This is a genomic window from Burkholderia anthinoferrum, assembly GCF_002925705.1.
Taxonomy (GTDB): domain Bacteria; phylum Pseudomonadota; class Gammaproteobacteria; order Burkholderiales; family Burkholderiaceae; genus Burkholderia; species Burkholderia semiarida.
Map to the genome: position 1 here is coordinate 1 of NZ_LFZP01000008.1, position 55,767 is coordinate 55,767.

General features: G+C 68.6%; 51 protein-coding genes and 1 pseudogene (1 of these 52 only partly in view). 38 read left to right on the plus strand and 14 right to left on the minus strand.

Annotated elements, in window-relative coordinates; genetic code table 11:
- Both C5F75_RS03020 and rfaE2 read left to right on the plus strand, forming a co-directional pair.
- Positions 1-246 (plus strand): annotated as a pseudogene (locus C5F75_RS03020) (ferritin-like domain-containing protein); the annotation flags it as partial.
- 161 nt (positions 247-407) lie between these two features.
- Positions 408-893 carry a D-glycero-beta-D-manno-heptose 1-phosphate adenylyltransferase gene (gene rfaE2 / locus C5F75_RS03025; RefSeq protein WP_012329309.1) on the plus strand — a complete coding sequence of 162 codons (486 nt, stop codon included), beginning with the start codon at positions 408-410 and terminating at the stop codon, positions 891-893.
- Between the two features lie 16 nt (positions 894-909).
- Here rfaE2 and C5F75_RS03030 read toward each other — a convergent pair whose 3' ends face one another.
- From C5F75_RS03030 to C5F75_RS03040, 3 genes are all read right to left on the minus strand, one after another.
- The gene (locus tag C5F75_RS03030; RefSeq protein ID WP_059575981.1) at positions 910-1,152 is read right to left on the minus strand and encodes a hypothetical protein; all 243 of its coding nucleotides are present in this window, start codon (positions 1,150-1,152) and stop codon (positions 910-912) included.
- Between the two features lie 201 nt (positions 1,153-1,353).
- Positions 1,354-2,154, minus strand: coding sequence for a type III pantothenate kinase (locus C5F75_RS03035; protein ID WP_059575983.1), 801 nt, complete (start codon positions 2,152-2,154; stop codon positions 1,354-1,356).
- On the minus strand, positions 2,151-3,071 hold the full coding sequence (locus C5F75_RS03040; RefSeq protein WP_104011861.1) for a biotin--[acetyl-CoA-carboxylase] ligase: 921 nt from the start codon (positions 3,069-3,071) through the stop codon (positions 2,151-2,153). Before C5F75_RS03040 ends, C5F75_RS03035 begins: the two co-directional genes overlap by 4 nt.
- Before the next feature lie 276 nt (positions 3,072-3,347).
- On the opposite strand from C5F75_RS03040, the gene C5F75_RS37085 reads away from it, so the two are divergent.
- Together C5F75_RS37085 and C5F75_RS03050 are read left to right on the plus strand one after the other, a co-directional pair.
- Positions 3,348-4,145: a PAAR domain-containing protein gene (locus C5F75_RS37085; protein WP_258048541.1), complete on the plus strand. Its 798-nt coding sequence runs from the start codon at positions 3,348-3,350 to the stop codon at positions 4,143-4,145.
- Positions 4,121-4,708 (plus strand): type VI secretion system amidase effector protein Tae4, encoded by a 588-nt coding sequence (locus C5F75_RS03050; RefSeq protein ID WP_104011862.1) that lies wholly within the window; start codon positions 4,121-4,123, stop codon positions 4,706-4,708. Before C5F75_RS37085 ends, C5F75_RS03050 begins: the two co-directional genes overlap by 25 nt.
- A gap of 365 nt (positions 4,709-5,073) precedes the next feature.
- On the opposite strand, the gene C5F75_RS03055 is transcribed toward C5F75_RS03050, so the two are convergent.
- Both C5F75_RS03055 and C5F75_RS03060 read right to left on the minus strand, forming a co-directional pair.
- Positions 5,074-5,919 carry a tetratricopeptide repeat protein gene (locus C5F75_RS03055; protein WP_104011863.1) on the minus strand — a complete coding sequence of 282 codons (846 nt, stop codon included), beginning with the start codon at positions 5,917-5,919 and terminating at the stop codon, positions 5,074-5,076.
- Between the two features lie 8 nt (positions 5,920-5,927).
- A complete protein-coding gene (locus tag C5F75_RS03060; RefSeq protein WP_104011864.1) occupies positions 5,928-7,997 on the minus strand; it encodes a bifunctional 2',3'-cyclic-nucleotide 2'-phosphodiesterase/3'-nucleotidase in 2,070 nt (689 codons plus the stop codon).
- Positions 7,998-8,332: 335 nt separating this feature from the next.
- On the opposite strand from C5F75_RS03060, the gene C5F75_RS03065 reads away from it, so the two are divergent.
- From C5F75_RS03065 to C5F75_RS03110, 10 genes are all read left to right on the plus strand, one after another.
- On the plus strand, positions 8,333-9,457 hold the full coding sequence (locus tag C5F75_RS03065; RefSeq protein ID WP_059575991.1) for an MlaE family ABC transporter permease: 1,125 nt from the start codon (positions 8,333-8,335) through the stop codon (positions 9,455-9,457).
- Positions 9,454-10,368: an ABC transporter ATP-binding protein gene (locus tag C5F75_RS03070; RefSeq protein WP_059642767.1), complete on the plus strand. Its 915-nt coding sequence runs from the start codon at positions 9,454-9,456 to the stop codon at positions 10,366-10,368. Before C5F75_RS03065 ends, C5F75_RS03070 begins: the two co-directional genes overlap by 4 nt.
- 17 nt (positions 10,369-10,385) lie before the next feature.
- Positions 10,386-11,315: an MlaD family protein gene (locus C5F75_RS03075; protein WP_059575996.1), complete on the plus strand. Its 930-nt coding sequence runs from the start codon at positions 10,386-10,388 to the stop codon at positions 11,313-11,315.
- A gap of 38 nt (positions 11,316-11,353) precedes the next feature.
- On the plus strand, positions 11,354-11,977 hold the full coding sequence (locus C5F75_RS03080; protein ID WP_059642764.1) for an ABC-type transport auxiliary lipoprotein family protein: 624 nt from the start codon (positions 11,354-11,356) through the stop codon (positions 11,975-11,977).
- Between the two features lie 43 nt (positions 11,978-12,020).
- Positions 12,021-13,172 (plus strand): VanZ family protein, encoded by a 1,152-nt coding sequence (locus tag C5F75_RS03085; protein ID WP_060312439.1) that lies wholly within the window; start codon positions 12,021-12,023, stop codon positions 13,170-13,172.
- Between the two features lie 144 nt (positions 13,173-13,316).
- Positions 13,317-13,634 (plus strand): (2Fe-2S) ferredoxin domain-containing protein, encoded by a 318-nt coding sequence (locus C5F75_RS03090; protein ID WP_027785549.1) that lies wholly within the window; start codon positions 13,317-13,319, stop codon positions 13,632-13,634.
- A 13-nt stretch (positions 13,635-13,647) separates the two neighbouring features.
- Positions 13,648-14,292 carry an alpha/beta hydrolase gene (locus tag C5F75_RS03095; RefSeq protein ID WP_104011865.1) on the plus strand — a complete coding sequence of 215 codons (645 nt, stop codon included), beginning with the start codon at positions 13,648-13,650 and terminating at the stop codon, positions 14,290-14,292.
- 508 nt (positions 14,293-14,800) lie between these two features.
- Complete coding sequence (locus C5F75_RS03100) at positions 14,801-16,111, plus strand: D-alanyl-D-alanine carboxypeptidase family protein (protein ID WP_099316857.1); 1,311 nt, start codon at positions 14,801-14,803, stop codon at positions 16,109-16,111.
- 48 nt (positions 16,112-16,159) lie between these two features.
- Positions 16,160-17,086: a D-amino acid aminotransferase gene (locus C5F75_RS03105; RefSeq protein ID WP_099316856.1), complete on the plus strand. Its 927-nt coding sequence runs from the start codon at positions 16,160-16,162 to the stop codon at positions 17,084-17,086.
- Complete coding sequence (locus C5F75_RS03110) at positions 17,086-17,394, plus strand: HP0495 family protein (RefSeq protein ID WP_011546305.1); 309 nt, start codon at positions 17,086-17,088, stop codon at positions 17,392-17,394. Before C5F75_RS03105 ends, C5F75_RS03110 begins: the two co-directional genes overlap by 1 nt.
- A gap of 22 nt (positions 17,395-17,416) precedes the next feature.
- Here the strand turns inward: C5F75_RS03110 and C5F75_RS03115 are convergent, their stop codons facing one another.
- A complete protein-coding gene (locus C5F75_RS03115) occupies positions 17,417-18,406 on the minus strand; it encodes a transcriptional regulator GcvA (protein WP_059576008.1) in 990 nt (329 codons plus the stop codon).
- 102 nt (positions 18,407-18,508) lie between these two features.
- Between C5F75_RS03115 and C5F75_RS03120 the strand changes: the two genes are divergently transcribed.
- The 6 genes from C5F75_RS03120 to C5F75_RS03145 all read left to right on the plus strand — a co-directional run bounded on the left by C5F75_RS03120 (position 18,509) and on the right by C5F75_RS03145 (position 23,740).
- The gene (locus C5F75_RS03120; protein ID WP_059576155.1) at positions 18,509-18,835 is read left to right on the plus strand and encodes a DUF2917 domain-containing protein; all 327 of its coding nucleotides are present in this window, start codon (positions 18,509-18,511) and stop codon (positions 18,833-18,835) included.
- Between the two features lie 84 nt (positions 18,836-18,919).
- Positions 18,920-19,675: a lipoyl(octanoyl) transferase LipB gene (gene lipB, locus C5F75_RS03125; protein ID WP_059576011.1), complete on the plus strand. Its 756-nt coding sequence runs from the start codon at positions 18,920-18,922 to the stop codon at positions 19,673-19,675.
- Positions 19,668-20,660 carry a lipoyl synthase gene (lipA, locus tag C5F75_RS03130; protein WP_059576014.1) on the plus strand — a complete coding sequence of 331 codons (993 nt, stop codon included), beginning with the start codon at positions 19,668-19,670 and terminating at the stop codon, positions 20,658-20,660. The genes lipB and lipA overlap by 8 nt, the downstream gene beginning before the upstream one ends.
- Positions 20,661-20,917: 257 nt before the next feature.
- Complete coding sequence (gene tauA / locus C5F75_RS03135) at positions 20,918-21,934, plus strand: taurine ABC transporter substrate-binding protein (RefSeq protein ID WP_104011866.1); 1,017 nt, start codon at positions 20,918-20,920, stop codon at positions 21,932-21,934.
- A gap of 40 nt (positions 21,935-21,974) precedes the next feature.
- On the plus strand, positions 21,975-22,772 hold the full coding sequence (locus C5F75_RS03140) for a taurine ABC transporter ATP-binding protein (RefSeq protein ID WP_059576019.1): 798 nt from the start codon (positions 21,975-21,977) through the stop codon (positions 22,770-22,772).
- A complete protein-coding gene (locus C5F75_RS03145; protein ID WP_060312449.1) occupies positions 22,772-23,740 on the plus strand; it encodes an ABC transporter permease subunit in 969 nt (322 codons plus the stop codon). Before C5F75_RS03140 ends, C5F75_RS03145 begins: the two co-directional genes overlap by 1 nt.
- A 56-nt stretch (positions 23,741-23,796) precedes the next feature.
- On the opposite strand, the gene ggt is transcribed toward C5F75_RS03145, so the two are convergent.
- Positions 23,797-25,674, minus strand: coding sequence for a gamma-glutamyltransferase (gene ggt, locus C5F75_RS03150; protein ID WP_104011867.1), 1,878 nt, complete (start codon positions 25,672-25,674; stop codon positions 23,797-23,799).
- A gap of 95 nt (positions 25,675-25,769) precedes the next feature.
- Entirely contained in the window at positions 25,770-26,732 is a 963-nt protein-coding gene (locus C5F75_RS03155) for a LysR family transcriptional regulator (protein WP_059576029.1), read from the minus strand.
- A 263-nt stretch (positions 26,733-26,995) separates the two neighbouring features.
- On the opposite strand from C5F75_RS03155, the gene C5F75_RS03160 reads away from it, so the two are divergent.
- The 9 genes from C5F75_RS03160 (at position 26,996) to C5F75_RS03200 (ending at position 40,088) form a co-directional block, all read left to right on the plus strand.
- Positions 26,996-29,137 (plus strand): 3-hydroxyacyl-CoA dehydrogenase NAD-binding domain-containing protein, encoded by a 2,142-nt coding sequence (locus C5F75_RS03160; RefSeq protein ID WP_104011868.1) that lies wholly within the window; start codon positions 26,996-26,998, stop codon positions 29,135-29,137.
- A 29-nt stretch (positions 29,138-29,166) separates the two neighbouring features.
- A complete protein-coding gene (locus C5F75_RS03165; protein ID WP_104011869.1) occupies positions 29,167-30,363 on the plus strand; it encodes an acyl-CoA dehydrogenase family protein in 1,197 nt (398 codons plus the stop codon).
- A 14-nt stretch (positions 30,364-30,377) separates the two neighbouring features.
- Positions 30,378-31,523 (plus strand): acyl-CoA dehydrogenase family protein, encoded by a 1,146-nt coding sequence (locus C5F75_RS03170; RefSeq protein WP_089465298.1) that lies wholly within the window; start codon positions 30,378-30,380, stop codon positions 31,521-31,523.
- A 29-nt stretch (positions 31,524-31,552) separates the two neighbouring features.
- Entirely contained in the window at positions 31,553-32,758 is a 1,206-nt protein-coding gene (locus C5F75_RS03175; RefSeq protein WP_060966608.1) for a CaiB/BaiF CoA transferase family protein, read from the plus strand.
- 202 nt (positions 32,759-32,960) lie between these two features.
- Positions 32,961-33,266: a DUF485 domain-containing protein gene (locus C5F75_RS03180; protein WP_059576041.1), complete on the plus strand. Its 306-nt coding sequence runs from the start codon at positions 32,961-32,963 to the stop codon at positions 33,264-33,266.
- Between the two features lie 11 nt (positions 33,267-33,277).
- On the plus strand, positions 33,278-34,963 hold the full coding sequence (locus C5F75_RS03185; RefSeq protein WP_104011885.1) for a cation acetate symporter: 1,686 nt from the start codon (positions 33,278-33,280) through the stop codon (positions 34,961-34,963).
- Positions 34,964-35,331: 368 nt separating this feature from the next.
- Positions 35,332-36,624, plus strand: coding sequence for a dicarboxylate/amino acid:cation symporter (locus C5F75_RS03190; RefSeq protein ID WP_059576044.1), 1,293 nt, complete (start codon positions 35,332-35,334; stop codon positions 36,622-36,624).
- Between the two features lie 4 nt (positions 36,625-36,628).
- The gene (locus C5F75_RS03195; RefSeq protein ID WP_059576048.1) at positions 36,629-38,638 is read left to right on the plus strand and encodes a sensor histidine kinase; all 2,010 of its coding nucleotides are present in this window, start codon (positions 36,629-36,631) and stop codon (positions 38,636-38,638) included.
- 97 nt (positions 38,639-38,735) lie between these two features.
- Positions 38,736-40,088: a sigma-54-dependent transcriptional regulator gene (locus C5F75_RS03200; RefSeq protein WP_059576050.1), complete on the plus strand. Its 1,353-nt coding sequence runs from the start codon at positions 38,736-38,738 to the stop codon at positions 40,086-40,088.
- 86 nt (positions 40,089-40,174) lie between these two features.
- Here the strand turns inward: C5F75_RS03200 and C5F75_RS03205 are convergent, their stop codons facing one another.
- Entirely contained in the window at positions 40,175-40,711 is a 537-nt protein-coding gene (locus C5F75_RS03205; RefSeq protein ID WP_059576053.1) for a peroxiredoxin family protein, read from the minus strand.
- Between the two features lie 172 nt (positions 40,712-40,883).
- On the opposite strand from C5F75_RS03205, the gene C5F75_RS03210 reads away from it, so the two are divergent.
- Complete coding sequence (locus C5F75_RS03210; RefSeq protein WP_059576056.1) at positions 40,884-41,459, plus strand: hypothetical protein; 576 nt, start codon at positions 40,884-40,886, stop codon at positions 41,457-41,459.
- 333 nt (positions 41,460-41,792) lie between these two features.
- Here the strand turns inward: C5F75_RS03210 and C5F75_RS03220 are convergent, their stop codons facing one another.
- Together C5F75_RS03220 and C5F75_RS03225 are read right to left on the minus strand one after the other, a co-directional pair.
- Positions 41,793-43,397 (minus strand): YifB family Mg chelatase-like AAA ATPase, encoded by a 1,605-nt coding sequence (locus C5F75_RS03220; protein ID WP_089465178.1) that lies wholly within the window; start codon positions 43,395-43,397, stop codon positions 41,793-41,795.
- 289 nt (positions 43,398-43,686) lie between these two features.
- Positions 43,687-43,938: an accessory factor UbiK family protein gene (locus tag C5F75_RS03225; RefSeq protein ID WP_006489451.1), complete on the minus strand. Its 252-nt coding sequence runs from the start codon at positions 43,936-43,938 to the stop codon at positions 43,687-43,689.
- Between the two features lie 356 nt (positions 43,939-44,294).
- Here C5F75_RS03225 and C5F75_RS03230 point away from each other — a divergent pair, with 356 nt between their 5' ends.
- The 7 genes from C5F75_RS03230 to ptsP all read left to right on the plus strand — a co-directional run bounded on the left by C5F75_RS03230 (position 44,295) and on the right by ptsP (position 51,728).
- A complete protein-coding gene (locus C5F75_RS03230; RefSeq protein WP_006398175.1) occupies positions 44,295-44,633 on the plus strand; it encodes a P-II family nitrogen regulator in 339 nt (112 codons plus the stop codon).
- Between the two features lie 37 nt (positions 44,634-44,670).
- Positions 44,671-46,185: an ammonium transporter gene (locus C5F75_RS03235; RefSeq protein ID WP_059576090.1), complete on the plus strand. Its 1,515-nt coding sequence runs from the start codon at positions 44,671-44,673 to the stop codon at positions 46,183-46,185.
- Positions 46,186-46,429: 244 nt separating this feature from the next.
- Positions 46,430-47,719, plus strand: coding sequence for a glutamate--cysteine ligase (gene gshA / locus C5F75_RS03240; protein ID WP_059576095.1), 1,290 nt, complete (start codon positions 46,430-46,432; stop codon positions 47,717-47,719).
- A gap of 27 nt (positions 47,720-47,746) precedes the next feature.
- Positions 47,747-48,703 (plus strand): glutathione synthase, encoded by a 957-nt coding sequence (gene gshB, locus C5F75_RS03245; protein WP_059576097.1) that lies wholly within the window; start codon positions 47,747-47,749, stop codon positions 48,701-48,703.
- A 231-nt stretch (positions 48,704-48,934) separates the two neighbouring features.
- Complete coding sequence (locus C5F75_RS03250; RefSeq protein WP_059576100.1) at positions 48,935-49,411, plus strand: PTS sugar transporter subunit IIA; 477 nt, start codon at positions 48,935-48,937, stop codon at positions 49,409-49,411.
- A 73-nt stretch (positions 49,412-49,484) separates the two neighbouring features.
- Complete coding sequence (locus C5F75_RS03255) at positions 49,485-49,754, plus strand: HPr family phosphocarrier protein (protein WP_006477716.1); 270 nt, start codon at positions 49,485-49,487, stop codon at positions 49,752-49,754.
- Positions 49,755-49,955: 201 nt separating this feature from the next.
- The gene (gene ptsP / locus C5F75_RS03260) at positions 49,956-51,728 is read left to right on the plus strand and encodes a phosphoenolpyruvate--protein phosphotransferase (protein WP_059576166.1); all 1,773 of its coding nucleotides are present in this window, start codon (positions 49,956-49,958) and stop codon (positions 51,726-51,728) included.
- A gap of 95 nt (positions 51,729-51,823) precedes the next feature.
- Here ptsP and C5F75_RS03265 read toward each other — a convergent pair whose 3' ends face one another.
- From C5F75_RS03265 to gpmA, 3 genes are all read right to left on the minus strand, one after another.
- Complete coding sequence (locus C5F75_RS03265) at positions 51,824-52,576, minus strand: HesA/MoeB/ThiF family protein (protein ID WP_059576102.1); 753 nt, start codon at positions 52,574-52,576, stop codon at positions 51,824-51,826.
- A 104-nt stretch (positions 52,577-52,680) separates the two neighbouring features.
- Positions 52,681-54,234, minus strand: a complete 1,554-nt coding sequence (locus C5F75_RS03270; protein ID WP_059576105.1) for a S41 family peptidase — start codon at positions 54,232-54,234, stop codon at positions 52,681-52,683.
- Between the two features lie 267 nt (positions 54,235-54,501).
- Positions 54,502-55,248 (minus strand): 2,3-diphosphoglycerate-dependent phosphoglycerate mutase, encoded by a 747-nt coding sequence (gene gpmA, locus C5F75_RS03275; protein WP_034208461.1) that lies wholly within the window; start codon positions 55,246-55,248, stop codon positions 54,502-54,504.
- 135 nt (positions 55,249-55,383) lie between these two features.
- On the opposite strand from gpmA, the gene C5F75_RS03280 reads away from it, so the two are divergent.
- On the plus strand, positions 55,384-55,767 hold the 5' portion of the coding sequence (locus C5F75_RS03280; protein ID WP_040142128.1) for a rhodanese-like domain-containing protein. 39 nt of this gene lie beyond the right edge of the window; only the first 384 of its 423 coding nucleotides appear in the window; its start codon is at positions 55,384-55,386; its stop codon lies off the right edge, out of view.

A 55,767-nucleotide genomic window follows, 5' to 3' on the forward strand; every position in this document is an offset into this window, starting at 1 on the left:
CTGTTCCCGCGCGACACCGTGCAATCGCGCCTGCCGGATCCGGAATGGCTCGAGCGCTGGCTCGACGAGCAGATCCGTTTCGACGGCGAGTGGGAGAAGAAGGTGGTCGACCGGATCCTGCACAACCTGTCGATCCTGTTCGAGCGCACGTTCGCCACCGCGCAGGAGCTGAACCGCTATCGCAAGGAAGTCACCAGCCGCCTGCAGGCCGAAAGCGGCCCGTCGTCGGCCGCGCAGCCGGCCTGAGGCCGGGAGGTGCCGGCGCCGGCGCGCGTCGTGCCCGATTCGCGCCCGGCTCGCGGCACCGTGTCGCGTGTGTTGCGTGAAGCCCGCCCGGCCGGTCCGGCGGGCTTTTTATCTGGCGCTGCCGTCGCGCGCGCCGTGGTCCATTCCGTCCTGTCGCCATCATGTCCGCCACCTTCGAACGCAAGCTGATCACCCGTGACGCCCTCGTCGCGCTGCGTGCGTCGCTGCCGTCGCCCGTCGTGTTCACCAACGGCGTGTTCGACATCCTGCATCGCGGTCACGTCACGTATCTCGCCGATGCGAAAGCGCTCGGCGCGTGCCTGATCGTCGGCGTGAACAGCGATGCGTCGGTGCGCATGCTCGGCAAGGGCGACGACCGGCCGATCAACCGCGAAGAGGATCGCGCGGCATTGCTCGCGGCGCTGGAAAGCGTCGACTGGGTCGTGACGTTCGGGGAAAAGACGCCCGTGTCGCTGATCGAGGCCGTCCGTCCGGACATCCTCGTGAAGGGCGGCGATTACGACATGGACGCGCTGCCGGAATCGGCGCTCGTGCGCGGCTGGGGCGGCCGGGCGCTGGCGATTCCGTTCGAGCACGACCGCTCGACCACCGCGTTGCTGAAGAAGGTGCGCGCGCAACAGTCCTGAGCGCGGCGCGGCGCCGTCACGGGGCCGATGCCGCGAGCGGCGCGGTCGTGACGGCCGGCGCCGCGATCGGGCCGCCGACCACGGGCTGGTCGGTCGCGCGCATGAGCGGTGTCACGCGCAATGCGTCGGGCCGCACCTGCCGCGACAGCACGCCGGGTTCGCGCGGGCCGGCCGCCGGCAGCGGCCCGAACACGCCGCGCGCCACCACGAACGCGAGCATGTTGGCGAGAAAGAGAACAGCGATCAGCCAGCGCAGCATCGTCGAAACTCCTTGTCGTCATTGACGTGGTTCACGTCGTTCAGTCGAGCCGGCCGAAGGGCCGGCTTTTTTCATGGCTTCCGTTGACCTGACCGTTCGTGCGGGCCGCAGGCGCGGCACCGCGCGTATTGCATCGTCGGCGTGACGCGGGCCCGCCTGGGCTTGCATCGGCCCGCGCCGCCGCGCGCCGGCACGCGCGCGTCAATCCGGCGCCGTTGCCGGGTCGCCCGCATCGGCTGCGATCAGCGCGAGCCCGGACAGGATCAGCGCGTCATGCCGCGTATGCGCGACCGTCAATGCACGTGCGACGTCGTCTGCCGCACCGCCTGCCAGCACGAGCCGGACGGGCGCCTGCCAGGCATCGGCGAGATCGCGCCATGCGCGTTCGATGAGGCCGGCCTGCGCGTACAGGCAGCCGGCCGACAGCGAGCGCGGCGTATCGACCTGGAACGGCTCGGCCTGCGCGCCCGCGAGCAGGCCGCTTGCGATATCGGTGGTCAGCGTCGGCAACTGCGCGGTGTGCGTGCCGAGCGCGCGCATCATCAGCGCCCAGCCCGGCGCGATCAGCCCGCCCGTGAACCGGCCGTCCGCGCGCAGTGCCTCGAGCGTCGTCGCGGTGCCGAACGTCGCGATCAGCAGATGCTCGCCCGGAAACGCCGCGTGCGCGCCGATCAGGCCGGCCCAGCGGTCGCTGCCGAGCTGTTCGGGCGTCGTATAGCCGTTCGTCACGCCGCATTGCGCGGGCCGCGAGCGGATCGTCGTGCGCGGCAGGCCCGGCCAGCGTGCGTCGAGCAGCGCGTCGATCCGTGCGGCCACGTCGGCGCCCGCGACGTTCGAGATCCAGGCGCCGCGCGGCCTCGGCACGCGCGACCAGTCGGGATCGGCGCCGCCGTCGCGCGTGTGGCCGAACGCGCCCGTGTCGACGAGCGTGCGCCGCGCGTCGGCGAGCGCCCATTTGATCCGGCTGTTGCCGGCGTCGATCAGCAGGTACGGTTCGCTCATTGCGCTTCGCGCAGCGACACGTCGCCGGCCGCGATCGTCTGTACGCCGTTCGGCGTGTCCAGCAGCAACTGGCCGGTCGCGTCGATGCCCGTCGCGATGCCGCGTGCGCGTTCGACGCCCTGTTCGAGCAGCACGACTTCGCGGCCCGCGTATGCGTGCAGCGCGTGCCAGCGCGGCAGGAACGGCGCGAGGCCGTCGGCGCCGAATTGCGCGAGCGCGGGCGTGAGCGCGTTCAGCGACGCGGCGAGCGTATCGGTGAGGTTCGCCGACGCGCACGCGATCGACAGCGCGGCGGGCGGCAGCCCGCTTGCGAGCGTCGCTTCGCGCGCGCGCAGCGCGTCGACCTGCGCGGCCACGGCTTGCGCGCCGCGCACGTTGATGCCGAAGCCGATCACGACGGCGGTGGCGTCGGCGGTGGTCCAGACGGTTTCGATCAGGATCCCGGCGAGCTTGCCGACGATTCGCGGCGCGCCGTCGTCGGCGGCCGTCAGCAGCAGGTCGTTCGGCCATTTGAGCGCGACGCGCATGCGGGCGTCGAGCGGCAGCGTGGCCAGCCCTTCGGCGAGCGCGACGCCGATCGCGATGCTGAGGCCGCCGAGCGCATCGACGGCGCGCGGCACGATGCAGCCGACCGAGCACAGCAGCGCATTGCCGGGCTGCGCGAACCACGGGCGGCCCTGCCGGCCGCGGCCGGCCGTCTGCTCGAACGCGACGCGCACGAGCGGCGCGGGCAACGCGTTCGGGCCGCGCGGCAGCGCCTTGAGCCGGGCCGCGACGTCGGCGTTGGTCGAGCCGGTGGCGGCGACGATGTCGAGCGGCCACGCGCGCGGCGCGGCGTCCAGGTGCGCCTCGAGCCGGTTGCGCGCGATGTGCGCGTCGCCGGATTCGGGCGTGTCGGAGGAGGTGGAGGCGTTCATGGCGCCTATTGTAGCGACAGGGGGCGGTGGGAGTTGGCAAGCGGGCAGGCGTGTGTCGAGGCGCTTGTCCGGATCGTCGCGACAGGTCCGCTCGAATTGCGTCGCCGCCAGGCGAAGGTATCGCGTTCTCAAGCGGAAGGGCATCGTCACGATAGGTGAAGTCGCCCGGCTCTTGTTCGTGTTGAAAACATATAGTCGACCCATATTAATTGATTGCGATTTCGAATACGTCTGATTGATTGCCTCGTGCGGATTGGGCATTTTGGATTCCAGCCATTGACGACGAGGAATCCAGATGAGCAACGGGCAAGCGTCACCAGCATTTTCTTTCATGGTTATTTGCCGGCTTGCCGCGCAGAGTGGTCGGCTTGTCGTGGACGGCAAGAAGGCAGTCATCGCGTCGGCAGCGGTTCATTCCGCTACGGACGAGAAGCGTTCGGGCCGGACGTTCCGTGGCTGGCCGGCATGATTCGCTATTTCCTTGCCAAGGGCGACCGGGGCGGTAACGCCGTGATTACGGAAGGGCTGGAGTTCGTCACGTGTTCCAGTCCACCCCCACGTGTACAGATCGCCACGCTTTACATGAAAACCTACTGCGCGGCTTGCAAACAGGAAGGGTTCATCGCGCCGGAAGGTCCGCGTTTGCCGGGTACGGGGCCCAATGGTCGGCAGTGGGCATTGAGTGGCGATGTCAACGTATGCGGATGTAGTCCGCCCCCCGTCTTCTATGCCGAGCGTGGCATGAAGATGATTCTGACGTCACGAGATGCAGCCGGCGCCGAGAAGAAACTGCGAATGGGGGAGATCGACGAAAGAGAAGATACCGCACCACGATCTCGCGTTGCTCCCATCTATGACGAACAGGTGCGCGCCTGCATCGGCACTACGCTATCTCAGAATTATCCGTATTTGATAGAAATGGCCGATGGGCGGACGATCGCGGGCCGCGTCGATACCAACGGTCGGTTGCCGCGCATTCATACCGAGATCTCCGGAAGTTACCGAGTATATTGGGGCGAGGATGCGCTTGCCCACGAGGACTGGCCGCCATGCCAAACAGACCGACAACCGTAACAACGAACACGACGCCTGATTCGATCAAGGGTGTGCAACTCAGGGCAGTAACATTCAAGGAACTGTGGGCCGCGTATCCGCCGGGCAATCCTTATAAGAATCCCGTTTATACCAATCAATGCGCCATTCGGTTGAGCGTCGCGCTTCACCGGGTCGGCATAGAAATGAAGTCATTTTCGTCGAAACTGGTCAAGCCGCTTGGCGGTCAGTCGAGCATCGGGCGTATCCTGTTGAACGGGCGAGCAACTGCCACGCGCGCCAACGAGCTCGGCGAGTGGTTGAGGCTGCAACCATTTGCAGGGCTGGGAAAGGCGGAAAACGTCACCGGCAGCAATTGGAGGGATAGGGTCGAAGGGCGAACAGGCATCATCATGTTTGACGGCTACTGGACTCGCGAGGGCGAGGCAGATGCAAATGCAAGCGGTGGGCACATTGATCTATGGAATGGCGAAAAACTCACGGGATTCGGTACTGGAATTCGAATCCGCTGGAATATCGTGATTCCTGGATTTTGGTCCGATTTTCGTGTTTCAAAAAGAATCCTGTTTTTTCCGATCAAATGAAACTATTGGGATTTACCATCGGTGCAATTGCCGGCTCGGCCGTGACCACACTCGTTTGTTGGGGTGGGTTGTATTTGTTCGGCGTTTTGATTCTTCACGGAAGGGGCAGTCTGTTCGATACGCACCCGAGAGTCGCCAACCTGTTTTTTTTCGGCTGGTTGGTATCCGTGGCTGTGGTCTCGGTAATCGGCGGCTGGTGTGGTTGCGTCTGGGGGAGAAACCGGGAAGGAAAAATGCGGGAAGGGGATTGAGGTGCGCTCGCCCGGGCCCCGCAACCGATTCCGCGTGACGGCGATCGATGAGCGGGGCGTTAGATCATGCGGAGGACTCGCGCCACGGCAAGCGCGAGCCGAAGGACTATCGCGTCACGGCGCGACGACCGGATGCTTCAGCGCATGCGCGGTCTCGATCCACTGTGCGTGGAATTCGTCCGCGTCGGGCCGAAGCCCGAGTTCGCCGTTGCGATAGGCCATCGCGAGCGTCTGCACGGCTTCCGGTAGCTCGTGCTCGGCGGCCCGGCGATACAGCGCGAGTGCGCGCGCGTCGTCGCGCGGCACCCCGCTGCCGTCGCGGTACGCGTTCGCGAGCATGAAGTCGGCAGCCGGGATGTCCGCGCGCGACGCGACGTCGAACCAGTGCGCGGCCTGCACCGGGTCGGCCGCGATGCCGTAGCCGCTGCGGTAGATCAGCCCGAGGTAATACGCGGCGGCCGGGTCGCCCTGTTCGGCCGCCGCGCCGAGCAGCGCGCGGGCGCGTGCATAGTCTTTCGGGAAGTCGGCGCTGCCGAGCAGCAACGCCTTGCCGAGCGCGAGCCGCGCGCGCCGCGCAGCCGGCGCGTCGGCCCGGCCGTCTGCCGCCGCGGCCGTTTCCAGCCAGCCGCGCCCCTCGTCGCGCAACCCCGGTTCGTGCGCATCGACGAGCGCGATGCCGAGCGCCGCCTGCGCGGCGCCCGAGCCGCGGCGCGCGAGCGTGCGCAATTGGGCCAGCGCATGCGGCTCGGTCGCCTGCGTGACCATCGCCTGCCATTCGTCGAGCTGCGCGGCGCTCGGCGCGGGGCCGGCGCCGCGCAGGCCGGCGGCCGCGACGACGGCCGCGACGGTCACGGCCGCCGCCGCGAGCAGCGCGGCCGGCGGGAGTTTCGCGCGCAGCACGCGCCGCGCGGCGGCGGCGAGGCCGGTTTCGGCGGGCCGCATCGTCCGGATCGGTTGCATCGCGTGTCTCATTGCGTGAGGTCGATTTCGTAGGTCGCGAGGTTCTTGCCCGAGCCGTCGTCGGCCGCGACCTGCGTGATGCCGGTCAGGCCGGCCGCCGCCGCGTCGCCGAGGCGGTTCGGCGCGGACGCGAACCGCACGTGCGCGACCGAGCTCGCGAGCTTCGTGAAGCGCCAGCTGCGCTGCGCGCCGTCGGCCGCGCGCGTGATCGCGCCGCGCTTCTTGATGAACGCGATCAGCACGTCGCGGTTCGCGTCGGGCGACGCGAAGATCGTCTTGCTGCCGTCGAGGCCCGGGAAGTTGCCGCCGCCGCTCGCGCGGTAGTTGTTGGTCGCGACGATGAACTGCGCGTTCGGGTCGATCGCCGCGCCCTTGTACGTCAGGTTCCTGATCCGGCTGCCGACCGGCTGCGTGACGTCGACTTCATACGCGAGATCGGCCGACGTGAACATGTCGAAGTTGTAGCCGGGGAAGGTGCTGACGAGCGGCTGCACGGTCGCCTGCGTCGGGTCGATCCGGTTGAAGCGCTTCGCGGCCGTCTCGAGCCAGTTCTTCACGTCGGCGCCGCTCACCTTCACCGCGTACACGGTGTTCGGATACAGGTACAGGTCGGCCGCGTTGTTGATCGCGAGCGCGCCCGGCGCGACGTCGGTGTAGTCGGTGCCGCCGCCGAAGCCGCTCTTGAACGGCGCGCTGACCGACAGCACCGGCAGCGACGCGTACTGCGGCAGGTTCGCCTGCACGTACGTCTTCACGTAGTCGGCCTGCGCCTCGTTGACGATCTGGATCGCGCCCGGATCGCCGACGTCCGCGAAGTACGTGTTCATCCGGTAGTCGGTCGAGCCGATCGGCGTCTTCACGTAGTCGATCGTCGCCTGGTGCTCGGCCGCGATCGCGGCGGAGACCGACGGGTCGGCCGCGACGTAGCTCTTGTCGGCGTTCTGGATCGGCCGCGCCTCGACGGTCGTCTGCGATTTGTCGACGGCCCACGTCTTGCCGTCGAACTTCAGGCCGAGCTTGATCACGCCGAGGTGCTTGCCCCAGTAGTTGGCCATCACGGTCGGCACGCCGTTGACGGTGCCCTTGACCTTGTCGACGCCCGGCAGGTTGAACTGCGCCACGGTGCTGTTCGCGTCCGGGAACACCTGGTGCGAGTGGCCGATCAGCATCGCGTCGATGCCGGGCACCTTCGACAGCCACCAGCTGCCGTTTTCCATCGTCGGCGAGTACGCGGAATTGTCGAGGCCGCCGTGCGAGATCGCGACGACGAGATCGGCGCCCTTCGCGCGCATTTCCGGAATGTACTTCTCGGCCGCTTCCTTCAGCCCGGTCGTGTAGACCTTGCCGTCGAGCCAGCGCTTGTCCCAGTTCATGATCGCGGGCGGCGTGAAGCCGATGATGCCGATCTTCACGGGCGCGCTGACCGTCTTGCCGTCCGGCGTCGTGGCCGTCACCGTGCGCGTCAGGATCGTGTACGGCGCGAACAGCGGCGCGTTGGTCTTCGCGCTGATCACGTTCGCGAGCACCTGCGGGAAATTCGGGCCCGCGCACTTCTTCTGCTGGGCCGGCGCCGGCAGGCCGTCGACCTCGAACGTGTTGCCGGTCACCTGCGACAGGTACGGCAGCCCGTAGTTGAACTCGTGGTTGCCGATCCCGCCGCCGTCGAATTTCGCGGCGTTCATCACCTTGTAGATCGCGAGCGTCTGGTCGCAGCCGACCGGCTTCACGAGCGCCTGGTAGTCCGACAGCGCGGTGCCCTGGATCGTGTCGCCGTTGTCGAGCAGCAGCGTGTTCGGGTACTGCTTGCGCGCCTGCGCGATCAGCGTCGCCACGCGTTCGAAGCCGAGCGAATTGTCGGCGGCGAGCTTGAAATAGTCGTACGACAGCACGTTGGTGTGCAGGTCGGTCGTCTCGAGCAGCGCGAGCGTGGCCGTCGTGCCGGCGGGCGCCTGGGCCTCGGGCCGCGACGGCGGCGTGGCGGTGACGTCGTCGCCGCCGCAGCCGGCGAGGACGAAGGCGAGGCTGGCGAGCGCGGCGGCGGCCGGCGCGTGGCGGCGGGAAAGCGGGGGGAGACGCATCGGATGTCCTGTTCGGTGTTCTGTTTTATCAAACGCGAGGTACGCACGAATGGCGGCGCGGCGCGCCGACGGCCTGACGTGCGGCGCGTGAGAGTATCGAAAGGAAACGTGACGGAACAATGAAAGGTCGCGATACCGGCCACGGGCCCAGGCCCGTTATCGGCATGAACAGGCCCCGCGACGCTCGGCGGCGTCGGGGCACGGCCCAGCCGGCCCGGCTCCGGCCCGGCGCCCCGGCCGCGCCCCGAGCCCGGTGCCCCGCCCACATCCTCACGTCGCGGCGCCGGGCGGTTCGCTACAATGGCCGCTGTCATCCTTTTGCAAACAACCTGCCCTTGGACTTCGAGACCCCTCCCGGCCTGTCGGTCGACGCCGGCGGCCAGGGCCAGACGGTGCGCCTGACCGGCCAGTGGACCGCGCTCTCGCTCGCGCGCAACCGCGGCGCCGTGGCGCGCCGCATCGCGAGCATCGCCGCCGGGCGCGTCATCGAATGGGATCTGTCCGGCATCGAGCGGCTCGACCACGTCGGCGGCCAGGCGCTGTGGCGCGTGTGGGGCCGCAAGCTGCCGGCGGGCGTCGCGCTGAGCGCCACGCAGCGCACGATCTTCGAGCGCATCGAGCGGCTCGACAGCGCGCGCGAGGCGCCCGAGCGCGTGGTGCGCGTCGATCCCGTCACGCGGCTCGGCCAGGCGATCTTCGCGTTCGGCGAACACCTGCAGGGCGGCATCGCGATGTTCGGCCTCGTGATCCTCGACGCGCTGTCGGTGCTGCGCCGCCCGAAGACGATGCCGTGGAAGGAAACCTCGGCGAACATCTACAGCGCCGGCGCGCAGGCGCTGCCGATCACCGCGCTCGTCGCGTTCCTGATCGGCATCGTGCTCAGCTACCTGTCGGCGCAGCAGCTGCAGATGTTCGGTGCGAACCGCTACATCGTGAACATTCTCGGGCTGTCGGTGATCCGAGAACTCGGCCCCGTGCTGTCGGCGATCCTCGTCGCGGGCCGGTCGGGCTCGGCGATCACCGCGCAGATCGGCGTGATGCGCGTGACGGAAGAGCTCGACGCGATGCGCGTGATGGGCATCCCGCACGGGCTGCGGCTGATCCTGCCGCGCGTGCTCGCGCTCGGCGTCGCGATGCCGCTGCTCGTGATGTGGACCAACATCATCGCGCTGACGGGCGGCGCGCTCGCCGCGAAGATCGTGCTCGGCATCGACATCAACTATTTCGTGCGTTCGCTGCCGGGCGTCGTGCCGATCGCGAACCTGTACATCGGCGTCGGCAAGGGCGTCGTGTTCGGCATGCTGATCGCGCTGGTCGCGTGCCATTTCGGCTTCCGGATCAAGGCGAACTCGCAGAGCCTCGGCGAAGGCACGACCACGTCGGTCGTGTCGTCGATCACGGTCGTGATCCTCGCCGACGCGGTGTTCGCGATCCTGTTCCAGAACGTGGGGCTCGGATGAACGCATCGAACGAAACGACCGCGCATGCCGCGGCCATCGGCGCCGGTTCGGTCGGCCCCCGGCCGGGCACGGCCGTCGATGCCGGCGATCTCGTGATCGAGGTGCGCAACCTGACCAAGCGCTACGGGCGCAACATCATTCACCAGAAGCTCGACTTCGACGTGCGGCGCGGCGAGATCGTGTCGATCGTCGGCGGCTCGGGCTCCGGCAAGACGACGCTCGTGCGCCAGATCCTCGGTCTCGAACGGCCGACGTCGGGCACGATCAAGGTGTTCGGCGAGGATACGGCGACGATCGACGACGCAAGCGCGCGGATGATGCGCACGCGCTCGGGGATGCTGTTCCAGCAGGGCGCGCTGTTCTCGTCGATGACGGTGTTCGACAACGTCGCGCAGCCGCTGCGCGAGCTCGGCCGCGTGCCGCCGGATCTGCTGCACGACATCGTGATGCTGAAGCTCGAGATGGTCGGGCTGCCGTGCAAGCACGCGTCGAAGATGCCGGCCGCGCTGTCGGGCGGGATGGTGAAGCGCGTCGGCATCGCGCGCGCGATCGCGCTGGAACCCGAGCTGCTGTTTCTCGACGAGCCGACGGCCGGCCTCGATCCGCAGGCGTCCGACGAATTCGTCGAGCTGATCGCGACGCTGCACCGCACGCTCGGGCTGACCGTCGTGATGGTGACGCACGACCTCGACACGATGGTCGCGCTGTCGACGCGCGTCGCGGTGCTGGCCGACCGCAAGGTGCTGGTCGCGGCGCCCGTCGAGGAGGCCGCGAACGTCGACCATCCGTTCATCCACGAATATTTCCTGGGGCTGCGCGGGCGCCGCGCATTGCAGGCGCTGCCGCCCGAGCGGCGCGCGAAGCTGCCGAAGGCGGCCCTCGAACCGGCGCTGTCGAGCGTCGAGCTGTAGAAGCAAGGAACCCGCGAATGGAAAACAAATCACATGCGTTCTGGGCCGGCCTGTTCACGATCGCGCTGACGCTCGCGATCGCGGGCACCGTGTTCTGGTTCAACGTCGACCGCACCGTGCGCGTGCCGTACGACCTGCTCGCGCGCACCAACGTGACGGGGCTCTTTCCGGACGCGGCCGTGCGCTTTCGCGGCCTCGACGTCGGCAAGGTGCAGTCGATCGGCTTCGATCGCACGCATCCGGGCCAGATCCGGATCCGCATTCTCGTCGATCACGACGCGCCGATCACGCAGTCGACCTACGGCAGCCTCGGCTTCCAGGGCGTGACCGGCATCGCGTTCGTGCAGTTGGAGGATACGGGGCGCGATCTGTCGCCGCTGCCGTCGTCGCCGAAGGCGATCGCGCAGATCCCGATGCGGCCGAGCCTGTTCGACCAGATCCAGGAACGCGGCGACGTGCTGCTGCGGCAGCTCGAACTGGCCGCGAAGAGCGCGAACGCGCTGATGTCGCCCGAGATGCGCGAGCAGCTGCGTGCGACCGCCGAAAGCCTGCAGCACGCGGCCGACGGCGCCGCGACGCTGACGAAGCAGCTCGGCCCGGCCGTCACCGCGCTGCCGGAGACGATGCACGAGGTGAACCGCGCGATGGCGTCGGCGAACACGCTGCTGCAGCCGAACGGGCCGCTCGTGTCGAACCTGAACAAGGCCGGCACGGCCGCCGAGCAGGTCGGCGTCGCGCTGAACGGCCTCAACGCGCGCGTGCAGTACGACACGCTGCCGCGCTTCAATGCGCTGGCCGACAGCGTCGGCGACGCGTCGCGGCAATTGAAGGACGTCGCCGGTGAACTCGGCCGCAACCCGCGCAGTCTGTTGTTCGGATCGCCCGGCGCGGCGCCCGGGCCGGGCGAAGCGGGCTTCGTCTGGCCGGGTGCGACGGCCGGGCACTGACGCCCATCGAAACCGGAAACCTTACGCAGGAATACGCCATGCCACGAATCCTTGACCGCGCGCTGCGCCCGGCAGCGGCCGCGCTTGCCGCACTGACGCTCGCGGCGGCGGCCGGCTGTGCCGGCAACAGCGCGGTGCTGTCGAACATCCGCTACGACCTCGGGCCTGCGTCGTCGGTGGCGACCACCGGTTCGGGCCCCGCGCTGAAGGTGCTCGACGTCGCCGCGCCCGACGCGCTCGATTCCGACAAGTTCGCGTACCGCCTCGCCTATGCCGATGCGCAGCACGTGGCCGTCTATCGCGACAGCCGCTGGACCGCGCCGCCCGCGCAACTGCTCACGCAGCGCCTGCGCGGCGCGCTGTCGTCGCGCGGCACGGTGCTCGAAGGCGTCGACGGCGTGCGCGCGCCGACCCTCAAGGTCGACCTGAGCGAATTCGAGCAGGTCTTCGACGGGCAGTCGCAAAGCCACGGCGCGGTGACCGCGCGCGCGACGCTCACGCTCGACGGCAAGGTGCTCGGCCAGCGCACGTTCGTCGCGCGCGCGCCGTCGAGCACACCCGACGCGGCCGGCGGCGCCCGCGCGCTCGCCGCGGCCAGCGACGAACTCGTGTCGCAGATCGCCGCGTGGGTCGGCGTGCAGGCGTACGCGGGCACGCCGTGACGCCCGACGCGCAGCCGCGATTGCATCCGCGATTGCATCCGCGATGAACGTGCCGGGCACGCATCGCGCGTCGCCGCTCGCGCGGCAGGCGTTTGCCGCTTACGCGGCGCTGATCGTCTATGCGTCGCTGTATCCGTTCGATGGCTGGGTGTCGCTCGGCATCGGTCCGTTCGATTACCTGCTCGCGCCGATGCAGCGCTACGTGACGGCGTTCGACGTGGTCACGAACGTGCTCGGCTATCTGCCGTTCGGCGCGCTCGGCGTGCTGGCGCTGCACCCGCGCTGGCGGGGCGTGGCCGCGACGCTGATCGCGGGCGCGCTCGGCGTGCTGCTGTCGGGCGCGATGGAAGCGCTGCAGACCTACCTGCCGACGCGCGTCGCATCGAATCTCGATCTCGGCGCCAACGCGCTCGGCGCGCTGCTGGGCGCGGCGCTCGCCGCGCCGGCCACCGGCGCGCTGCTCGACCGCGGCGTGCTGCGCCGGCTGCGCTTCGCGTGGCTCGAGGCCGACGGTTCGACGCCGCTGCTGCTCGCCGCGCTGTGGCCGTTCGCGATCGTGTTTCCGTCGCCGTTCCTGTTCGGCATCGGCGACTGGCCGGCCGCGCTGTGGGAGCGCGCCGACGCGTCGATGCAGGACGCGCTGCTCGCGTGGCTGCCGGCCGCGTGGCACGTCAGCGAATGGCCCGAGCGGGTCGACGGCTGGCTGTCCGATTCCGCGTGGGAAGCCGTGCTCGGCGGGCTGATGCTGTTCGCGGCGCTGGCGATCGCGTCGCTCGCGATGCGCCCGCGCGCGCCGCGCATCCGGCTGCTGATTGCGCTGGTGGTCGCCACGCTCGTGCTGAAGGCGGCCGCGACGTTCATGCAGTCGGCTACCGGCCTCGTCGTCGTGTGGGCGACGCCCGGCGCGCGGCTCGGCATCGAGCTCGGTTTCGCGGCGGCGCTCGTCGCCTTGCGCGTGCCGGCAACGTGGCGCGCGATGCTCGCGGCGCTCGCGCTCTTGGCCGGCGTCGCGCTCGTGAACCTGCTGCCGGTCAACCCGTTCTTCGACTTCACGCTGTCGGGCTGGCGGCAGGGCCGCTACGTGCACTTCAACAGCCTCGCGCGCTGGCTCGCGTGGATCTGGCCCTACGCGGCGCTGATCTGGCTCGGCCAGCGCGTCGAGCACGCGTGGCTGCCGGCCGCGCTGCGCCGCTGACGCGGCAGCCGGCGGCAGCCGCGCCGCGGGCAGCCGCGTGCGCCGGTCGCTATAATCGTCCGCATCCTCCGTTGCCGCGTCGCGCAACGGCAATTCATCGCCCCTCTTTGCGCACGGCCTCGCGCCGGGCTGCTCGTCATCACCATGGATTCCTACTACCAGCACCACGTCTTCTTCTGCCTGAACCAGCGCGATCCGGGCGCCGAGCGTCCGAGCTGCGCGCAATGCAATGCGCAGACCATGCAGGAATACGCGAAAAAGCGCGTGAAGGAGCTCGGTCTCGCGGGGCCCGGCAAGGTCCGCATCAACAAGGCCGGCTGCCTCGACCGCTGCGAGGAAGGGCCGGTGATGGTCGTGTATCCGGAAGGCACGTGGTACACGTACGTCGACCAGGCCGACATCGACGAGATCGTCGAGTCGCACCTGCGCGACGGCAAGGTCGTCGACCGCCTGAAGATCTGAGCGGGCCGGCGCAATGAACGTTCATACGCAGAAATCGCTGATCGCGGGCCCGGTCGGCCAGATCGAAATCGCGGTCGACCTGCCCGACGCCGTGCGCGAGGGCGGCGACGCGCCGCGCGGCATCGCGCTCGTCGCGCATCCGCATCCGCTGTTCGGCGGCACGATGGACAACAAGGTCGCGCAAACACTGGCGCGCACGCTCGTGCAACTGAACTACGTCGTCTACCGGTCGAACTTTCGCGGCGTCGGCGCGACCGAAGGCGTGCACGACAACGGCACGGGCGAGGCCGACGACCTGCTCGCGGTGCTCGCGCACATGCGCGCGCAGCCCGCGTATGCGGATCTGCCGCTCGTGCTCGCGGGTTTCTCGTTCGGCACCTTCGTGCTGTCGCACGTCGCGAAGCGCCTGCGCGACGCGGGCGAGACGATCGAGCGGATGGTGTTCGTCGGCACGGCCGCGAGCCGCTGGCAGGTGGCCGACGTGCCCGAGAACACGCTCGTGATCCACGGCGAGACCGACGACACGGTGCCGATTGCGTCGGTGTACGACTGGGCGCGGCCGCAGGAGCTGCCGGTCGTCGTGATTCCCGGCGCCGAGCATTTCCTTCATCGCAAGCTGCACGTGCTGAAGCGCATCATCGTCGACGCGTGGCGCTAGCCCGCATGCGGGCGCCGGCCTGAGCCCGGTGCCCGTATCACGTACCGGCGCATCCGGTCGGTGCGCACTCCTTGCCGCGCGCAACCTCGCGCGACATCGCGCCACACTGCGCGGCGCGGTGCCGGCTCTGGGGCCGCGCAACGCGACTGGCACGCCGCCTGCGCCCGCCTTTCGCGCGGCTTCGCGCATGCCTGCCCGCTGCACTCCCGTGTCATGCTCTCGCAGCCGATAGCCGGGCGCCTGCCGCCCGGTTCGCGAAAACGCCGTTCGCGGCCACGTATAATGGCCGCTTCCGCGTTGCCCGCGGCCCGGCTGGGCCCATGCGGCGCTCGTTTCGCCGCCTGTCCGCCCGCTCGCGACGGCCGCGAACCGAACGCGCCCGCACGAGTCCAACCGGCGCGTTTCGCGTCGCCCGACGGTGTCGGGCGAGCGCCCGACACGCCCGCCGCCTTGCCGTTCAACCCTGCGCGTTTCGCACCGCACTTTCTGCCATCAGCCTGAATCGATCATGCGTCTGTCTTCCCAAGGCCTCAAGTCCCTCGCTTCCTCCATCGCCTTCGGCACCGCCGCGCGCAACGTCGCGCTCGGCGTGATGCTGCCCGTCGCGCTCGCCTCGACGATCGTCGTCGCCGAGGCGAAGCCGGCCGCCAAGGCCAAGGCCGCGCATGCGGCGCCGGCCGCCGAGCAGTTCACCGGCGCGCCCGCGACCTACATGCCGGGCGCGGTGCCGCCGCCGGGCGTGAACGCGCGCTCGTGGGTGCTCGTCGACGCGACGAGCAACACGGTGCTCGCATCGGGCAACGCGGACGAACGCGTCGAGCCGGCGTCGCTGACGAAGCTGATGACGGCGTACCTCGTGTTCGAGGCGCTCGACAAGAAGAAGATCTCGATGGAGCAGATCGTCACGCCGAGCGAGGCCGTGCGCCGCGTCGGCCGCGACGAGTCGCGCATGTTCATCGAGGCGAACAAGCCGGTGTCCGTGCACGACCTCGTGTACGGGATGATCATCCAGTCGGGCAACGATGCCGCGATCGCGCTGGCCGAACTCGTCGGCGGCAGCGAAGGGCAGTTCGTCACGCTGATGAACGACGAGGCGCAGCGCCTCGGCATGAAGGGCACGCACTTCGCCGACGTGAACGGCATGCCCGACCCGAACCACTACACGACGGCCGGCGACCTCGCGAAGCTGTCCGCCCACCTGATCCGCGATTTTCCGCAGTACTACGGCATCTTCTCGGAGAAGGAATTCAAGTACAACAACATCCGCCAGGGCAACCGCAACCGGCTGCTGTGGCTCGACCCGACGGTCGACGGCCTGAAGACGGGCCACACGCAGGCGGCCGGCTACTGCCTGATCGCATCGGCCAAGCGCGCGATTCCGGGCGTCGACGGCCAGCGCCGCCTCGTGTCGGTGATGATGGGCGAGCAGAAGGAAAGCGATCGCACGCAGGACAGCATGAAGATGCTGAACTACGGCTACAGCGCGTTCGATTCGGTGCGCCTGTTCAAGGGCGGCCAGGCGATCTCGACGCCGCGCATCTACAAGGGCAAGGACAACACCGTGCAGGTCGGCGTGAAGAGCGACCAGTGGGCGACCGTGCCGCGCGGCCTCGGCGACAAGGTCAAGACCGAAGTGGACGTCAACGCGCCGCTGATCGCGCCGCTCGCGCAAGGCCAGCAGGTCGGCACCGTGAAGATCGTCGCCGACGGCAAGACGCTGTCCGAATTCCCGGTCGTCGCGCTGCAGGCCGTGCCGGAAGCGGGTATCTTCGGTCGTATCTGGGACTCGATCCTGCTGATGTTCAGCAAGAAGAAGTAAGCGCGACGGGCCTTTGTTTTCACGACTTCATCCCCATCTGACATAGCCATGAGCCAAGCCGAATTCGAACCGATCGTCTACCTCAGCGTCTCGTCGCAGGAGGAACTGGTGCCGCTGTCCGAAGCCCGTGTGCCGGTGCTCGACCGCGGATTCATCTTCGGCGACGGCGTGTATGAAGTCGTCCCCGTTTATGCGCACGACGGCGCGCACGTGCCGTTCCGGATCGAGCAGCATCTGGACCGGCTCGCGCGCAGCCTGAAGAAGATCGGCATCGACAACCCGCACGACGCGGCGGGCTGGCGCGCGCTGATCGAGCGGCTGGTCGCGGCGAACGCCGAAGGCCTCGGCGACGGCAACGCGCTCGTCTACCTGCAGGTCACGCGCGGCGTCGCGAAGCGCGGCCACGCGTTCCCGGCGAACGCGGTGCCGACCGTGTTCGCGATGACGAGCCCGCTGCGGCTGCCGTCGGAAGAGGAGCGTGCGAGGGGCGTGCGCTGCGTGACGGCCGAGGATCGCCGCTGGCTGCATTGCGACATCAAGTCGATCTCGCTGCTCGGCAACGTATTGATGGCGCAGCATGCGGCCGAACGCGATGCGTTCGAGACGATCCAGCTGCGCGACGACAACGTGACCGAAGGGTCGTCGTCGAACGTGTGGATCGTGAAGAACGGCGAACTGTTCGCGCCGCCGCGCAGCAACAGGATCCTCGAAGGGATCCGCTACGCGCTCGTCGAGCAGTTGGCCGAGGAATGCGGGATCCGGTTCGTCGCGCGCGAGATCAGCGAGGTCGAGCTGCGCTCGGCGGACGAAATCATGATCACGTCGGCCACGAAGGAAATCCTGCCTGTCACGTCGCTCGACGATCTGCCCGTGCAGGGCGGCAAGCCGGGGCCCGTGTTCGCGGCGTTGTACGACGCGTACCAGCGTGCGAAGGCACGCGAGTTTGAACAGTTTGACCTAACCCGGAGAAAGTGATGAGCGAACCGACCAAAACCGTCGAGGTGACCGGCGCGATCGAGACCCGGAAGGAGTCGCTGCTGGAGTTTCCGTGCGATTTCCCGATCAAGATCATGGGCAAGGCGCACCCCGAGTTCAAGGACACGATCTTCAAGGTCGTCGCCGTTCACGACAACGAGATCGACGTGGAGAAGATCGAGGAGCGCGCATCGAGCGGCGGCAATTACACGGGCCTCACGATCACCGTGCGCGCGACGAGCCAGGAACAGCTCGACAACATCTACCGCGCGCTGACCGGCCATCCGATGGTCAAGGTCGTCCTTTAAGCGTCCGTTCCGGCGTGCGGGATCAGCGCAAACGGCCGCTGATCCCTTTCCATCCTCCCTCCAGCGCGCACTCGGCGGGGCATTTCCCCGCCGCGCGCCGCGCGTCCAGCTCGTCGCACAGCCGCTTGAATTCGGCCACTTCCTCGAACAGCCAGGTCCGGAACGCCTGCACGCGCGGCGTGTTCAGCAGCGGCGGCGGACACACGAAAAAATAGTGCCACGGGCTCGGCCCGTCGATGTCGAACAGGCGCACGATGCGCCCGTCGAGCAGGTCGTGCACCGCGAGCGAGCGGCGCACCAGCGCGATGCCCTGGCCCTCGATCGCGGCCAGCAGCAGGTTCGACGAATCCTGGTACAGGATCCCGCGTTTCGGCTCGGTCAACGTATCGAGCCCGGCCGCGTCGAACCACGGCCGCCACAGTTCGTCGTCCGAGCGCAGCAGCGGGTAGTGCACGAGATCGGCGGGCGTCTGCGGCAGCTTGCCGCCGTTCAGCGTCGGCGCGCACGCCGGAAAGAACACCTCCTCGAACAGCGGCTCCACGTGGAGCCCCGGATAGCTGCCGAAGCCGAAGCGGATCGCGAGATCGACGTCGTCGCGCGCGAAATCGGTGAGCGAGTTGGTCGACTGCAGCTCGACGTCGATTTCCGGATGCCGTTCGATGAACGTGCCGATGCGCGGCGTGATGAAGCGCGCGGCGAACGACGACAGCATCGACACCACCAGCCGCCGGTCGCGGTCGCTCGCGCGCACGTCGCGCGTCGCGTCGGCGATCACCATCAGCGCGGTGCGGACCTGCTGCGCGTAGCGCATGCCGGCGTCGGTCAGGCACAGCCGCTTGCCGTTGCGGGTGAAGAGCTGCACGCCGAGCTCCTCCTCGAGCGCGCGCACCTGGTGGCTGACCGCGCCGTGCGTGACGAACAGCTCGTCGGCGGCGCGCGAGAAGTTCTCGTGGCGGGCGGCGGCCTCGAACGCGCGAATCGCGTTCAGCGCCGGGAGCTGGCGGAGGTCCATTTGCTAATTTTCCTCACATCGTCGTGAAAATTGGTCGTTTGGTCGGACGCCTTTGAATGACTACGATTGTAGCCATCGAAGCACTTATTGGCGGAGTCGATCATGCAAGAAATCTCTTCAAGCATCACGTTCGAAATTCCCCCGGGCGAAACCGTGCCGATGAAGGTGCAACGCAGCACGCGGCTGACCGTCCAGTGCGGGCCGGTCTGGGCGACGCGCAGCAACGACGTCGACGACTACTTCCTGGCCGACGGCGAGACGCTCAAGCTGCGCCGCGGCGAACGGCTGTGGCTCAGCGCGGAAGGCCGCCAGGGCGCGTGCGTCGCGTTCTCGGTGTCGCGGCCGCCGCGGGAGGTCGCGCTCGGCGGGCTGACCCGGCTGCGCGAACGCGTGAGCGCGCTGTTCCACGACGGCTGGCGCACCGTCTGACCCTCGTTTCATCCGACGGATACCGGCGATCCGTCCCCCTGCCCAGGCCGGCGAGACCCACGGGTTTTCGGTAAACTACCGCCCATGTCCGTTTCGCCGGTTTCCATCGTGTCCACGCCTGTCGCCGTTTCCGCATCGCCCGCCGGAGCCCCGGATCAGCCGGCCCAGCCGGTCACCGTGCGGTGGCGGGGCCGCGAGGCGTACGAAGCGAGCTTCGACGCGATGCGCGCGTTCACCGACACGCGCACGGCCGACACCGGCGACGAGATCTGGGTGGTCGAGCATCCGCCCGTCTACACGCTCGGCCAGGCCGGCGACCCCGCGCACCTGCTGGTGGCCGACAGCGGTGTGCCGCTCGTGAAGGTCGACCGCGGCGGGCAAATCACCTACCACGGCCCCGGCCAGATCGTCGTCTACCTGCTGCTGGACTTGCGCCGGCGCAAGCTGATGGTGCGCACGCTCGTGACGAAGATCGAGGAGGCCGTGATCGAAACCCTCGCGGCGTATAATCTCGCTTCGGTCCGCAAGGCGGGCGCGCCGGGTATCTACGTGGCATCCGGCGTGCACGAGGGCGCGAAAATCGCCGCGCTCGGCCTGAAGATCCGCAACGGCTGCAGCTATCACGGGCTGAGCCTGAACGTGAAGATGGATTTGCGCCCGTTTCTTGCGATCAATCCGTGCGGCTATGCCGGACTGGAAACCGTCGACATGGCGAGCCTCGAGGTTGCCGCCGACTGGAACGACGTCGCCCACACGCTGGTGGGGCGTCTGATCGCCAACCTCGACGGCGCACCCGCGGCCGCCGACAAGCCGCACGCACTGGAACAATCGAATGACTGACGTTACCGCTTCTCCCGCACCGGCCGATTCGGCCGCGACCCCGGCCTACGATCCGACCGCCAAGCAGAAGGCACAGGCGAAGACGGCGCGCATTCCGATCAAGGTCATTCCGATCGAGAAGCTGAAGAAGCCCGAGTGGATCCGCGTGAAGGCGGCCACCGGCAGTTCGCGCTTCAACGAGATCAAGACGATCCTGCGCGAGCACAACCTGCACACCGTGTGCGAGGAAGCGAGCTGCCCGAACATCGGCGAATGCTTCGGCAAGGGCACCGCGACGTTCATGATCATGGGCGACAAGTGCACGCGCCGCTGCCCGTTCTGCGACGTCGGCCACGGCCGTCCCGATCCGCTCGACGCGGACGAACCGAAGAACCTCGCGCGCACGATCGCCGCGTTGAAGCTCAAGTACGTGGTGATCACGAGCGTCGACCGCGACGACCTGCGCGACGGCGGCGCCGCCCACTTCGTCGAATGCATCCGCGAAGTGCGCGAGCAGTCGCCCGACACGCGCATCGAGATCCTGACGCCGGATTTCCGCGGCCGTCTCGACCGCGCGATCTCGATCCTGAACGCCGCGCCGCCCGACGTGATGAACCACAACCTCGAAACGGTGCCGCGCCTGTACAAGGAAGCGCGCCCGGGTTCGGACTACGCGCACTCGCTGAAGCTGCTGAAGGACTTCAAGGCGCTGCATCCGGACGTCGCGACGAAGTCGGGCCTGATGGTCGGCCTCGGCGAGACCGAAGAGGAAATCCTGCAGGTGATGCGCGACCTGCGCGCGCACGACGTCGACATGCTGACGATCGGCCAGTACCTGCAGCCGTCCGAGCACCACCTGCCGGTGCGGGCTTACGTGCATCCCGATACGTTCAAGATGTACGAGGAAGAGGCGTACAAGATGGGCTTCACGCACGCGGCCGTCGGCGCGATGGTGCGCTCGAGCTATCACGCCGATCTGCAGGCGCATGGGGCGGGGGTGGTCTGAGCGCCGCGCTCGCGTCCATCGGCAGAAGTCCCGCAATTCACAAAGCCCGCAGCGATGCGGGCTTTTTCGTTGGCGCGGCGGTTATCCGTGCCTGCGCACGGCAATCGTTACCCGACCGGACGCGCAATCCGGTCGAGCATGAAAAGCAAAGCTGAAACGGCATCGATAGCTTCGCAGGATAAGTTCGCTCCCGCCGCGCGCAAAGCCCGTAAAGTCGGCTCTCCCGTAGCAATGCCCGTATTCCGAAGGAGAGCCGCATGTTCCGTTTCAGCTTCGTCCGCCGCGCCGTCGTCGCGCTGACCGCCTTTGCCGCGCTCGGCGCGGCGCACGCCGAATCGCGCGAGGTCGTGATCGCGTACCAGGACATGGTCGTGCCGTGGCGCTACGCGCAGGCGAGCGGTGAAGTCGAAAAGGCGACCGGCTACAAGGTCACGTTCCGCAAGCTCGACAGCGGCGCCGACGTGATCCGCGCGCTCGCGTCGGGCTCCGTGCAGCTCGGGGAAGCCGGGTCGAGCCCGATCGCGGCCGGCCTGTCGCAGGGGCTCGACATCTCGCTGTTCTGGGTGCTCGACAACATCAACGACGCCGAGGCGCTCGTCGCGCGCAACGGCTCGGGCGTCACGAGCATCGCGGCGCTGAAGGGCAAGAAGATCGGCGTGCCGTTCGTGTCGACGTCGCATTTCCATACGCTCGTCGCGCTGCAGGCCGCGGGCGTCAATCCGAACGACGTGAAGATCGTCAATCTGCGCCCGCCCGAAGTCGCGGCCGCATGGACGCGCGGCGACATCGACGCGACCTATATCTGGGATCCGGTGCTCGCGAAGGTCAAGCAGTCGGGCACCGTGCTGACGACGTCCGGCCAGGTGGCGAAAGAAAGTGGCAAGGCGACCTTCGACGGCTTCGTCGTGAGCCGCAAGTTCGCGCGCGAGAACCCCGAGTTCGTCACGCGTTTCGTGAAGGTGCTCGCGGCGGCGGACGCCGACTACCGCGCGCATGCGGCGGCGTGGAAGGTCGGCTCGCCGCAGGTCGCGGCGGTCGCGAAGGTGTCCGGCGCGAACGCGCAGGACGTGCCGGCCAGCCTCGCGCTCTACGCGTTCCCGACGGCGGCCGAGCAGGCATCGCCGACGTGGCTCGGCGGCGGCGCGCAATCGGGCGCCGCGAAGTCGCTCGCGGCCACGGCCACGTTCCTCAAATCGCAAGGCACGATCCAGACGGTGCTCGCCGACTATTCGGTGGGCGTCGATCCGCAGTTCGTGCAGAAGGCCGCGCGCTGAGCGCGGCCGTTCAGCCCACTCGTCGCGGAGCCCTTCGATCATGAGCACGCTGGAAGTCCGTCAGGTATCGGTCGCCTACCCGGGCGAGCGCGGCAGGCCGACGACGCAGGCGCTCGCGCGCGTCGACCTGCGCATCGATGCCGGTGAATTCGTCGTCGCGCTCGGTGCATCCGGGTGCGGAAAGACGACGCTGCTCAACTGCATGGCCGGTTTCGTCGCGCCGACGACGGGCGACGTGCGTGTCGACGGCGTGCCGGTCACGGGCCCCGGCGCCGATCGCGGCGTCGTGTTCCAGAAATACGCGCTGCTGCCGTGGCTCGACGTGCTCGACAACGTCGCGCTCGGGCTGCGCTTCGCGCGCGTGCCGAAGGCCGAGCGCGAAGCGCGGGCGCGCGAGATGCTCGCGCTCGTCGGCCTCGAGCGTCATGCGCATGCGCGCGTGTACGAGCTGTCGGGCGGGATGCAGCAGCGCGTCGGCATCGCGCGTGCGCTCGCGAGCGACCCGCGCGTGCTGCTGATGGACGAGCCGATGGGCGCGCTCGACGCGATGACGCGCGGCACGATGCAGGCGCTCGTGCTCGACGTGTGGGCGCGCACCGGCAAGACGGTGTTCTTCATCACGCACGACGTGGAGGAGGCGTTGTTCCTCGCGACGCGTCTCGTCGTGATGACGCCGGGCCCCGGCCGCATCGCAGAAACCTTCGCGCTGCCGTTCGCTCGGCGTTACGTCGAATCGCGCGATGCGCGCGCGGTGAAGTCGTCGCCGGAATTCATCGGCTGGCGCGAGCGGCTGATCGCGTATCTGCATCGCGACGACGCAGTCGCGGAGCCCGCGTGATGAGCGAGCTCGCGCGACACGGCGTGGCCGTCGGGCGCGGCCGGAACAGCACTTTGCACAGGCAGGACGACATGAGCACGCAGGATTCCTGGGCGGCCGATCGCGCGCCCGCCGATTTCGAAGAACGGGATGCGCGCGCGGCGCAGCGGCGCCACGCGGCGCGTCCTGCACGCCCATCGCACCGCTACCGGTTGCCGGGGCAAGGGAAAACGGCCGCGCTCAGCACGGCGACGATCGCGGCGCTGGCCGTGCTGTGGTGGGTCGCGACGCATCTGCAGTGGCTGCCGCCGCTGTTCCTGCCCGCGCCGGAAGCCGTGTGGACCGCGTTCGTCGACGCGTGGCACGGCCGTATCCAGGGCGGCCTGCCGCTGTCCGACCATCTGTTGTGGAGTGCCGCGCGCGTGTTCGGCGCGTTCGTGCTCGCGACCGCGATCGGCGTGCCGGCCGGCATCCTGATGGGCGTGAGCCGCATCGCGCGCGGCGTGCTCGATCCGCTGCTGGAGTTCTATCGGCCGCTGCCGCCGCTCGCCTATCTGCCGCTCGTCGTGATCTGGTTCGGCATCGACGAGACGGCGAAACTCGTCGTGATCTTCCTCGCGTGCTTCGCGCCGATCGCGATGGCCGCGCGCGCCGGCGTGCGCGCGGCGACGGTCGAGCAGATCAACGCCGCGTATTCGCTCGGCGGCAGCTTCGCGCAGATCGTGCGCCACGTGGTGCTGCCCGCCGCGCTGCCGGAGATCCTCACCGGGCTGCGGATCGCGATCGGGTTCGGCTGGACGACGCTCGTCGCGGCCGAGATGGTCGCCGCGACGGCCGGGCTCGGGCAGATGGTGCTCAACGCATCGAGCTTCCTGCGCACCGACATCGTCGTGATGGGCATCCTGATCATCGGCGCGATCGCGTGGCTGTTCGATCTCGCGATGCGCTGGGTCGAGCGGCGGGTGGTGCCGTGGAAGGGGAGAGGGTGACGTCACACTGACGGCACGGGCAACGAGCGCGTACGCGCCGCCCGTGCCTGTCGCGCTCATTCCCCCATCGCGATCCCTTCCCGCCGCGGATCGGCCCCGCCGAACCACACCGTCTGCCCCTGCACGTTCAGCCGCTGGATGCCCTGCAGCCCCGAGTTCATCTCGACGACCCGCACGTCGTGCCCGCGGCCCTTCAGCCCGTCGGCGAGCGCGTCCGACACGCGGCCGCGTTCGAGCTGCGTCGGCCCGTTCATCGACCCGAAGTTCGGCAGCGCGATCGCCTGCTGCATCGTCATGCCCCAGTCGAGCACGCCGACCAGCGTCTTCGCGACGTGATTGATGATCGCGGGGCCGCCGGCCGAGCCGACGATCATCGTCACCTGCTTCGTCTTCTTGTCGAACACGAGTTCCGGCGACATCGCCGAGCGCGGCCGCTTGCCCGGCTGCACGCGGTTGGCGACCGGCCGGCCGTTGTCGCTCGACACGAACGAGAAATCGGTCAACTGGTTGTTCAGCATGAAGCCGCGCACCATCAGCCGCGAGCCGAACGCATCCTCGATGCTGGTCGTCATCGACAGCGCCTGCCCGTAGCGGTCGACGATCGCGATGTCGGACGTCGACGGCAATTCGGGGCTGCGGTCGTCGGCCAGCGCGAGCGTCGCGCCCTGCGGCGTGCCGGCCTGCGCGACGCCCATGCTGGTGTCGCCGATCAGCCGCGCACGCTGCGCGAGATAGGCCTTGTCGGTGAGGCTCGCCCAGTTGCCGCCCGGCAGCGGCACGAAATCGGGATCGGCGACGTAGCGCGCGCGGTCCGCATACGCGAGGCGCCCGGCCTCGCTGAACAGATGCGCGGCGAACGGCGTCGGCTCGTAGCCGACTTCGTTGCGCACCGGCTTCTGCGCGCCGATCTGCTGCCAGTCGGGCATCGCCTCGAGCATGCCGAGCATCTGCGCGATCGCGAGGCCGCCCGACGACGGCGGCGGCATTCCGCACACGACCGAGCGCCGGTAGTCGGCGCACAGCGGCGCACGCACCTTCGCCTGGTAGCGCGCGAGATCCTGCAGCGACAGCAGCCCCGGGTTGCTCGGGTGCTTGCGTACCTTCGCGACGATGTCGCGCGCGATCGCGCCGTTGTAGAACGCGTTCGCGCCGCGGTCGGCGACCTGACGCAGCACGGTCGCGAGCGCCGGGTTCTTCAGCACCGTGCCGGCGGCCTTCGGCGTGCCGTCGGCGTTGTAGAAATAGGCGCGGGCCGCCGGATCGTTCTTCAGGTACCTGTCGTTCGCGATCAGCATCGCCAGGCGCGGGCTGATCGTGAAGCCGCGCTCGGCGAGCCGGATGGCCGGCTGGAACAGCCGCCGCCACGGCAGCTTGCCGTGCGCGCGGTGCGCGGCGTCGAGCATGCGCAGCACGCCCGGCGTGCCGACCGAGCGTCCGCCGACGACGCCTTCGTAGAAACTCATCGGCTGGCCGGTCGGCCCGTAGAAGAGGCGCTCGGTCGCGGCGGCCGGCGCGGTTTCGCGGCCGTCGTACGCCTGCGTCGCCTTGCCGTCGAAGTACAGCATGAACGCGCCGCCGCCGATGCCCGACGATTGCGGCTCGACGAGCGCGAGCACCATCTGCGTCGCGATCGCCGCGTCGATCGCGGTGCCGCCCGCCTTCAGCATGTCGTAGCCGGCCTGCGTCGCGAGCGGGTTCGCGGCCGCGATCATGAAGTGCTGCGAGGTCCAGCCCGGCTTGTCGGTCCAGCCGGACGACAGCTCGGGCGCGTGGAAGCCGGGCAGCGGCACGGCCGCGCCCGATGCGGCGGCGACGGGCACCACCGCGCTGGACGACGGCGCGGACGGGGACGTGCAGCCGGCGCCGAACGTGACGAGCGCGACGGCGGCAGCGAGCGTCCAGGGACGCGAATGCGGACGAATCCGGTCGAACATTGAACCCTCGGCGGCAGTGAATTCGAACGAGACGGCGGCGTTGATGTTGACGTTGAGGTCGGCGCGGGCGCAACGGCGCTGCCCGCCCCGGCGCGCTATTGTCGCCGTGCGCCCGGCGGCTTGTCATCCGACAGGAAACCCTGACGCATCGCGCCGGGCCCGCCCCGGCCGGTCTTTCCGGCCTGTTCGAGGATGAACTCTATGAACGTGGCGGTGGCGCGCGTGTGGTGGCGGTTCGGCATGTACAGCATGTACATGTGCGTGCCGAAGATACTGAGCCGGTATGCGTCGAGCGACGTGACGACGGTGCCGTGCCGCAGGTCGTCCTGCATCACGTAGTCGGGCACGATGCCGACGCCGATCCCCGCGAGGATCGCCTGGCGCAGGAAGAGGAAGTTCTCCGAAATCAGCGTCGGTTCGAGCAGCACCTCGTGGCGCTCGTCGCCGAGATACGCGGCGATCCGCAACTGCCGGCCGAGCACCGTCGCGGTGACGACCGGCGCGGCGGCCAGCGCGCCGAGCGTCGCGGGCATCCCGTGCGCGGCCGCGAACGCGGGCGACGCGCACGCGACGTAGCGCACCGCGCCCATGTCGCGCGCGACGAGGTTCTGCGGCGGCTCCGACATCACGCGGATCGCGATGTCGACTTCGTCGCGCATCAGGTCTTCCACGCGATTCTCGAACACCACGTCGAGCACGATGCCCGGATGCAGCCGCTTGAACGCGAGCAGCCACTCGGACATCACCATCTGCCCATAGCCGCTCGGCACCGACAGCCGCACGCGGCCCTGCAGGTCCTGCCCGAGCGTCGTCACCGATTCCTGCGCGGCCAGCAATTCGTTGCGGATGCGCCGGCCATGCTCGTACAGCTTGAGCCCGATCTCGGTCGGTTCGATGCGCCGCGTCGTGCGCCGCACGAGCTGCTGGCCGATCGAGCGTTCGAGCTGGTTCAGCCGGTAGCTGACGTTCGCCCGGCTCATCTTGAGCCGCTGCGCGGCCTTGCTGAGATTGCCCGCGTCGAGGATCTCGACGAGCAGCGTCAGCGCGTTCAGGTCCATCCGGGGGTCTCCTGATCCGTCCCGCTTAAAGGGCCGAAACAACGGGCCGAAACGGTTCGAAAGCATTCAATGTCAAGTCGGACTTGACAGCTTGTAAAGGCGCGCGGGAATTGTCAATGAATCTCGATCAATCGAGAATCGAGTCATGCCCGGCAACCACGCCGGACCGTTTCCCGCCGCGCGGGACCCCGCTCGCGAACCGGCGTCGCCCGCCGACCCGGCGGCCGGTCCCGCCCGCCCGGCGCACCGCACCCGGAGACACGATGAATTCACCCGCTTCCCCCGAAACATCCGCCACCGCCACCGGCACCGTCACGCGCGAACGGCGCGACAAGGTGCTCGTCGTCACGATCGATCACCCGCCCGTCAACGCGTTGTCCGCCGACGTGCGGCGCGGCCTCGCCGACGCGATCGACGCCGCGCAGGCCGACGACGCGATCCGCGCGGTGCTGATCGTCGGCGCCGGCCGCAACTTCATCGCGGGCGCCGACATCCGCGAATTCGGCAAGCCGCCCGTGCCGCCGTCGCTGCCCGACGTGTGCGAGCGGATCGAATCGGGCGCGAAGCCGGTCGTGGTCGCGCTGCACGGCGCGACGCTCGGCGGCGGCCTCGAGGTCGCGCTGGCCGCGCATTACCGGCTCGCGGTGCCCGGTGCGAAGCTCGGGCTGCCCGAAGTGACGCTCGGCCTGCTGCCCGGCGCGGGCGGCACGCAGCGCGCGCCGCGCCTGATCGGCGCGAAGGCCGCGCTCGACCTGATGCTGACGGGCCGCCATGCGAGCGCCGAGGAAGCGCTCGCGCTCGGCCTCGTCGATCGCATCGCGCACAGCGACGACACGCTCGCCGAAGGGCTCGCCTATGCGCAGGAACTCGTGTCGCTCGGCGCGCCGGTGCGCCGCACGCGCGACGCGCAGGGCCTGGCCGACCGCGCGGCCGCGCAGGCCGCGATCGATGCGGCGCGCGCGGAATTGCCGAAGAAGTCGCGTGGCCTTTTCTCGCCGGCGAAGATCGTCGACGCGGTCGAGGCCGCGCTCACGCAGTCGTTCGACGCGGGGATGAAGCTCGAACGCGGCCTGTTCCTGCAGTGCGTCGACAGCCCGCAGCGCGCGGGCCTCGTTCATGCGTTCTTCGCGGAACGCGAGGCGGCGAAGGCGCCCGAGGCGCGGCACGCGAGCGCACGGCCGGTCGAGCGGATCGGCGTGGTCGGCGGCGGCACGATGGGCGCGGGCATCGCGGTCGCGGCGCTCGACGCCGGGCTGCCGGTGACGATGATCGAGCGCGACGAAGCGTCGCTCGCGCGCGGCCGGGCGCACGTCGAGAAGGTGTACGACGGCCTCGTCGCGAAAGGGCGGATGACGCCGGCCGCGCACGCGGCGCGCCTCGCGCGCTTCAAGGGCAGCACGTCGTACGACGCGCTCGCGCAGGCCGACGTCGTGATCGAGGCCGTATTCGAGGACATGGCCGTGAAGCAGGCGGTGTTCGCCGAACTCGCCCGCGTGTGCAAGCCGGGCGCGGTGCTCGCGACCAACACGTCGTATCTCGACATCGACGCGCTCGCCGCGAGCATCGACCGGCCGGCCGACGTGATCGGCCTGCATTTCTTCTCGCCGGCCAACGTGATGAAGCTGCTCGAGATCGTCGTGCCGGCGCGCGTGAGCGCGGACGTCGTCGCGACCGCGTTCGCGCTGGCCAAGCAACTGAAGAAGACGCCGGTGCGCGCGGGCGTGTGCGACGGCTTCATCGGCAACCGGATCCTCGCCGTCTACCGGACGGCGGCCGACTATCTGATGGAAGACGGCGCGTCGCCGTACCAGATCGATCGCGCGGTGCGCGGGTTCGGCTTCCCGATGGGTCCGTTCCAGGTGGTCGACCTCGCGGGCGGCGACATCGGCTGGGCGACCCGCAAGCGCCGCGCGGCGACGCGCGATCCGAACGCGCGCTACGTGGAGATTTCCGACCGGCTGTGCGAGCGCGGCTGGTTCGGGCAGAAGACCGGCCGCGGCTACTACCTGTATCCGGACGGCGCGCGCGTCGGCACGCCCGACCCGGAAGTCGACGCGATCGTCGCGGAAGAACGCGCGAAGAAGGGCATCACGCCGCGCACGTTCACCGATGAAGAAATCGTGCGCCGCTACCTCGCCGCGATGATCAACGAAGGCGCGAACGTCGTGCACGAGAAGATCGCGCTGCGCCCGCTCGACGTCGACGCGGTGTTCCTGTACGGCTACGGCTTCCCGCGCTATCGCGGCGGCCCGATGCACTACGCGGACACGGTCGGCCTCGCGAACGTGCTCGCCGATATCCGCGCGTTCGCGAACGAAGATCCGCTGTTCTGGAAGCCGTCGCCGCTGCTCGTCGATCTCGTCGCGCGCGGCGCGGATTTCGCGAGCCTGAACCGCATCGACTGAACGCCCACCGCATCCGCAACGGACCTACGATGAACCTCGATTTCACTCCCGAAGAGGAAGCGTTCCGCACCGAAGTGCAGCGCTTCCTGCAAGCCGAACTGCCCGAGCGCATCGCGCGCAAGGTGAAGGGCGGCCTGCACTTGACGCGCGACGACATGCGCGAATGGCACGCCATCCTCAACGCGCGCGGCTGGCTCGCGAGCCATTGGCCGCGCGAATACGGCGGCCCCGGCTGGAGCGTCGCGCAGAAGTTCCTGTTCGACAACGAATGCGCGCTCGCCGGCGCGCCGCGCATCGTGCCGTTCGGCGTGAACATGCTCGGCCCCGTGCTGATCAAGTACGGCAGCGACGCGCAGAAGCTTCACTGGCTGCCGCGCATTCTCGACGGCACCGACTGGTGGTGCCAGGGCTACTCGGAGCCGGGCGCCGGGTCCGATCTCGCGTCGGTGAAGACCACCGCGGTACGCCACGGCGATCACTACGTCGTGAACGGCCAGAAGACATGGACCACGCTCGGCCACTACGCGAACATGATCTTCTGCCTCGTGCGCACCGCGACCGACGTGCGCAAGCAGGAAGGCATCAGCTTCCTGCTGATCGACATGAACGCGCCGGGCGTCGAGGTCCGCCCGATCATCACGCTCGACGGCGAGCACGAGGTGAACGAGGTCTTCTTCACCGACGTGCGCGTGCCGGTGGAGAACCTGGTCGGCGAGGAGAACCGCGGCTGGACCTACGCGAAATATCTGCTCACGTACGAGCGCACCAACATCGCGGGGATCGGCTTCTCGACCGCCGCGCTCGACCGGCTGCGCGCGGTGGCCGCGAAGGTCATGAAGAACGGCCGGCCGCTCGCCGACGATCCGTTCTTCGCGGCGCGCGTCGCACGCGTCGAGATCGAGCTGGAAAACATGCGCACGACCAACCTGCGCGTGCTGGCTGCGGTCGCGGGCGGCGGCGTGCCGGGTGCGGAAAGCTCGATGCTGAAGATTCGCGGCACGCAGATCCGCCAGGAGATCGCCGCGCTGATGCGGCGCGCGATGGGGCCGTATGCGCAGCCGTTCGTCGATGAAGCGCTCGATGCCGATTACGACGGCGAACCGGTCGGCCCTGAAGAAGCCGCGAGCGCCGCGCAGCAGTATTTCAACAACCGGAAGCTGTCGATCTTCGGCGGCTCGAACGAGATCCAGAAGAACATCATCGCGAAGATGATGCTCGGGCTGTGACGAGGGACGCGACGATGGATTTCCAGCACACAGAAGACCGCCGGATGCTGGCGGACACGTTGAACCGCTTCATCGCCGAACAGTACGCGTTCCCGGTGCGCGACCGCATCGCGCAGTCGGCTGAAGGCTTCGACCGCGCGATGTGGCGGCGCTTCGCCGAACTCGGTACGGTCGGCGCGCTGTTCGCCGAAGCCGACGGCGGCTTCGGCGGCGCGGGCTTCGACATCGCCGTGGTGTTCGAATGCCTCGGGCGCGGGCTCGTCGTCGAGCCGTTCCTCGGCGCGCTACTCGCGGGCCGTGCGCTCGCGCTCGCCGGCGGCGACGCGCATCGCGAGCGGCTCGCCGCGCTGATCGACGGCAGCGCGAGCGCCGCGTTCGCGCACGACGAACCGGGCTCGCATTACGAGCTGACGACCGTGCGCACACGCGCCGAACGTGCGGGCGACGGCTGGGTGCTGACGGGCGCGAAGGGCGTCGTCGACCAGGCCGCGCAGGCGGCGTTCTTCGTCGTCAGCGCGCGCGTGTCGGGGCGCGACGACGATGCGGCCGGCATCGGCCTGTTCGTCGTGCCGGCCGATGCGCCGGGCGTGTCGCTGCGCGATTACAGGAAGATCGACGGCGGCCGCGCGGCCGAAGTGCGCTTCGAGCGCGTCGCGTTGCCTGCCGACGCCGCGCTCGGCGCGCTGGATGCGCTCGACGGCGAAGCGGGCGCCGAGTTGCTCGAGCGCGTGCTCGGCTACGGGCTGCTCGCGCTGTCGGCGGAAGCGCTCGGCGCGATGGACGTCGCGAAGGCGCACACGCTCGACTACCTGCGCACGCGCAAGCAGTTCGGGATGCCGATCGGCAGCTTCCAGGCGCTGCAGCACCGGATGGCCGATCTGCTGCTCGAAGTCGAGCAGGCGCGCTCGGCCGTGATCAACGCGGCCGCGCAGCTCGATGCGCCGCGCGTGGTGCGCGAGCGCGCGCTCGCCGCGGCGAAGTACAGCGTTGGCCGGATCGGCACGCTCGTCGCCGAGGAAAGCATTCAGCTGCACGGCGGGATCGGGATGACGTGGGAGCTGCCGCTGTCGCATTACGCGAAGCGTCTCGTGATGATCGATCACCAGCTCGGCGACGAGGATCACCACCTCGCGCGCTACATCGCGCTGTCGAAACAATAAGCGGCGAAACGCGAATGGAGGAGACAAGGATGACGAACGACACGCGCGCGCTGCCGCTGGCCGGCGTGAAGGTGCTCGATTTCTCGCGCGTGCTCGCGGGTCCGTGGTGCGCGATGGTGCTCGCCGATTTCGGCGCGGAGGTGATCAAGGTCGAGCATCCGGCGCGCGGCGACGATACGCGCGACTGGGGGCTGCGGATCGGCGACACCGAAACCACCTATTTCAACAGCGTGAACCGCAGCAAGCGGTCGATCTGCGTCGACCTGCAGACGGAAGCCGGCCGGCGCATCGCGCGCGAGCTGGCCGCGCAGGCCGACGTGGTGATCCACAACTTCAAGTGCGGCGGCGCGGAGAAGCTCGGGCTCGGCTACGACGCGCTGGCCGAACTGAATCCGCGGCTCGTGCATTGCGCGATCTCCGGCTACGACCGCTCCGGCCCGGAGGCCGCGCGGCCCGGCTACGACCTCGTCGTGCAGGGCGAGGCCGGGCTGATGGCGCTGAACGGCGAGGCCGGCCAGCCGCCGCTGAAGTTCGGCGTCGCGGCGGTCGACCTGTTCACCGGCATGTATTCGGCGCAGGCGATCCTCGCCGCGTTGTACGAACGCCATGCGACCGGGCGCGGGCGGCGCATCGAGATGGCGCTGTTCGACTGCGGGCTGATGATCACCGCGTACTACGGGCTCGACGCGCTGCTGATGGGCGCGGACCCGCCGCGCTACGGCAACGCGCATCCGTCGATCGTGCCGTACGGCGTGTTCGACGCGGCCGACGGTCCGCTCGTGATCACGGTCGGCAACAACACGCAGTTCGCACGCTTTTGCGACGCGATCGAGCGGCCCGATCTCGCGGCGGACGAACGCTACAGGACCAACCTCGGCCGCTCGGAGAATCGCGCCGACCTGCTGCCCGAGATTCGTGGCGAACTCGCGCGCCGGTCGCGCGCGACGCTGCTGGCGGCGCTCGCCGAGGCGGGCATTCCGTGCGGCGAAGTGCTCGGATTACACGAAGCGCTGACGTCCGAACGCGCGACCCGCGCCGGGCTCGTCACGCGGCAGCCGCATCCGGTCGCGGGCGGCGTCGACGTGCTCGCGCCGCCGTACCGCTTCGACGGCGCGCGGCTGCCGGTGCGCGGCGCGCCGCCGGTGCTCGGCGCGGATACGGAGGCGGTGCTCGGCGGCTGGCTCGGGATGTCGGCGGAGGACGTCGCGCGGCTGCGGGCGGATCGCGTCGTGTAGATCGCTTGTTCCGCCGCGGCGCGGGCGGGGCAGTGGAGGCGCGCCGACCCTTCCACAAAACACCGCTCGCAATGACGAGCGGCCTTGCCGTGCGGGGACCTGAGTAAGTGCTAAAGCGCCAACCCAGGTCGACCGCGAAGCATGGGACCAGAGTAAGCGCTAAAGCGCTAAAGCGCTAACTCTGGTCGACACCGGAGACAACATGGAGCTTTCCGTCATCGAATCGGTCACGGCGCGCCGCGACTACCAGCAGCTCGTGCGCGCACGGCGCCGCTTCAGCTTCACGCTCACCGCGCTGATGATTGCTACGTACTACGGCTTCATCCTGCTCGTCGCGCTCGCGCCGCACGTGCTCGCCGCGCCGCTGTACCGCGGCGCGACGACGACGGTCGGGATCGCCGCGGGCGTCGCGATCATCCTGATCGCGATCGGCCTGACCGCGTGCTACGTGCTGCGCGCGAACCGTGCGTTCGACCGCCGCGTCGACGCGATCCTGCAACGTCCGTGACGGAGGCCGACATGCGATTCATTTCGAGCGCGCCCGTCGCGCTGGCCGTTCTCGTTGCCTCCACCGCCCATGCGACCGGCGTCGCCGGCCCGATGCCCGACAAGGTCGAGCTGAACCCGGTCGCGATCGCGATGTTCTTCGCGTTCGTGTTCGCGACGCTCGCGCTCACGCGCTGGGCCGCGCGCCGCACGCGCTCGACGCGCGATTTCTACACGGCCGGCGGCGGCATCACCGGGCTGCAGAACGGGCTCGCGATCGCGGGCGACTACATGTCGGCCGCGTCGTTCCTCGGGCTGTCGGGGATGGTGTTCATGTTCGGCTTCGACGGGCTGATCTACTCGATCGGCTTCCTGGTCGGCTGGCCGTTCGTGATGTTCCTGATCGCCGAGCCGCTGCGCAACCTCGGCAGGTTCACGTTCGTCGACGTCGTCGCGTATCGCTTCGCGCAGCGGCCGATCCGGCTGCTGACGTCCGCGAACGCGCTGACGATCGTCGTGCTGTACCTCGTCGTGCAGATGGTCGGCGCGGGCAAGCTGATCCAGTTGCTGTTCGGGCTGTCGTACGGCACGGCCGAGCTGATCGTCGGGGTGCTGATGGTCGTCTACGTATTCTTCGGCGGAATGACCGCGACCACCTGGGTGCAGGTGATCAAGGCCGTGCTGCTGCTCGCCGGCGCGACGCTGCTCGCGTGGCTCGCGCTCGGCGAATTCGGCTTCAGCATCGACGCGATGTTCCGCCGCGCGGTGGCCGTGCATCCGGGCGCGCTGTCGATCATGGGGCCCGGCAAGCTGATCCGCGACCCGGCCAACGCGCTGTCGCTCGGCATCGCGCTGATGTTCGGCACGGCCGGCTTCCCGCACATCCTGATGCGCTTCTTCACGGTGCCGAACGCGAAGGAGGCGCGCAAGTCGGTGCTGTACGCGACCGGCTTCATCGGCTACTTCTACCTGCTGACCTTCGTGATCGGCTTCTCGGCGATCGTGCTGCTCGCGCAGCATCCGGAGTTCTTCAAGCTCGGCGCGAACGGCACGTTCAACCTGACGCACGACCTGCTCGGCGGGTCGAACATGGTCGCGGTGAAGCTCGCGCAGGCGGTGGGTGGCAACTGGTTCTACGGGTTCATCGCGGCCGTCACGTTCGCGACGATCCTCGCGGTGGTCGCCGGGCTGACGCTCGCCGGTGCGACCACGATCTCGCACGATCTCTATGCGCAGATGTGGGCGCGCGGCAAGCCCGACGAGCGGCTGGAGATGCGCATTTCGCGCGCGGCGACGATCGGGCTGTCGGCTGTCGCGATCGCGCTGTCGATCCTGTTCGAGCACGTGAACGTCGCGTTCATGGTCGGGCTCGTCGCGGCCGTGGCCGCGAGCGCCAATTTCCCGGTGCTCGCGATGTCGATCTTCTGGCGCGGGATGACCACGCGCGGCGCGGTGCTCGGCGGCGGCCTCGGCCTCGCGTCGGCGGTCGCGCTCACGGTGCTGTCGAAGTCGGTGTGGGTCGACGTGCTGCACCACGCGCATGCGGCGGTGTTCCTCGACAATCCGGCGCTCGTGTCGGTGCCGCTCGCGTTCGTCGGGATCGTCGTCGGCTCGCTCCTGGATCGCGGCGAGCGCGCACGCCGCGAGCGCGACGCGTTCGCGCGGCAGGAGTTCTACGCGCAGACGGGCGTGCTCGCGAGCCGGGCCGTGCAGCACTGATTCGTCCGATGAAACGATGGATCCGTCCGGATCACCGGACGGATATTTTCCGGAAATCCGGAATACCGGATTTCCTTGCCTGCCGCATTATGAGAAATACAATGAAAACAACGGTTTGAGGGGTTCCTGAAACCTGGCATCGACCTTGCAATATAAAGCGCATGGCCGGCCCCCGGCCTGACTATTAAACCAAGGAGACAACCGATGACCAATGCCTTCCTCCCCCTCCGGATGTCCTGAGGCATCGCTTGTTGCGGCACGGCAGCCGCGCGGGCGAATGCCTTCGGGGGGGATTGCCCCCCGTTCTCATTCATCCCTGCGCGCGTGACGCCGTTTCCACCGGCTCATCTACTTCAGCAGGAACCATCGTGAAGAAGAAACCCTTCTACAAAGTGCTCTATGTGCAGGTGATCTTCGCCATCATCGTCGGCGTGATCCTCGGCCACTACTACCCGTCGATCGCCACCGACATGAAACCGCTCGGCGACGGCTTCATCAAGCTGATCAAGATGGTGATCGGCCCGATCATCTTCTGTACGGTCGTCACCGGCATCGCCGGCATGGAGGACATGAAGAAGGTCGGCCGCGTCGGCGGCAAGGCGCTGCTGTACTTCGAGATCGTGTCGACCTTCGCGCTGCTGCTCGGCCTCGCGGCCACGCACCTGCTGCGTCCGGGCGTCGGCTTCAACATCGATCCGGCGACGCTCGACGGCAAGGCCGTCGCGTCGTACGCGGCGAAGGCGCACGGGCAGTCGACGGTCGACTTCCTGATGCACATCATCCCGAACACGATGGTCGATGCGTTCGCGCAGGGTGAAATCCTGCAGATCCTGCTGATCGCGCTGCTGTTCGGCAGCGTGCTCGCGCACCTCGGCGAGCGCGGCAAGGTCGTGACCGACTTCATCGACGGCCTGACGCGCGTGCTGTTCGGCATCGTGCACATCGTCACGAAGCTGGCGCCGATCGGCGCGTTCGGCGCGATGGCGTTCACGATCGGCAAGTACGGCGTCGGCTCGCTGGTGCCGCTGCTCAAGCTGATCGGCACGTTCTACCTGACGTCGCTCGTGTTCGTGCTCGTCGTGCTCGGCGCGATCGCGCGCTTCACCGGCTTCTCGATCATCCGCTTCGTGTCGTACATCAAGGAAGAGCTGCTGATCGTGCTCGGCACGAGCTCGTCGGAAGCCGCGCTGCCGCAGCTGATGGAAAAGCTCGAGAAGGCCGGCTGCTCGCGTTCGGTCGTCGGCCTCGTCGTGCCGACCGGCTATTCGTTCAACCTCGACGGCACCAACATCTACATGACGATGGCCGTGCTGTTCATCGCGCAGGCGACCAACATCGAGCTGACGTGGATGCAGCAGCTCACGCTGCTGGCCGTCGCGATGCTCACGTCGAAGGGCGCGAGCGGCGTGACGGGCGCGGGCTTCATCACGCTCGCCGCGACGCTGGCCGTCGTGCCGACGATCCCGCTGTCGGGCATGGTGCTGATCCTCGGCATCGACCGCTTCATGAGCGAATGCCGCGCGCTGACCAACATCGTCGGCAACGGCGTGGCGACGGTCGTCGTGTCGGCGTGGGAGAAGGAGCTCGACCGCAACAAGCTGCGCCAGGCGCTGAAGGGCGGCGGCGAAGTCGCGCCGACCGAGACGACGGCCGGCGTCTGACGGCATGAGCGAGCAGGCGGCGGTGTCGCCCGCGGGCGGCGCGCCGCGCGGCGGCCCGGGCATCGATGCGGAGCCCTATGACACAATAGGCGATCCGCATCGTCAGGAAGCCTCGACCGTGACGCGCCGCCTGCTCATCCTCGTCGTGCTCGCCGCCGCGCTCGCCGCGGCGTGCGCGCTCACGTGGACGATCACCTGGCAGCGCGGCGTCGCCGAGCTGCAGCGCAATGCCGCGGTGCGCGTCGATCGCACCACCAACGCGCTCAAGAGCACGCTCGACCGCTACGAATCGCTGCCTTATCTGCTCGGCAGCCATCCGTACGTGCAGGATCTGCTCGCCGAGCCGAAGCGCACCGACTACACCGCGCGCGTCAACCGCTATCTCGAAGACCTCAACGAGCACGCGCACGCGACCGTCACCTACGTGATCGGCGCGGACGGCCTGTGCGTCGCCGCCAGCAACTGGCGCGCGCCCGACAGCTTCGTCGGGATCGAATACCGTTTCCGCCCGTATTTCCTCGATGCGATGAACGGCCGGGTCGGCCGCTTCTTCGGGATCGGCACGATCTCGCGCGACCCCGGCTACTACATCTCGCAGCCCGTGTGGCGCGACGGCAGGATCGCGGGCGTCGTCGTCGTGAAGCTCAATCTCGAATGGTTCCAGGGCGCCGATGCGTCGGAGCCGCTCGTCGTCGCTGACGATCACGGCGTCGTGTTCCTGTCGTCCGTGCCCGCGTGGAAGTACCACACGCTGCGCCCGCTCACGGGGCCCGTCGCCGCGTCGATCTACGAAACGCGCCAGTACGCGCAGCAACCGGTCACGCCGCTGCCGCTGCGCGTCGAGCAGACGCTCGGCGCCGATGCGGAAATCGTGCGCCTCGGCGCCGGCCGGCGCGCGCCGCGCTTTCTCGCCAGCAAGCGCCGGATCGGCGAGCCCGACTGGCTGCTCGTCACGCTCGCGCCGATCGCGCCGATCGATGCCGACGCGCGCAACGCGACGATCGTCACCGGCTTCGGCTTCGTGTCGGTCGCGCTGCTCGCGTTCTACTGGCGGATGCGCCGTGCCCGCGTGCGCGAGATGATCCGTGGCCGCGCGCTGCTGCAGCAGGCGTACGCGGAGCTGAACCGGCGCGTCGAGGAGCGTACGGCCGATTTGTCTGAGGCGAACGAGCAGTTGCAGAAGGAAGTCGGCGACCGGATCCGCGCGGAGCAGGAGCTGCGCGCCGCGCACGACGAACTGATCCAGGCGAGCAAGCTCGCCGCGCTCGGCCAGATGGCGGCCGGCATAACGCATGAACTGAACCAGCCGCTCGCGGCGCTGCGCAGCTTCTCGGACAACACGCGCGTGCTGCTCGATCGCGGCGAGCAGGCCGCCGCGCGCGAGAATCTCGAGGCGATCGCCGCGCTCACCGAGCGGATGGGCAAGATCACGAACCAGTTGAAGCTGTTCGTCGGCCGCGCGAAGCCGCGCAACGAGCAGGCGCTCGTCGTGCGTGCGCTGCGCAGCGTGCTGTCGCTGCTCGACGAGCGCCTGCGCGGCGTCGCGCTCACGCTGACGCTGCAGGATGCCACCGTGTCGCCCGCGCACGACGCGCCGCTTGATCTGGCACGCGACTATCCCGAACTCGTCGCGCGCTGCGAGGATCTGCGCCTCGAACAGGTGCTGATCAATCTGCTCGGCAACGCGCTCGACGCGGTGGCCGGCGTCGCGGCGCCGGCCATCGAGGTGACGATCGCGGTGTCGGCCGCGACGCTCGCGGTCGAGGTGCGCGACAACGGCTCCGGCATCGCGCCCGATTTGCTGCCGCGCCTGTTCGAGCCGTTCTTCACGACCAAGGAAATGGGGCGCGGGCTCGGGCTCGGCCTCGCGATCTCGTCGTCGATCGCCAGCGACGCGGGCGGTGCGCTGACCGCCCGCAACGCCCCGTCGGGCGGCGCGCTGTTCGTCTTGACGCTGCGGCGCGCCCGCACGCATCATCCGGACTCCGTGTCCGAGCCGGCGGGCTCGCATTAGCCTGGACGGTCGGCAGGATGCAGGCCCGGTCGGCGACGACCGGCATCAACGAGAGCCGCGCGGGCGCCGCGCGGCCTGTCAGGAGCGAGTGACCAAGATGGCCAACCGGCTGCAAGTGATCTATATCGAAGACGATGCGCTCGTGCGCCGGGCGAGCGTGCAGAGCCTTCAACTGGCGGGCTTCGACGTCGCCGGCTTCGAGTCGGCCGAGGCGGCCGAGAAGGCGATCGTCGCGGATACCGCCGGCGCGATCGTGAGCGACATCCGGCTGCCGGGTGCCAGCGGGCTCGACGTGCTCGCGCAGTGCCGCGAGCGCGTGCCCGACGTGCCGGTGATCCTCGTCACCGGGCACGGCGACATCTCGATGGCCGTGCAGGCGATGCGCGACGGCGCGTACGACTTCATCGAGAAGCCGTTCGCGGCCGAGCGCCTGATCGAGACGGTACGCCGCGCGCTCGAGCGCCGCGAGCTCGTGCTCGAGAACCACGCGCTGCGGCGCGAGCTGGCCGGGCAGAACGTCGTCGCGCCGCGCATCATCGGCCGCAGCCCGGCGATCGAGCAGGTGCGCAAGCTGATCGCGAACATCGCGCCGACCGACGCGTCGGTGCTGATCAACGGCGACACGGGCGCCGGCAAGGAGCTGATCGCGCGCAGCCTGCACGAGCTGTCGCCGCGCCGCGACAAGCCGTTCATCGCGGTCAATTGCGGCGCGCTGCCCGAGCCGATGTTCGAGTCGGAGATGTTCGGCTACGAGCCCGGCGCGTTCACCGGCGCCGCGAAGCGGCGCGTCGGCAAGCTCGAATACGCGTCCGGCGGCACGTTGTTCCTCGACGAAATCGAAAGCATGCCGCTCGCGCTGCAGGTGAAGCTCTTGCGCGTGCTGCAGGACGGCGTGCTGGAGCGGCTCGGCTCGAACCAGCCGATCCGCGTGAACTGCCGCGTGGTCGCGGCCGCGAAGGGCGACATGAGCGAGCTCGTCGCGGCCGGCACGTTCCGGCGCGACCTGCTGTACCGGCTCAACGTCGTGACGATCGCGCTGCCGCCGCTCGCCGAGCGCCGCGAGGACATCGTGCCGCTGTTCGAGCACTTCATGCTCGATGCGGCCGTGCGCTACGGGCGGCCCGCGCCGGTGCTGACCGACCGGCAGCGCGCGAGCCTGATGCAGCGCGACTGGCCGGGCAACGTGCGCGAGCTGCGCAACGCAGCCGACCGGTTCGTGCTCGGCGTGGCCGACATGCCGCAGGAAACGGGCGCGGGCGACGCGGCCGACAACGACCAGACGCTGAAGGAGCGCATCGAGCAGTTCGAGCGCGCGGTGATCGCCGAGGCGCTGAACCAGACGGGCGGCGCGGTCGCGGCGACGGCCGACCGGCTGCATGTCGGCAAGGCGACGCTGTACGAGAAGATGAAGCGCTACGGGCTGTCGGCGAAAGGCGAAACCGAGCGCTGAAATGCAAACGGACCGCGGTGCGGTCCGTTTTGCGGAGCAGGGCGCGGTGTGCGGCCCTGCAAGTCCTGCCGTGCGGTGTGCGGCGCTCAGGCCGCGTTGCCGTCGAGCGCCTTCTTGAGCAGCGCGTCGAGTTCCGCGAATTGCGGCGCGCCGACGTAGCGCTTCAGGATCTTGCCGTCCTTGTCGACGACGAAGGTCGTCGGCGTGAGCTGCACGTTGCCGAACTGCTTCGCGACGCTGCCGTCGTCGAGCGCGACCTTGAACGGCAACTGGCGCGTCTGCGCGTAGTTCGCGACGTACATCGGCGGATCGTAGTTCATCGCGACCGCGACGAATTCCAGCCCCTGACCCTTGAAGCGATTGTAGGTATCGACCATCTGCGGCATTTCCTGCATGCAGGTCGCGCAGCTTGTCGCCCAGAAGTTCACGAGATAGACCTTGCCCTTCAGGTCGCCGGCGGTCGAGACCTTCTGGCCCGACAGCAGCGTGAAGGTCGCGTCCGGCACGCTGGACTTGCCGTTGAACGCGAAGAAGCCGGCGACGGCGATCGCCGCGACGACGGCGGCCGCGACGAGGTAGCGCACGGGGCCGGCACTGCGGCGGGTGGAAGGCGTGGTGTTCATCTGGTGCTCTCGGAGTCGATGACGCGGATCGATGCAAACGACGTCGACGAAAAGGACGTCGAAATTCGGCGCTCATTTTAGCGCGAATGCGGCGCGCGCACCGGCGGCGGCCCCGCGTCCCGGTTTTCGGGTTCGGCGGATAATGGCCGTTTTGCCTGCCGCGATCCACGCCATGCCGAAGGAAGTCATCGATTCGTTGCGCCCCCGTTTTCGTCCACTGCGACACTTCGCCGCGCTGGCCTGCCTGAGCGCCGCCCTGGCCGCGTGCTCGCCTTCGTACGACTGGCGCACGCTGCACAACGATGCGGGCTACACGATCGACCTGCCGGCGAAGCCGACCGTCGAGGAGCAGCCGGTGGTGCTCGGCGGCACGTCGATGCCGATGCGGATGCAGGCCGCGCACGTCGACGGCGCGGTATTCGCGGTCGGCACGTTGACGCTGCCCGACGATCGCGACGACACGCGCCGCGCGGCGCTCGAATTTCTGCGCGCCGGGCTGTCGCGCAACCTCGACGGCGCGCCGCGGACGGCGGCGGTGCCGGTGCCGCTCGCGGCCGGCGGCGCGGTGAACGGGGTCGAGCTACGCATCGCCGGCGCAGCCGCCGCCGGAGGCGATCGCGCCCGCAAGACGATCGTCGCGCGGCTCGCCGCGCGCGGCCGGCACGCGTATCAGGCCGTCGTGATCGCCGACGGGCCGCTCGCGCAGGAGCAGCTCGACCAGTTTTTCGGCTCGTTCAAACTCGATTGACGACGGCCGGCGAGGGCGCTCAGACACGCTGCGACAACTGAAAGTTCATTCGCAGCTTTCGACGCTAATCGCCGGATTTTGCGAGGGTTTTTCGACTATCCACAGCGCATGTGGATAACTTTGTTGAAAAGTCGCGCGTATCTCCCGCAAAGCCGCGCCGGACGGCCTTCCGACTCGTTTGGTCGCCCGCTCGCCGTTTGAGAAAAATCAATTAAAACAACGGGATACGAATTCCCTTCGGTAAAGGCCGCGGCGAGCCGCGATCCGGGGCCGGATTCGCGAAATTGTGCATAAGTCAAGTCTTGACAGCCTGATTTTGTCCTCCTCGCGCGCTCACAGCGCCGTCAACGCGCGCCGGTAGCGGATCGCCTCGGCGATCTGCGCGGCCGTCGGCAGCGGGTCGCCGGCCAGGTCGGCGATCGTCCGCGCGACTTTCAGCACGCGGAAATACGCGCGCGCCGACCAGCCGAAGCGCTCGCCGGCCTCGCGCAGCAACCGCTCGCCTTCGTCGGTCGGCCGGCACAGGTCGTCGGTTTCGCGGCCGCTCAGCATGTGATTCGTCTTGCCCTGCCGCTCGAGCTGCAGCGCACGCGCCTGCGCGACGCGGGCGGCCACCGCCGCGCTCGGCTCGCCGGGCGCCGTCGCGCGCGTCGCGAGCTCGGCCGGCGACAGCGCGGGCAGGTCGATCTGGATGTCGATGCGATCGAGCAGCGGCCCCGACAGCTTGCGCAGATAGCGGGCGGCGACGTCCGGCGAGCAGCGGCAGCGCCCGGACGGATCGCCGTGCCAGCCGCACGGGCACGGGTTCATCGCGGCGATCAACTGGCACGCGGCGGGGAAGTCGGCCTGCTGGGCCGCGCGCGAGATCGTGATGCGGCCGGCTTCCAGCGGCTCGCGCAGCATTTCCAGCACGTGCCGGTCGAATTCCGGCAGCTCGTCGAGAAACAGCACGCCGAGGTGCGCGAGCGTGATTTCGCCCGGCTGCGGCGGATTGCGGCCGCCCACCAGCGCGGCGGCGCTCGACGAGTGGTGCGGCGCGCGGAATGGCCGGCGGCGCCACTGCGCGGGCGAGAAGCCAAGCCGGCTCGCGGACAGCAGCGCGGCCGAGGTCAGCGCCTCGTCGTCGGTGAGCGGCGGCAGCAGCCCCGCGAGGCGCGCGGCCAGCATCGACTTGCCGGCCCCGGGCGGCCCGACCATCAGCATGTGATGGCCGCCCGCGGCCGCGACTTCGAGCGCGCGCCGGGCGCCCCGCTGCCCGACGACGTCCGCGAGGTCGGGGGCGGCCGGCGCCGCGAGGCCGTCGAGGCAGGGCGCCGCGACCGGCGCGAGCCGCCCGTCCGGCGCATCGGCGAGGTGCGCGCATAGTGCGGGCAGGTCGCGTGCACCGAATACGGTCACGCCCGGCACGAGCGCGGCCTCGGCGGCGCTGTCGAGCGGCAGATACAGCTCGGGCGGCCGCGATGTTGCGGTGCAATCGCGCGGGCCGGGGAAATCGAGGCCCGGGCCGCCGGCGCTGCCAGCGCCGGATTGTGCCGCGCGCCAGTCCCGCGCGGCGCCGCAGGCCATCGCGAACGCGCCGCGCATCGGCCGCAGCGCGCCCGTCAGCGACAGCTCGCCCGCGAATTCGCGGCCGGCCAGCGCGTCGGCCGGGATCTGGCCGTTCGCGGCAAGGATGCCGAGCGCGATCGGCAGGTCGAAACGGCCCGATTCCTTCGGCAGATCGGCCGGCGCGAGATTGACGGTGATGCGGCGCACCGGGAATTCGAATCCGCAGTTCTGCAGCGCGGCGCGCACGCGCTCGCGGCTTTCGCGGACTTCGAGATCGGGCAGCCCGACGATCGAGAACGACGGCAATCCGTTGGCGAGATGGACTTCGACGGTGACGTCCGGCGCGCGGCCGGAGGCGGGCGCGCGACTGCGCACCACGGCGAGCGACATGGCGAGGCTCCTGCATGACGGGCGGACGACGGCCGTTCGGGGCCGCACGCCGCGGGAATCGGAGAAATCGGTGCGCGCTTGCCGGCGTGGCGCGGGGAAAGAACGAGGTGTTGCGAACGACGAACTGCGAAGAGCGATGGACTGCGAAGAGCGGAGGATGCTGCGAAGAACGATGAACGGCGAAGAGCGGAGGGTACGGCGAAGAACGACGGACGACGAAGCGTGGAGGAAGGTGGCGGGCGCAGGCCGCACGTGGCGGCCCGCGCCCGGCCCTCGCGGCCGGGTGGCGTCAGGCCTGCGGGGCGGCGAGCTTCTGCTCGAGTTCCGCGACGCGCTTTTCGAGTTCCTCGAGGCGCACGCGGGTGCGGGCGAGCACCTGTGCCTGGGTGTCGAATTCCTCGCGCGTGACGAGATCGAGCTTCGAGAAGCCTTGCGACAGCATGGCCTTCACGTTGCGCTCGACGTCCTTGGCCGGCGAGTTTTTCAGCAAATCGCTGACGCGCGATTGCAGGTCGTTGAAAACGTCGCTGGGTTGCTTCATGGTGATTCCCCTTCCTTGCACAAAAAATGTGCATCTTCAGTTGCGTACGTGCCCATGATGCACGCATGACCGGAAATGGTGCGCGCGGGGCGCGAATTCCGGGCATGGCGCCCGCATGGGTGAATGGCCCGGCGTTCCGGGACGTGCGTGCACTCTAGCAACGATCCTTTCGCCGCGCCAGCAAAGCGGCCCATGTTGGCCATTCGGCCGGGCTTCCGCGCCTTACACCACGCGATGTGACCCCGTTCCGAAGCCGTTCGAGACGGTGTTCGGGCCGACATGGCATGCGAGTTGCTGAGAAGAGTCCGTTACAACATTCCAACCAATTCGACGGGACAACCCAGCGAGAGGACTTCATGAAACTCATTACCGCAATCATCAAGCCGTTCAAGCTCGATGAGACGCGCGAGGCGCTGTCGGCGCTTGGCGTCTCGGGCATCACGGTGACGGAGGTGAAAGGGTTCGGGCGCCAGAAGGGGCACACCGAGCTGTACCGCGGCGCCGAATACGTGGTCGATTTCCTGCCGAAGATGAAGATCGAGGCGGCCGTCTCCGACGATCTCGTCGACCAGGCGGTGGAAGCGATCGAGCGGGCGGCGCGCACGGGCAAGATCGGCGACGGCAAGATCTTCGTCACGCCGATCGAACAGGTGATCCGGATTCGCACCGGGGAGACGGGCGCCGACGCGCTGTAACAGAACAGACAAGACAAGCGACAAGAGGAAACCCAAGATGCGCAAACTTCTGATGTCCCTGCTGATGGCAGGCTCGCTGATCGCGGCCGGCGTCGGCTCCGCGCTCGCGGACGACGCGGCGTCCGCCGCGGCTGGTTCCACCGCGGCTGCTTCCGCGCCCGCCGCCACCGCTTCCGACGCATCGGGCGCGGCCGCGCCGGCGGCTTCCGCACCGGCCGCCGACGCATCCGCCGCCGCACCGGCTTCGGGCGCGGCCGACGCATCGGCTGCCGCCGCCGCGTCCGCGCCGGCCGCCCCGGCCGCACCGACGGCCCCGTTCTCGGTCGATTCGTCGAAGATCAGCGCGGGCGACACCGCGTGGATGCTGACGTCCACCGCGCTCGTGCTGTTCATGACGATCCCCGGCCTCGCGCTGTTCTACGCGGGCATGGTCCGCAAGAAGAACGTGCTCGCGACCGTGATGCAGAGCTTCGCGATCACCGCGCTGATCACGGTGCTGTGGACGGTGGTCGGCTACAGCCTCGCGTTCACGCCGGGCAACGGCTTCATCGGCGGCCTGTCGCGCGTGTTCCTGCACGGCATGGCCTACGTGAAGGGCGACAAGGCGACGACGCTGACCGTCAGCCACCTCGCGACGACGATTCCGGAATCGGTCTACTTCGTCTACCAGATGACGTTCGCGATCATCACGCCGGCGCTGATCTGCGGCGCGTTCGCCGACCGGATGAAGTTCTCGGCGATGCTCGTGTTCATGACGCTCTGGTCGCTGATCGTCTATGTGCCGATCGCGCACATGGTGTGGGAGCCGACCGGCTGGCTGTCGTCCGACGGCGTGCTCGACTTCGCGGGCGGCACGGTGGTGCACATCAACGCCGGTATCGCGGGCCTCGTGTCGTGCCTGGTGCTCGGCAAGCGCGTCGGCTACGGTCGTGAATCGATGGCGCCGCACAACCTGGTGCTGACGATGATCGGCGGCTCGATGCTGTGGGTCGGCTGGTTCGGTTTCAACGCGGGTTCGGCGGTCGCGGCCGACGGCCGTGCCGGCTTCGCGATGCTGACGACGCAAGTCGCGACCGCCTGCGCGGCGCTCGGCTGGATGTTCGCCGAGTGGATCGCGAAGGGCAAGCCGTCGGTGCTCGGCATCGTGTCGGGCGCGGTCGCGGGTCTCGTGGCGATCACGCCGGCAGCCGGCTTCGTCGGCGTGGCGGGCGCGCTCGTGATCGGCATCGCGGCGGGCGTGATCTGCTTCTGGTCGGCCACCTGGCTCAAGTCGAAGCTCGGCTACGACGATTCGCTCGACGCGTTCGGCGTGCACGGCATCGGCGGGATTCTCGGCGCGCTGCTGACCGGGGTATTCGCGGTCAAGGACATCGGCGGTTTCGACGGCAGCCTGCTGCTGCAGGCGAAGGGCGTGCTGATCACGCTGGTCTACAGCGGCGTGCTGAGCTTCGTGCTGCTGAAGCTGATCGACCTGACCATCGGCCTGCGCGTGACCGAAGAGGAAGAGCGCGAAGGTCTCGACGTGATCCTGCACGGCGAGCACGTGGAATAAGTCACACGAATCAACGGCGGGCCGCCGCGACGACGGCGCCCGCTCCGAATGAGCGCAGCGACTTCGGCCCGCCTCACCGGCGGGCTTTTTTTCTCCTGTCACGGGCTGCCGTAGCGGATAACCCTTCACTCTATCGGGTCAATAGCCGAAAACTGCCTCCATAATCCTTGTGAAGCCGGGAACAATCCCCAAATGGGCAAGGCAATTGCTCTACAATCTTCATTCTCCCGCTCGCGAGTGATTCATGGTTCCCCACCTCGTTACCGCGTTGAACGGTCCGCTGCTCGAACTCGAGCAGAAGATCCTCGACGCGACGCCTGCGATCGAACGCTGGTTCAGGCTCGAATGGCAGGAACACACCCCGCCGTTCTATTGTTCGGTGGACCTGCGCAATGCCGGCTTCAAGCTGGCGCCCGTCGATGCGAACCTGTTTCCCGGCGCATTCAACAATCTGCCGTCCGAAGTGCTGCCGCTCGCCGTGCAGGCCGCGATGGCCGCGATCGAGAAGATCTGCCCGGACGCGAAGAATCTGCTCGTGATTCCCGAGTTGCCGACCCGCAACGCGTTCTATCTGGAAAACGTCGCGCGTCTCGCGACGATCATGCGCCAGGCCGGCCTGAACGTGCGCTTCGGCTCGCTCGACCCCGGCATCACCGACATGACGCCGATCACGCTGGCCGACGGCCAGAAGATCGTGCTCGAACCGCTCGAGCGTTCGCAGCGCCGCCTCGGCCTGAAGAATTTCGATCCGTGCTCGATCCTGCTGAACAACGACCTGTCGGCCGGCATCCCGGCCGTGCTGGAAAACCTGCACGAGCAATACCTGCTGCCGCCGCTGCACGCGGGCTGGGCCGTGCGCCGCAAGTCGACGCACTTCGCGTGCTACGACGACGTCGCGAAGAAGTTCGCGAAGATGGTCGGCGTCGATCCGTGGATGGTGAATCCGTATTTCGCGCACGTGGAAGGCGTCGACTGGCAGGCGCATGAAGGCGAGCAGGCGCTCGCCGACGCGATCGACGGCGTGCTGAAGAAGATCGCGCGCAAGTATCGCGAATACGGGATCAGCGAGAAGCCGTACGTCGTCGTGAAGGCCGACGCGGGCACCGCGGGCCGTGGCGTGATGACCGTGCACGACGCGGCCGAGATCGGCCGCATGACGAAGGCCGAGCGCGCGCAGATGGCCGAATCGAAGGCCGGCCTCGCGGTGCGCGACGTGATCGTGCAGGAAGGCGTCTACACGTTCGAGCGCGTCGGCGACGAAGTGGCCGAGCCGGTCGTGTACATGATCGACCGCTACGTGGTCGGCGGCTTCTACCGCACGCACGGCGGCCGCGAGCGCGACCAGAACCTGAACGCGCCCGGCATGCACTACGTGCCGCTCGGCTTCGAGCACACCGCGCTGCCGGATGCAGGCGCCAAGCCGGGCGCCGCGCCGCCGAACCGTTTCTACATGTACGGCGTCGTCGCGCGGCTGTCGCTGATCGCGTCGTCGATCGAACTGGAAAAGACCGACCCCGAAGCCATCCAGGTGTAACGGACCTTCGCTACGTACAGGACCCGCATGGACATTCTTTTTATCGCCGACCCGCTCGAGCATTTCAAGATCTACAAGGATTCGACCTACGCGATGATGGCGGAGGCCGCCCGGCGCGGGCATGCGGTGTACGCGTGCGAGCCGCGCCACCTCGCGTGGACGGGCTCGGCGGTCGAGGCCGACGTGCGGCGCATCGCGTTCGTCGGCGAACTGGACGACCTGCATCGCGACACCTGGTTCGACGCGGGCCCGGTCGACGCGCGCCGTCTCGAATCGTTCGGCGCGGTGCTGATGCGCAAGGATCCGCCGTTCGACATGGAATACGTGACGTCGACGTGGCTGCTCGAGCTGGCCGAGCGCGCGGGGGCACGCGTGTTCAACAAGGCGCAGTCGATCCGCGATCACTCGGAGAAGCTCGCGATCGGCGAGTTTGCGCAGTTCGTCGCGCCGACGCTCGTCACGCGCGACGCGAAACGGCTGCGCGCGTTCCACGCCGAGCACGGCGACGTGATCCTGAAGCCGCTCGACGGGATGGGCGGGATGGGCGTGTTCCGCGTGAAGCCGGACGGCATGAACCTCGGCTCGATCGTCGAGATGCTGAGCCACGACGGCACGCGCTCGGTGATGGCGCAGAAGTTCATTCCCGAGATCAAGGCCGGCGACAAGCGCATCCTGCTGATCGGCGGCGAGCCCGTGCCGTATTCGCTCGCGCGGATTCCGCAGGGCAGCGAGGTGCGCGGCAATCTCGCCGCGGGCGGCCTCGGCGTCGCGCAGCCGCTGACGGAGCGCGACCGCGAGATCGCCGCGACGCTCGGGCCCGTGCTCGCGTCGCGCGGGCTGCTGCTGGTCGGCCTCGACGCGATCGGCGACTGGCTGACCGAGGTGAACGTCACGAGCCCGACGTGCTTCCGCGAGATCATGGAGCAGACGGGCTTCGACGTCGCCGCGATGTTCATCGACGCGCTGGAGCGTGCGGCCGCGTAGGCCGCCGCCCGTGCAACCCCGGCGGCGGCCGCGCAGGTCCCCCGTCGCCGGAGCCGCTTGACCGGCCTGCTACAATGCCCGCTTGCCCGGTGCCGTGATCGGCGCACCGAAGGCCCGGCGGTCGGGCCGACACTGTTGCAAGGCTGAACATGAAACGTTCCCCACACTCGCTACGCTCATTGCCCCGCCGCGGGGTATCGGCCCGCCAGGGGCGGCCGGGAGCGATCTGACATGGCCGGGATCCTGATCATCGCGCACGCCCCGCTCGCCACCGCGCTGCGCGACTGCATCGCGCACATCTACGGCGGCGTGCCCGCCCGCATCGGCTGCATCGACGTGATGGCCGACAGCGATCCGGCCCAGGTGATGGCGTTTGCGCACGCGGAACTCGCGCGGCTGCGCGAAGACAACGGCGTCGTGGTGCTGACCGACATGTACGGCGCGACGCCCGCGAACATCGCGGGCCAGCTCGCGAAGCTCGACAACGTGCGCGTGCTGGCCGGCGTGAACCTGCCGATGCTCGTGCGGGCCGTCTGCTATCGCACCGTGCCGCTCGACAAGCTGGTCGACAAGGCGCTGTCCGGCGGCGCGAAGGGCGTGCACGAGGTGTCGTCCGGCACGCCGCCGCCGCCGACGGAAACCGGCTGCGGCCAGTGCGCGCCGATTCCGCCCGAACCGCAGCCGCGTACCCCGAGCGAATCGCACTGAGCATCCGTTTTCCGTTTTAGACCGACCCGCCGGCGCGCGCCGCCGGCGGTCCCGACCGACCCGACCGAGAATCATGCTTCAACAAGAAACCACCATCGTCAATAAATTGGGGCTCCATGCGCGCGCATCGGCCAAGCTCACGCAACTGGCCGGCAACTTCCAGTCGGAAGTCTGGATGACACGCAACGGGCGCAAGATCAACGCGAAGAGCATCATGGGCGTGATGATGCTGGCGGCCGGTATCGGCAGCACCGTGACGATCGAGACCGAAGGGCCCGACGAGCGGGAAGCGATGGACGCGCTGCTGAAGCTGATCGCCGACAAGTTCGGCGAAGGTCAGTGATCGCCGCGCGCGATCGTTGCCGTTTCGACTGAGAATGCCGCGGGTTTCGCGGCATTTTTTTCGTCGGAAGCATTGATGCGAAATGCGCAATGCTGCGGTGCATGCAGTCAGCAGGGAGTCGCGGAATTTATAATCGCTAACCGGGGTCATAAGCGCATCGCAGCAGTGTGCCGCGGCTTTACTTGTACAGAGGAGGTGCGCGTGTCCTTCACGCTGCATGGCATTCCCGTCTCACGAGGTATCGCGATCGGGCGAGCGTATCTGATCGCGCCTGCGGCGCTCGACGTCGCCCATTACCTGATCGAGGCCAACCAGATCGACGCCGAAGTCGAGCGATTCCGCACGGCGCTCGACGTCGTGCGTCGCGAGCTCGGAGCGCTGCGCGCCGACCTGACCGACGACACCCCGAGCGAAGTCGGCGCTTTCATCGACGTTCACACGATGATCCTGAGCGACGAGATGCTCGTGCAGGAAACCATCGACTTGATCCGCACGCGCCGCTACAACGTCGAATGGGCGCTGACCGAGCAGCTCGAGCTGCTCACGCGCCATTTCGACGACATCGAGGACGAATACCTGCGAGAGCGCAAGGCCGACATCGAGCAGGTGGTCGAGCGCGTGCTGAAGGCGCTCGCCGGTGCGCCGTCGGCGTCACAGGCGCTCGACGGCGCGGCCAGGAATGGCACGAACGAGATGATCGTGGTCGCGCACGACATCGCGCCGGCCGACATGATGCAGTTCAAGACGCAGTCGTTCCAGGCGTTCGTCACCGATCTCGGCGGGCGCACGTCGCACACCGCGATCGTCGCGCGCAGCCTCGGCATTCCGGCCGCGGTCGGCGTCCAGCATGCGAGTGCGCTGATCCGCCAGGACGACCTGATCATCGTCGACGGCGACGCGGGCATCGTGATCGTCGATCCGGCGCCGATCGTCCTCGAGGAATATTCGTACCGCCAGTCCGAGAAGCTGCTGGAGCAACGCAAGCTGCAGCGCCTGAAGTTCTCGCCGACGCAAACGTTGTGCGGCACGAAGATCGACCTGTACGCGAACATCGAGCTGCCCGACGACGCGAAGGCGGCCGTCGAGGCCGGCGCGGTCGGCGTCGGCCTGTTCCGCTCCGAGTTCCTGTTCATGCATCAGAAGGAGATGCCGGAAGAGGAGGAGCAGTTCGCCGCGTACAAGCGGGCCGTCGAGTGGATGAAGGGCATGCCGGTGACGATCCGCACGATCGACGTCGGCGCCGATAAACCGCTCGAGGCGCTCGACGAAGGCTACGAAACGGCGCCGAACCCGGCGCTCGGGCTGCGCGCGATCCGCTGGAGCCTGTCCGAGCCGCAGATGTTCCTCACGCAGTTGCGCGCGATCCTGCGCGCGTCCGCGTTCGGCCAGGTGAAGATCCTGATCCCGATGCTCGCGCACGCGCAGGAAATCGACCAGACGCTCGACCTGATCCGCGAGGCGAAGCGCCAGCTCGACGACGCGGGGCTCGCGTACGATCCGAACGTGCGCATCGGCGCGATGATCGAGATCCCGGCCGCGGCGATCGCGCTGCCGCTGTTCCTGAAGCGCTTCGATTTCCTGTCGATCGGCACGAACGACCTGATCCAGTACACGCTCGCGATCGATCGCGCCGACAACGCGGTCGCGCATCTGTACGATCCGCTGCATCCGGCGGTGCTGCATCTGATCGCGTACACGTTGCGCGAGGCGAAGCGCGCGGGCGTGTCGGTGTCGGTGTGCGGGGAGATGGCGGGCGATCCGGCGCTCACGCGCCTGTTGCTCGGGATGGGGCTCACCGAGTTCTCGATGCATCCGAGCCAGTTGCTCGTCGTGAAGCAGGAGATCCTGCGCGCGCACCTGAAGGCGCTCGAAAAGCCGACGGCCGACGTGCTGGCCGCGTTCGAGCCGGAAGAAGTGCAGGCGGCGCTGCAGCGGCTGTCGGTCGCCGAGCCGCGCGCGGACGCGGCCGCCTAGGCAAGCCTGGGCGCGCTTGGGCGTTCAGCCGCCGCTGGCCGCGAATTGTAGCGAAGTGTCACGCAAGCGCGTCCGGCGCGTGCGTGATGCGCGCGTCAGTGCCGCCCGCCGCACACGGGGCAATCGGCCTGGCGCGCGATTTTCATCGTCGTCCATTCCATCCGCAGCGAATCGAGCATCATCAGCCGCCCGTTGAGCGTCTTGCCGATGCCGCCGATCACGCGCAGCGCCTCGGCCGCCTGCATCGCGCCGATGATCCCGACGGTCGGTGCGAACACGCCCATCGTCGCGCACGCGACTTCCTCGAACGGCTGGTCTTCCGGGAACACGCACGCATAGCAGGGCGCGGTCGCGTCGCGGAAGTCGAACGTGCTGATCTGGCCGTCGAAGCGCAGCGCGGCGCCCGACACGAGCGGCACGCCGTGCGCGACGCACGCACGGTTGATCGCGTGCCGCGTCGCGAAGTTGTCGGTGCAGTCCAGCACGACGCTCGCGTGCGGCACGTGCGCGTCGAGCCATGCATCGTCGACGCGCGCCGCGACCGCGTTCACCTTCACCTCGGGATTCAGTTGCGCCAGCGCGTCGCGCCCCGACTCGACCTTGCTGCGCCCGACCGATGCCGTCACGTGCAGGATCTGCCGCTGCAGGTTCGTGAGGTCGACCGTGTCGGCGTCGACGAGTGTGAGCGTGCCGACCCCCGACGCCGCGAGGTACATCGCGGCGGGCGAGCCGAGGCCGCCCGCGCCGACGACGATCGCATGCGCGTCGAGAAAGCGCTGCTGCGCCTCGATGCCGATTTCGTCGACGAGGATGTGGCGGGAGTAGCGAAGGAGTTGATCGTCGTTCATGGGCAGTCGTGGGCGAGGCGGGCGGACGTTCGTTATTTTAGGCGCGCATGAAAAACGGGCCATCGCGGTCTTCCCGCGATGGCCCGTCGGATGCCGGCCGGCGCTTACTTCGGCGCGGAGGCGGGCTTCGGTGCGGAAGCCGGCTTCGCGGCGCTCGCGCCCGATGCCTTCGCGCTCACGGCTGCCTTCGCGGCCGGGCTCTTCGTCGTGCTTTCGGCGAGCAGCGACTTCGATTCCTGGACCGGCTTGCCTTCGAGCTTGTTGAGCGCCTGCTGCATCATGAAGTCGTCGGCGCTGCCGAACTCGATCGGCTTGCGATCGCGATCCTTCTGGCGCTGCTCCGGCGTCTTCTTGTCGTTCTGCTCTTCGAGCACGCGCAACTGATCCATCCGGCGCTGCTCGCGCTCTTCCTGTTCCTTCTTCTCGTTCGGATCCTGCGTGTTCGCGAGGTGGTTCGTGTAGTCGACCTCGCGCGTCACGAGCACGTCGTCCGGATCGCCGTCCGCGTACTGATCGACCGGCACGTCCGGCGTGATGCCCTTGTTCTGGATCGAACGGCCGCTCGGCGTGTAGTAGTACGCGGTGGTCAGGCGCAGCGCGGTGTCGGCCGTCATCGGGCGCACCGTCTGCACCGAACCCTTGCCGAACGTCGTCTTGCCCATGATCTGCGCGCGCTTCGAATCCTGCAGCGCGCCGGCGACGATTTCCGACGCGGACGCCGAATACGCGTTCGTCAGCACGATCATCGGCACGGTCTTGAAGACGGGCGGCAGGTTCTTCAGCGGATCACCGTCGAAGGACGGCAGGCGATAGTTGTCGTACGTATCGCGGTAGACCTGCTTCGAATCGGGGATCTGGCCGTTGGTCGACACGACGACCGAGTCGGGCGGCAGGAACGCGCCGGCCACGCCGACCGCGCTCTGCAGCAGGCCGCCGCCGTTGTTGCGCAGGTCGAGGATCAGGCCCTTCAGGTTCGGCTGCTGGCGCGCGATGTCCTGCAGCTTCTGCGCGAGATCGGGCGTCGTGCGCTCCTGGAAGCTCGTGATGCGGACATACGCGTAGCCCGGATCGAGCATCTTCATCTTCACGCTCTGGACCTTGATGATCGCGCGCGTGACCGTGACCGGGAACGTGCGGTCGTCGCTCTTGCGGAAGATCGTCAGCGTGACCTTGGTGCCCGGCTCGCCGCGCATCTGCTTGACGGCCTTGTCGAGCGTCATGCCGCGCACCGGCTTGTCGTTGATGCGCGTGATCAGGTCGCCCGGACGGATGCCGGCGCGGAACGCGGGGGTGTCCTCGATCGGCGAGATCACCTTGACGAGGCCGTCTTCCTGCGAGATCTCGATGCCGAGACCCGCGAAGCGGCCCTTCGTCTGCTCCTGCAGCTCGTCATAGTCGGTCTTGTCGAGGAACGACGAGTGCGGATCGAGGCTCGACACCATGCCCTTGATCGCGGCCGTCAGCAGCTTCTTGTCGTCGACCGGCTCGACGTACTCGCGCTTGATCTGCCCGAATACTTCCGCGAACAGGCGGAGCTGGTCGAGGGGAAGCGGCGCCGTGGCGGTCTGCTCGGCCGAAGCGGAAACCTGCAGCGTGGCGAATACGCCCGTGGCGAGGCCCGCGGCAATCAGGCCGATGTTCTTCAAATTCATTCGCATAGAGAGTCGGGTGCGGTCGGGAAGCGCGTGGCGGTAGCGGGGATGTAGCGGACAAGTATAACTGTTCGTCCGATAACTCAGTGGAACGGCGCGAAAAGCGCCGCAACGGCCGCTGAGGGCCCGGCAGGGCGCCGCCGGGCGCGCAGCGGAGTTCGAAAGCGGATTCGACCGCGGCAGGGCCGCGAAGGTTCGCGCGGCGTGCGGGCCGCGGCCCGAAGCGCGGACGGACGGCCGCGCCGGGACGCGGGCCGCCCGCCGCGACGGGCGTCAGCCCGCCTTGCCCTGCTTCGCGACGGCGGCCTGCGCCTGCGCGATCGCTTCCTGGTCGCCGAGGTAATAGTGCTTGATCGGCTTCAGGTTCTCGTCGAGTTCATACACGAGCGGCACGCCGTTCGGGATGTTCAGGCCGACGATGTCGCTGTCCGAGATGCCGTCGAGGTACTTGATCAGCGCGCGCAGCGAGTTGCCGTGCGCGGCGATCAGCACCTGCTTGCCGGCGCGCACCGCGGGCGCGATCGACTCGTTCCACAGCGGCAGCACGCGCGCGACCGTGTCCTTCAGGCATTCGGTGAGCGGCAGCTGCTCGCGCGGCACCTTCGCGTAGCGCGGGTCGCCGAACGGCGCGCGTTCGTCGGTCGGCTCGAGCGCGGGCGGCGGCGTGTCGTAGCTGCGGCGCCACACGAGCACCTGCTCGTCGCCGAACTTCGCGGCCGTTTCCGCCTTGTTCAGGCCCGACAGCGCGCCGTAGTGGCGCTCGTTCAGGCGCCACGAGTGGACGACCGGCAGGTACATCAGGTCCATCTTGTCCTGCACGTGCCACAGCGTGCGGATCGCGCGCTTGAGCACCGACGTGTACGCGATGTCGAACGTGTAGCCGGCCTCCTTGAGCAATTCGCCGGCCTGGTAGGCTTCATTGCGACCCTGTTCGGTCAGGTCGACGTCGACCCAGCCGGTGAAGCGGTTTTCCTTGTTCCACGTCGATTCGCCGTGGCGGATGAGAACGAGTTTGTACATGGATCTTGCGGTCGGTAGTGAGAGGGAAGCGGGGCGCGTCGCGCGGCGCCCGGTTCGGGCCCGCCATCGCGCAAGACGGTTATTTTATAATGGCGGGATTGTCCTCATCCGATTTCTCTTTTCCGGCGACATTCCGTGACGTTCTTTACCAATTACACGAACCTGGCCCTTATCGCGATCCTGCTGGTTTCCGGCGGCCTGCTTGCATGGCCGGCGCTGCGCCGCGGCCGCGGCGGCTTGTCGGCCGCGGAGGCGACGCAGCTCATCAATCGTCGCAACGCGGTCGTGATCGACCTGCGCGCCCCGTCCGATTTCGCGGCCGGCCATCTGCCGTCGGCGCGTCAGGTCGCCGCGGGCGAGATCGGCGCGAAAATTGCGCAGGTCGCGAAGAACAAGAGCACCCCGGTGCTGCTCGTCTGCCAGAACGGCCAGCAGTCGCAGAAGGCGGCGCGCGAGGTCGAGGCGGCGGGCTACGCCGAGGTGCACGTGCTCGAAGGCGGCGTGGCCGCCTGGCAGCAG

Excerpts from the sequence above, each read along its gene's own strand:
- C5F75_RS03170 (WP_089465298.1), top strand. The coding sequence starts at position 30,378 with ATGGATTTCCAGCACACAGAAGACCGCCGGATGCTGGCGGACACGTTG.
- C5F75_RS03030 (WP_059575981.1), bottom strand. The coding sequence starts at position 1,152 with ATGCTGCGCTGGCTGATCGCTGTTCTCTTTCTCGCCAACATGCTCGCG.
- tauA (WP_104011866.1), top strand. The coding sequence starts at position 20,918 with ATGTTCCGTTTCAGCTTCGTCCGCCGCGCCGTCGTCGCGCTGACCGCC.
- C5F75_RS03100 (WP_099316857.1), top strand. The coding sequence starts at position 14,801 with ATGCGTCTGTCTTCCCAAGGCCTCAAGTCCCTCGCTTCCTCCATCGCC.
- C5F75_RS03250 (WP_059576100.1), top strand. The coding sequence starts at position 48,935 with ATGGCCGGGATCCTGATCATCGCGCACGCCCCGCTCGCCACCGCGCTG.
- C5F75_RS03115 (WP_059576008.1), bottom strand. The coding sequence starts at position 18,406 with ATGGACCTCCGCCAGCTCCCGGCGCTGAACGCGATTCGCGCGTTCGAG.
- C5F75_RS03080 (WP_059642764.1), top strand. The coding sequence starts at position 11,354 with ATGCCACGAATCCTTGACCGCGCGCTGCGCCCGGCAGCGGCCGCGCTT.
- C5F75_RS03050 (WP_104011862.1), top strand. The coding sequence starts at position 4,121 with ATGCCAAACAGACCGACAACCGTAACAACGAACACGACGCCTGATTCG.
- C5F75_RS03075 (WP_059575996.1), top strand. The coding sequence starts at position 10,386 with ATGGAAAACAAATCACATGCGTTCTGGGCCGGCCTGTTCACGATCGCG.
- C5F75_RS03090 (WP_027785549.1), top strand. The coding sequence starts at position 13,317 with ATGGATTCCTACTACCAGCACCACGTCTTCTTCTGCCTGAACCAGCGC.
- C5F75_RS03230 (WP_006398175.1), top strand. The coding sequence starts at position 44,295 with ATGAAACTCATTACCGCAATCATCAAGCCGTTCAAGCTCGATGAGACG.
- C5F75_RS03220 (WP_089465178.1), bottom strand. The coding sequence starts at position 43,397 with ATGTCGCTCGCCGTGGTGCGCAGTCGCGCGCCCGCCTCCGGCCGCGCG.
- C5F75_RS03175 (WP_060966608.1), top strand. The coding sequence starts at position 31,553 with ATGACGAACGACACGCGCGCGCTGCCGCTGGCCGGCGTGAAGGTGCTC.
- C5F75_RS03035 (WP_059575983.1), bottom strand. The coding sequence starts at position 2,154 with ATGAGCGAACCGTACCTGCTGATCGACGCCGGCAACAGCCGGATCAAA.
- C5F75_RS03235 (WP_059576090.1), top strand. The coding sequence starts at position 44,671 with ATGCGCAAACTTCTGATGTCCCTGCTGATGGCAGGCTCGCTGATCGCG.
- C5F75_RS03085 (WP_060312439.1), top strand. The coding sequence starts at position 12,021 with ATGAACGTGCCGGGCACGCATCGCGCGTCGCCGCTCGCGCGGCAGGCG.
- gshB (WP_059576097.1), top strand. The coding sequence starts at position 47,747 with ATGGACATTCTTTTTATCGCCGACCCGCTCGAGCATTTCAAGATCTAC.
- C5F75_RS03060 (WP_104011864.1), bottom strand. The coding sequence starts at position 7,997 with ATGCGTCTCCCCCCGCTTTCCCGCCGCCACGCGCCGGCCGCCGCCGCG.
- lipA (WP_059576014.1), top strand. The coding sequence starts at position 19,668 with ATGACTGACGTTACCGCTTCTCCCGCACCGGCCGATTCGGCCGCGACC.
- C5F75_RS03070 (WP_059642767.1), top strand. The coding sequence starts at position 9,454 with ATGAACGCATCGAACGAAACGACCGCGCATGCCGCGGCCATCGGCGCC.
- ggt (WP_104011867.1), bottom strand. The coding sequence starts at position 25,674 with ATGTTCGACCGGATTCGTCCGCATTCGCGTCCCTGGACGCTCGCTGCC.
- C5F75_RS03055 (WP_104011863.1), bottom strand. The coding sequence starts at position 5,919 with ATGCAACCGATCCGGACGATGCGGCCCGCCGAAACCGGCCTCGCCGCC.
- lipB (WP_059576011.1), top strand. The coding sequence starts at position 18,920 with ATGTCCGTTTCGCCGGTTTCCATCGTGTCCACGCCTGTCGCCGTTTCC.
- C5F75_RS03160 (WP_104011868.1), top strand. The coding sequence starts at position 26,996 with ATGAATTCACCCGCTTCCCCCGAAACATCCGCCACCGCCACCGGCACC.
- C5F75_RS03095 (WP_104011865.1), top strand. The coding sequence starts at position 13,648 with ATGAACGTTCATACGCAGAAATCGCTGATCGCGGGCCCGGTCGGCCAG.
- C5F75_RS03145 (WP_060312449.1), top strand. The coding sequence starts at position 22,772 with ATGAGCGAGCTCGCGCGACACGGCGTGGCCGTCGGGCGCGGCCGGAAC.
- C5F75_RS03195 (WP_059576048.1), top strand. The coding sequence starts at position 36,629 with ATGAGCGAGCAGGCGGCGGTGTCGCCCGCGGGCGGCGCGCCGCGCGGC.
- C5F75_RS03155 (WP_059576029.1), bottom strand. The coding sequence starts at position 26,732 with ATGGACCTGAACGCGCTGACGCTGCTCGTCGAGATCCTCGACGCGGGC.
- gshA (WP_059576095.1), top strand. The coding sequence starts at position 46,430 with ATGGTTCCCCACCTCGTTACCGCGTTGAACGGTCCGCTGCTCGAACTC.
- C5F75_RS03200 (WP_059576050.1), top strand. The coding sequence starts at position 38,736 with ATGGCCAACCGGCTGCAAGTGATCTATATCGAAGACGATGCGCTCGTG.
- C5F75_RS03210 (WP_059576056.1), top strand. The coding sequence starts at position 40,884 with ATGCCGAAGGAAGTCATCGATTCGTTGCGCCCCCGTTTTCGTCCACTG.
- C5F75_RS03270 (WP_059576105.1), bottom strand. The coding sequence starts at position 54,234 with ATGCGAATGAATTTGAAGAACATCGGCCTGATTGCCGCGGGCCTCGCC.
- C5F75_RS03105 (WP_099316856.1), top strand. The coding sequence starts at position 16,160 with ATGAGCCAAGCCGAATTCGAACCGATCGTCTACCTCAGCGTCTCGTCG.
- C5F75_RS03140 (WP_059576019.1), top strand. The coding sequence starts at position 21,975 with ATGAGCACGCTGGAAGTCCGTCAGGTATCGGTCGCCTACCCGGGCGAG.
- C5F75_RS03255 (WP_006477716.1), top strand. The coding sequence starts at position 49,485 with ATGCTTCAACAAGAAACCACCATCGTCAATAAATTGGGGCTCCATGCG.
- C5F75_RS03110 (WP_011546305.1), top strand. The coding sequence starts at position 17,086 with ATGAGCGAACCGACCAAAACCGTCGAGGTGACCGGCGCGATCGAGACC.
- C5F75_RS03225 (WP_006489451.1), bottom strand. The coding sequence starts at position 43,938 with ATGAAGCAACCCAGCGACGTTTTCAACGACCTGCAATCGCGCGTCAGC.
- gpmA (WP_034208461.1), bottom strand. The coding sequence starts at position 55,248 with ATGTACAAACTCGTTCTCATCCGCCACGGCGAATCGACGTGGAACAAG.
- C5F75_RS03265 (WP_059576102.1), bottom strand. The coding sequence starts at position 52,576 with ATGAACGACGATCAACTCCTTCGCTACTCCCGCCACATCCTCGTCGAC.
- rfaE2 (WP_012329309.1), top strand. The coding sequence starts at position 408 with ATGTCCGCCACCTTCGAACGCAAGCTGATCACCCGTGACGCCCTCGTC.
- C5F75_RS03205 (WP_059576053.1), bottom strand. The coding sequence starts at position 40,711 with ATGAACACCACGCCTTCCACCCGCCGCAGTGCCGGCCCCGTGCGCTAC.
- C5F75_RS03165 (WP_104011869.1), top strand. The coding sequence starts at position 29,167 with ATGAACCTCGATTTCACTCCCGAAGAGGAAGCGTTCCGCACCGAAGTG.
- C5F75_RS03040 (WP_104011861.1), bottom strand. The coding sequence starts at position 3,071 with ATGAACGCCTCCACCTCCTCCGACACGCCCGAATCCGGCGACGCGCAC.
- C5F75_RS03185 (WP_104011885.1), top strand. The coding sequence starts at position 33,278 with ATGCGATTCATTTCGAGCGCGCCCGTCGCGCTGGCCGTTCTCGTTGCC.
- C5F75_RS03120 (WP_059576155.1), top strand. The coding sequence starts at position 18,509 with ATGCAAGAAATCTCTTCAAGCATCACGTTCGAAATTCCCCCGGGCGAA.
- C5F75_RS03180 (WP_059576041.1), top strand. The coding sequence starts at position 32,961 with ATGGAGCTTTCCGTCATCGAATCGGTCACGGCGCGCCGCGACTACCAG.